The sequence below is a fragment of the Klebsiella sp. 10982 genome (assembly GCF_048589245.1).
Lineage (GTDB): Bacteria > Pseudomonadota > Gammaproteobacteria > Enterobacterales > Enterobacteriaceae > Klebsiella > Klebsiella quasivariicola.
Genome location: NZ_JBMAXV010000042.1, coordinates 1 through 41,143, shown reverse-complemented (window position 1 = coordinate 41,143; position 41,143 = coordinate 1). Strand labels below are relative to the sequence as shown.

The following is a 41,143-nucleotide window of genomic DNA, read 5'->3' as shown; positions in this document are numbered from 1 at the left end:
AAAATGGCCTTTGGGAGGAGCGCAATAATGGCTTACGGTAGCCCACGTCAGCAGAGGGGATTTCCCCGGACCGCCTGGTCAGAAGCCTCTGTTTAGCCGTCAGCTGCCGCTGCCATTACTGCGCGATAGAGTCAATCGGGGTTATTTAATGAAGCTCACATGTTTGCAGATTTCATCGGCGACAATTTCTTTGCGCTGATTAAAGATCACTTTATTTTGCTCAAACAGGTTATTGCCGTGGGTATCGATCGACACAATTAACGGCCCGAACTCTTTGACGCGGCAAACCCATAAGGTTTCCGGCATGCCTAAATCACGCCATTGCGCATCTTCAATCTCTTCCACACAGACCGCGGCGACCACCGCGCAGCCGGCCGGGAACACACAGTGCAAGGCTTTATGTTCCATACAGCCCTCTTCGGTCCCTTTGCCCATACCGCCTTTGCCGACGATTAATTTCACACCGGTCTGGGCAATAAATTCTTTTTCAAATTTCTCCATGCGCATACTGGTGGTTGGCCCAACGGAGACCATTTCGAATTTATCTTCCGTACCTTTAATCGGACGCACAATTGGCCCGGCATGTAATATCGCGCCACCCGCGACATTGACCGGTAATTCACGGCCACCTTCAATTAAACGACGATGAGCAACATCACGGCAGGTAACAATGTGGCCATTGAGATAAATAATGTCGCCCGCTTTAATATCCGCTAAGTCTTCGTCTTTAATGGGCGTAGTGAGTATTTTTTTAGTCATCAGAATGCCACTCCTGTGTGAGACGTAATGGTGTAATTCAGGTCTTTATCGAAAACGATATGTCCTTTACGGTGTGACCAGCAGCCAACATTCACCGCCACGCCAATGGTGGAAGGATGGCGCGCGGTATTTTCAATATTGACGCCCATCACGGAGGTATTGCCGGACATCCCCTGCGGGCCAAGGCCGATTTTGTTGATACCGTCTTCGAGCATTTTTTCCAGCGATGCCGCACGTTCGTTATCATTGTGCGAACCAATCGGACGCATCAGCGCTTTCTTCGACAGCAGCGCCGCCGTTTCCACAGACGTCGCGACCCCTACGCCAACCAGCAGCGGCGGACAGGCATTCAGGCCATAGCTGGTCATCACATCCAGCACGAAACGAGTCACGCCTTCATAACCCGCGCCCGGCATCAATACCATCGCTTTACCCGGTAGCGAGCAGCCGCCGCCGGCCATATAGGTGTAGATGCTGCACTGGTCTGAATCCGGAACGATCTCCCAGAATACCGTCGGCGTCCCTTTGCCGACGTTTTTGCCGGTGTTGTATTCATCAAAGGTCTCGACGCTGTTATGACGCAGCGGCGAATCCACGGTGGCTTTGATTACCGATTCGCGCAGCAGCGCTTCCAGCTCGCCGATCAGCGGGAAGTTTGCCCCACACTCCACCAGAAACTGGATCACGCCGGTATCCTGGCAGGAGGGACGATCCAGCTCTTTCGCCAGACGCTGGTTTTCAATCATGGTGGTAAAGATGACGTCCGCCAGCTGGCTGGTCTCTTTCTTATGCAACTCTTTTAGTTTTGCCGTGACGTCATCAGGCAATACTTTGCCGGTATATCCCACAAATCTGGCCATGATGTCGGTCATGCGGGATATCTGTTCGCTTTTGCTCATAAAGGCTCCTTAGTCAGAACAGCGTCCGTAAATTACGGATGAAAAGGGAAAAGGATTGGCAGCAGGATCAGGCTGACAATGGTGGAAACGATAATCAGAGGAATGCCGGATTTGGCGTAATCGACGAACTTATAGCCCCCGGCCGACAGCACCATCATGTTGGCAGGCATACCGATCGGCGTCGCATAGGCACAGGAGCTACCGATAACCGTCGCCATCAACACCGCACGCGGATCGGCGCCCATACCGGCGGCAATCGACAGACTCACTGGTACCAGCAGCGCGACGGTGGCGGTATTGGACATAAAGTTGGTCATCACTACAGAGAGGGCAAAGACCGCCACCAGCAGCATAAACGGCGAGGAGTTGTTACCCAGCAGACCGATAACCTGGTCAGCGACCAGCTTCCCCGCGCCGGTCATTTCCAGCGCTTTAGCCAGCGCCAGGGTGCCGCCGAAGATAAAAATAGTTTGTGAATCAATGGCTTTATAAGCCTGTTTTTCCGTCAACACGCCGGTGATAACCAGCACCAGGGCACCAATGCAGCCGGCTACCGTCAGACTAATACCGGTCTGTTTTTCGAAAATCATGCCGAGGATCGTGGCGATCAGCACCACCAGGGACAGGATCTGCTTCCAGCGCGGAACGTGGCTGTAATCCCGCTGTTCGCCAACGCTGCCCACTTCACTACTGTTCGGGTTATTAGGCAGGAACTTATAGCCGATAGTCAGGAAATAGAGGATGCCGCAGACCAGCATCGGCAGGCCCACTTTCGCATACTCAAAGAAGCCGAAGCCGCTGCCGATATTCTGCAAGGCCGATTGCGCGATCAGGTTGCCCGGGGCGCCGATTAGCGACAGGTTACCGCCCAGCGCGGCAGCAAACACCAGCGGCATCAGCAGACGCGAGCGGGAAAAACCCGATTTCGCCGCGACACCGATAACGACCGGGATCAGTACCGCCGCCGTACCGGTATTCGACAGAAAACCAGACATGATGCCGACCACCACCATGATGGTGAAAATTAATTGCTTCTCCGTTTTAGCGAAGTGGGTGATCACGCCACCGACTTTATTGGCCATCCCGGTTTCAAATAACGCTCCGCCAACGATAAACATGGCGACGAAAAGAATGACGTTGCTGTCGATAAAACCGGCAAACGCCTGCTTGAGATCCAATACACCGGTGAGCACTAACGCCACGCAAACCACCATGGAAGTCACTGCCAGTGGCACCTTCTCCCAGACAAACATGACGATAGCGAACACCAGCAAACATAGGGTGATGGTAATCGGTTCCATACTTATAATTCTTCCTATCAATGATATATGATATTGTATCCAATATTGACGGGGGAGAAATTATTCCCATGTAAAAAGTAAGTCAATGCGTTTTTGCGGAATGATCGCGCAATGAGATCTGCATCAAGATCCTGTGCAGATCGTCACGAAAAGTAACTAATAACGCAGATAAATGTAAGAAAAGCCAGCCTATCGCTGGCGAAGGACCCCGTCAGGTGGTGGGATCGGGCAGGTATCGAGTGAGCATATTTTCCATCGAGCGGATAATGTGTTCATGCATTCGCTGGCGGGCCAGCGCTTCGTTATGCTGCTCAAGCGCTTGTAAAATGGCTTTATGTTCGCGAATGGAGATAACGGCATACTCTTCTTCGGTGACCTTATGTCCCATCGACAGGCCGTTCCACATGTTGCAGAGCAGCATCTTCATTTTTTCATTTCCCGCCGCGCTCCAGATCTCCATATGGAAAGCCTGGTTCAGATCGGAATATTCAGCAGAATTATTGTCTGCCAGCGCCTTCTCTGCGGCATAGTGAACCTGGGCGATACGTGAAATATCGGTCCCTGGGCGAGAAGCTTTCGCCACGGCTTCACTTTCCAGTACGGCGCGAATTTCATAATGTTCGCGGATGGTCTGCTCATTAATGCCCAGCACCACCGCGCCTTTATTCGGCCGCACTTGAATCAGACCGTCGGCGGCTAAAATCTGAAACGCTTCGCGTACCGGCATGCTGGAGACGCCAACCAGTCGGGCAATCCCTTCAAGGGTAATCTCCTGCCCTTCCACTAAATCCCGCGACAGGATTGCTTTACGCAAAACCGCCGCCACCTGCTCCTTCGCGGAAAGAAGCTTAATTTTCCCTAATTTAGGCTTCTGCACTTTCCCAATCCTTCATATGTTGACGCATAATTTCCGCAAGCATAAGGAAATAACGCTGCGTTGTCTGGGCAATTTTTTCGCCTTCGCTATTGCCAATAGCGCTGGCCAGTTCGCTCAGTATCAGAGCCGATTCCTGGCCATTCTCTTTCAGATAAAGAATGACATAAGAAATATAACCGTCCAAAAATTGCTGATACGCTTTCGCCAGATAGCGGTTATCAAGATAGGAAATCAGCAGCTGATGAAACGCCAGTTCGCGGGCGTTCTCTCCCGGACGCGCCAGCTCCTGGGCTCGCCCGCGGAGCAGTTCCCCCTGATTCGCCGGTACAAGAGCAAATAGTTCGGCGGCCATCACCGCGATAACGCGAAAAATATGGCTCACATCCTCAACGGCCAATGTGGAGACCTGCATATGCCGGTTAGGCAAGCGCACCAGAAACCCTTCCTGCTCAAGAGATTGCAGCGCTTCCCTAACCGGCATACGTGAAAGTCCCAGCTGTTCCGCGATGCTTTCTTGCGTCAGCTCATCCCCAGCCTTCATCGCACCGGAGAGGATCTGGTAGCGAATCATCTGCGCGATCTGGTCCCGGGTCTGTTTTCTTTCAATCTTTTTCACTCTGTCCTCATGACTGACGGCTTAAAACGCGGGGATTTTAGCAGATTTGCCCGGAAGCAGGCGCATTGGGGCGAAAAGTGAGGCAATAAAAAGCCGGAACAGCGGTTCCGGCTCTTCTGTTAAGGCGAAATTACTTATTGACGAAGTCTTCGCCGAGGGCAATATCTTTCTTCAGAGTGTCCAGCATCCCTTCCAGCGCCTGCTGTTCAAAGGCGCTAATTTTGCCGATAGACTGACGTTCTTCCACACCATTTTTCCCCAGCAGCAGCGGCTGGGAGAAGAAACGCGCGTATTGGCCGTCGCCTTCCACGTAGGCACACTCCACCACGCCCTTTTCCCCCTGCATCGCACGTACCAGAGAGAGACCAAAACGGGCAGCCGCCTGGCCCATCGACAACGTTGCCGATCCGCCACCCGCTTTCGCTTCCACGACTTCGGTACCGGCGTTCTGAATACGTTTAGTGAGATCGGCCACTTCCTGATCGCTAAAGCTGACGCCCGGGATCTGCGAGAGTAATGGCAGAATAGTCACCCCGGAGTGACCGCCAATGACCGGGACTTCCACCTCGGTTGCCGATTTACCTTTCAGTTCAGCAACAAAGGTATTGGAGCGGATAATGTCCAGCGTGGTGACGCCAAACAGTTTATTTTTATCGTACACGCCGGCTTTTTTCAGCACTTCGGCGGCGATGGCCACGGTGGTATTCACCGGGTTAGTGATAATGCCGATGCAGGCCTGCGGGCAGGTTTTGGCAATCTGCTGCACCAGGTTCTTAACGATACCCGCATTCACATTAAACAGGTCGGAACGATCCATGCCGGGCTTACGTGCTACGCCCGCGGAGATCAGCACCACATCAGCGCCTTCCAGCGCCGGGGTAGCATCTTCACCGGAAAATCCTTTAATTTTTACATCTGTGGGGATATGACTTAGATCTACCGCCACGCCCGGTGTAACCGGAGCGATGTCGTACAACGAGAGCTCTGAACCTGAAGGCAGTTGGGTCTTAAGTAGTAGGGCAAGCGCCTGACCGATACCACCGGCGGCGCCAAGGACTGCAACTTTCATCCTAAACTCCTTATTATGGTTAATTTAGTCTTTCGTTATTCCGTCGCCTGGACCTTAATTCACAAGATGAACAATTACAATGATTATGGCTGAAGAATGCATTATTGTGCGTAGCAATAGAACAACTGCGCATTTTCTGCTTTCTGACTGACCATCCAGCAAAGCGAAGTACCGGATCGACTATTGGTTACAATACACCCAGCCAGTTGCGCAAAACAACACCAACTAAATAACATTTCATTTACTTTTACATAGCTTTAAGCGTTGTGATGAGAACATGTTCCTTATACGGTTTTTTTGCTAAAATATGCCCCCTTCATAACATTATTGACCTATCCCTCTGCGGATTATTTGCATAAAAATTCATGGTTATGCATAATGATGTTGTTTTTACCACCATAATCTGGGTGACTTATGCGAAGTTCGGCAAAACAAGAAGAACTGGTTAAAGCGTTTAAAGCGCTGCTTAAAGAAGAAAAATTCAGCTCGCAAGGAGAGATCGTCCAGGCGCTGCAGGAGGAAGGCTTCGAGAATATCAACCAATCGAAGGTCTCCCGCATGCTCACCAAATTTGGCGCGGTGCGTACCCGTAATGCCAAAATGGAAATGGTGTATTGCCTGCCTGCCGAGCTTGGTGTTCCGACGACTTCCAGCCCGCTGAAAAATCTGGTGCTGGATATCGACTATAACGATGCCGTAGTGGTGATTCACACCAGTCCTGGCGCCGCGCAGCTGATCGCCCGCCTTCTTGATTCGCTGGGCAAGGCGGAAGGTATTCTCGGCAGCATCGCCGGCGATGACACTATCTTTACCACCCCGGCTCGCGGTTTTACGGTGAAGGATCTGCACGACGCTATCCTGGTCCTGTTCGAACAGGAACTCTGAGTATTCCCCTCTGGCTACCGTCAGAGGGCGACTCCCCTTTTTCTGCCTCTCTTCCCCTCCTGTACCACAACAACTATTTAACACTTAGTGTCATTTACGGCCTCTATACGTTCTTTTACTAACGTGAAAATCGTAAAACGCACAAAAGATCAAATTCGTATACCTTTATGATTTTATTAGAAATAAATCTTATCGCTGTCGCTAAAGTGTCATTTTTAATTCTTATCCGTTATAAAAAGCGCAATCCATTGTAACTATTAACGCGCAAAACAATTAGCATGGTATTAATATTTTTGGTGATTAGTGTATACTTGTTTTTGTGATGAGGGTCACGAAACAAAGACCCCCAACAAAAAGATTCGACGAGGTGAACATCATGAAAATCAAAACCACTGTAGCTGCTCTCAGCATCCTTTCTGTCGTGTCATTTGGCGCTTTCGCCGCTGATATTATCAACAGCGAGCAGGCCCAGGGCCGCGAGGCTATCGGCACGGTTTCCGTCGGCGCGGTAGCATCATCCCCGATGGATATGCATGAAATGCTGAACAAAAAAGCGCAGGAAGAAGGGGCTTCTTCTTACCGCATTATTGAAGCACGCACTGGCGACCACTGGCATGCCACTGCTGAGCTGTATAAATAAGTTTTAGACGTCAACGATTAACCTGACAACAATTCTCTACCGCGGCGGGCCTCATACATCGCCCCGCCGCGGCAAAACAAAGACTGGAGTAAAGAATATGAAACGCGCAATGATCATCGCATCCCTTGGCCTGGCTTCTCTTATCTCTTTCGGCGCCAGCGCTGCCGTTCAGCAAGTGAACGCAGAGCAAGCCCAAAACCTGCAGTCCATGGGCACCATCTCCGTATCCCAGGTCGGTAGTGCGCCAATGGACATGCGCCAGGAACTGGCGGCTAAAGCAGAGAAAGAAGGCGCCAGCAGCTACCGTATTATTGAAGCACGTACCGGCGATAGCTGGCACGCCACCGCTGAGCTGTACAAATAAACCCTCGTCGTCTTATTTCGACGACTTGCCCCCGCCTGCCGGGGGCTTTTTTTTGGTTTATCGCAAAACCTGATCAGACAATGCGTTCCGCTTCCACAACGGAGCCGCGATTTACAGATTGGCATCTTTATCTTTCGTCCCGTCGGCTGTCTGTACCGGTGCGCCGAGCGTCGCTTTAAACCAGCTAACGACCCGGTCGATAACCGGCTTCTGATACCAGCTATCATCACCATGTTCAGCACCGTCGATCAGCACATACTCTGCCTTATTATCTTTCGCTATTAACGCCTTATAAAGCTGGGCGCTTTGTACGGGTGACACCAGAGAGTCAGCGCTGCCATGCATAATCAACATCGGTGGTTCGTTACGGGCAATATGTCCCATCGGGCTGGCGTCGAGCGCTTTTTGCCTGTCACTGCCAATCGTAGCGCCAGGCCAGTTGCGAAATGCGCTGCCATGCACCAGGAGCGCTTCCGTCACGGCAGGCGAGGCGTGCACTTTCTGAATATCGGCTGGGAAACCTTCACCTATATTCAACAGATTAGAGATGCCGTATAGCGTCACTGCAGCCTGAACCGCAGAGGACTGGTCGAGAAAATCGCCCTGTTCCCAGCTCTTCTCTCCCTGAGTTAGCGCCATCATTTGTGCCATATAGCCACCTGCAGAATCGCCCAGCACGCCGATACGTTTAGGATCAATGCCGTATTCCGCTGCGTGCGCGCGCAGATAGCGGATAGCCGCTTTACCATCGACAACCGGCGCGGGAAACGTGTCTGGCACGGTACGGTATTCTGCTGCTGCGACGACAAACCCGGCTTCCGCCAGCGCCATGCGCATTTCGATAAATTTATCCCATGCCGCACTGGTGAAACCACCGCCAGGGAAGTAAACAATGGCGGGCTTCAGATCGTGGTTTCGCGGCACCAGCAAAGACATATGCATCTGACGAACGGAAACTGCATTTTTAATCTGGCTGTAAACCACGCCGTTGAAGGTATCAATACGGCCACGGGTTTGATCCACGCGAATAATCTGTGCGCCATCAGCGTAACCGGGGAGTTCCGAGGCATAAGCCGTTGCCGCGATGGAGCCCAGCATCAGGCCGCTGGTCAGTATAAAAGGAAGGGTTTTCATGGTAGGCGTCCTGGATAAGACCTGCAAAACGCAGATCAAATAAAAATGCGTTCATGGTTCAGGCAGTGTATAACCGAAAAATAGCGGTGAATAACGCGCTTTTTGTATCAAATCCATCAGCTTTTTAGATAAAAACGCAGTTACCGTTAACGTATTGCGCAGAATTAAAAGGGTAATGGCGCCTTCCCCTGAGCGTCGACACGATGTATCCCGGCAAAAGCGGTTCGACTTTTTATCGCTGTCTGGCGTTAAAGCGCAACTCCCCCTCCAGCTCTTCCTCTGCTTCATCAAATAATAAAATCAGTGCGCCAAAGCGCCGACGCTGTTTATCATTTAAATGAATAAATTCAATGTCCAACGGCAACGGCAACATCCCACCGGTCACCGCATCCCACAGTGAATCGAGATTATTAACCTTATCGTGAGCCAGCGCGAAGGTCCGTGAAAACTCGCGATAGAAATCCTGCTGTTCGGTGATTTCGTCAAAATCAAACGTATAGGTGGTCATGGCAGCCCTCCCGTATTCTATTCCTGTCGCCGTTAAGTATAGCGATAAAAAAACCGACGCCTGAGCGCCGGTTTACGGGTTAACTGCTGGTCAGCGCATGCTGGTACTTGTGCAACATCTCTACCAGCCGCCGCACCGGTTCGGTCACCTGCGGCGAGGCCTCCCAGACTCTCAGCTTCTCCTGATAGACATCAAGCTCGGCCAGCAGCTGGGTGAAATAGCGCCGACGCTTATCATCGCTGCCAGCGGAAATCACATGATCTGCGGTCCGCCGTAGCTGTCGATGGAACGCCGACAGATCGTCATTCACCGGAACGGGCGCATCACGCAGGCGCTGATGGGCGATAATCAACGTCAGTGCCAAACGGAAGCGGGCGACATCGCCAGGGAATTTATTGAGCAATAAAAACAGCTGCTGATAGAGTGCAGGCAGATGATTCTCTTTGCGACGCGCCGAGTTGGTGGTCAGTGAAGAGACCGCCGCCGAGACAAACTGGTTCAACAGCACCCGACCGGTTCTGGCCCGTGAGTTATCCCTGACGATAAGAATGACCATCAGGGCGAGGAAACAGCCGACAATCTGTCCCAGCGCACTGTCGAGGAACTGACTGAACTGGAACTGCATCGGGTTATCCAGCACCAGAATGTTAATGGTGCTCGCCAGCGCCCCCAGCGATCCGAGACGCCTTTTCTGCACTTCGATCCCGATAAAGAACGCCATCGCCGCCAGGCTAATGCAGAGCAGCAGCATGCTCTGCTGCGTCGCCGGCATGATCACCAGGAAGTACAAGGTGCCCAGCGGTAACGCCGCCAGGGTACCGTAAAGGAAGTCTATCGCCACCATTCGGGGATTCGGTAGCCGCATAGCCAGCGCAGTAACCACGGCAATCATCACCATCGCGCCGCTGCCTGAAGTCCAGCCGGTCCACAGCCAGAACAGCGTCCCGAGAATACAGGAGACGGAGGTGCGCCAGAAGTTCACCATTGCGTGATGACGCTCAGCGGACTCCACTTTGACCACCGTTTCGCCACGCAATACGCCATCTTCGATGCGGCTGATCTTGGTGTTGCCGACCACGCCACGCTTAAGCAATAAATAGCGTGTAGCGGCACCCACCCAGCTATAGATGGTGACGGGCGTATTATGCTCGCCTTTCCAGGTCAGAAACCGGCGCATACGCTTCAACTGCTGGTGGACATCCTGGACCGTCTCAACCGGCTCGGCGAACAGTTCGCGATAGTCATCCGTCACCATTTCCGGGCGCGAGTTCTGGATCAGGTAGGTTTCGCAAGCCTGGGTAATAAGCGTTAACGAAAGGGTATTGATGGCTTTCAGACGCTGATTCGCCTTCGCCCAGCGTGAAGATTCCATAATCAGGTTACTGCGCATGCCTTCCAGGGCCGCAGTGCGACGCACCAGTGCTCCCCAGGCCTGATCCACTTCCTCTTTGTCGCCATGCGCAACGCATAGCTGCATCAGCTTATATTGCGCAATCAGCAGGTTATCCAGTTCGAGGTCGATCTCTTTTTTAATCGATCGCGGAGAGAACAGCAGGTCGGCGACGATGGCGCTAACAATACCGATAACAATTTCGCTGCAGCGCTCCACAGCAAACTGCGGCGCCAGCATCGGGTTAGTGTGGATGGTAATGATGATAATCAGCGCGGTGTACCCGGCCAGCCCCCAGGCATAGGAGTTCTCGACCTTGACCAGCGAGGAGATCCAGGTACAAAACCCGGCCCACAGGCAGCAAACCAGCATCATTAGCAGAGGGGCGCGGATCATCAGGATGATAATGACCAGCGCGGCAATACAACCAATAAAGGTCCCGGCAATACGTAACATCCCGCGATAGCGAATCGCGCCAGAGTACGGCTCTCCCCCGGCGGCAAACGCTGGCCCGGCCGCGACGATCGCCGCCGTCAGCACCGCCCAGCGCGGCGTTTCGAGCTGAAAATGGAAACCGACAAACAGCGCCAGCACCACCGCACATGCAAGCTTAATGGCAAAGCGGAGATGCCGGGGAGCAATGGTATATGTCCCCATAGCGATTAACCGAATTCGCGCAGGCGCATAGCCAGTTTCTGGAAGAAGTTGGCCTGGCTGGTGTCGCGGTCTTCTTTACCGGTGATGACGACCGTCGCGGTAGTGCCTGACGGCCACAGGTTTCCCTGCTGGTGGTCGAGGCGAATACGCACCGGCACACGCTGCGCCAGACGCACCCATTCAAGGTTAGAATCGACCGAGGCCATCCCTTTCGAGTCGCTGCTGCTGCTGGCGTTGGTCACCCCTGCGGCGATACTGTCCACTGTGCCTTTCATGGTTTTGCTGCTGCCAAGCGGGGTAATCTCTGCACGGTAGCCCGGGCGGACGCCTTCCAGCTTGGTTTCTTCCAGATAGGCCATGACGTAAAAGGTATTCTCTTTCACCAGCGCCACCGCCGTGGAGCCGCGAGTGATAAATTCTCCGTTATAGACATTCAGGTTGGTCACCCAGCCATCCGCCGGGGCGCGGATCACCGTGCGCTCCAGATCCAGCCTGGCCAGATCGCGGCTGGCGACGGCTTTCGCCAGCTGATGCTCAACGGTTTGCAGCACGTTATTCGCCTGGTCTATCTCTTCCCGCGACATCGCCTGTACGCCGAGCTTATTCCGTCGACCGGCTTCAACGCGTTTCTCCTGGGCTAACGTTTGGTAGTAGGCGACATCGGCTTCTGCCTGATCCAGCGCTTTTTGGTAACGAGGTTGGTCAATAACGAACAATACCTGGTCTTTCTTAACCAGTTGGTTATCCTTGACGTTTACCTGGGAAATCAGCCCGGAGACATCCGGTGCAATGGCCACAATATCAGCACTAAAGCGCGCATCTCGCGTCCACGGCGAGGCGGTGTAATAGACCCAGGCGCGGAAAATCGCCACGAAGGCCAGAATGACCAGTATCACGGTAATAGCGGTACGGAGGATATTTCTTGTTAGTGTTTTCACATCAACCTCAAACGAACAAGCGCGATATCAAATAAAAAAGGCAGCAATAAAGCGCCGTATTAAACAGTGCAGGGTGCCAGACAAAATCGTATATGCCGGTCGGAACCAGCAATCGGTGCACCAGCCAGAAGATGGCCAGCGACAATAGCAACTCGAAGAAGATCGGCGGAAACGATAAGCCGAAAATCACGATGACAGGAAACAGACTCATGATGACCTTGAATAAGAAGCGTACAGGTAGTGAGCGAGATGCGTTTATTATGTAGCTAACAATATATTAACGTAACAATTGCAGCATTATCTATAATGTGTGATCTAAATCACTTTTAAGCCAGAGTGAATAATGGAACGACTAAAACGCATGTCCGTCTTCGCCAAAGTGGTCGAATTAGGTTCATTCACCGCGGCGGCCCGCCAGCTTCAGATGAGCGTTTCCTCGATCAGCCAGACAGTCGCAAAACTGGAGGATGAACTGCAGGTGAAGCTGCTTAACCGCAGCACCCGCAGCCTTGGCTTAACAGAAGCCGGTAAAATCTATTACCAGGGCTGCCGTAGGATGCTCTTTGAAGCGCAGGATGTCCATGAGCAATTATACGCATTTAACAACACGCCAATCGGGACGCTGCGCATCGGCTGCTCTTCAACTATGGCACAAAATGTCCTGGCTCGCATAACCGCGGAGATGCTGAAAGAATACCCTGGACTCTCCGTAAATCTGGTCACCGGGATACCCGCGCCGGACCTGATCGCCGATGGCCTTGACGTCGTTATCCGCGTTGGCGCGCTGCAGGATTCCAGCCTCTTTTCCCGCCGCCTGGGCTCAATGCCGATGGTGTTATGTGCCGCAAAAAGCTATCTGACACAGGCTGGCCATCCGGAAAAACCGGCCGATCTGGCCAGCCATGCATGGCTGGAATATAGCGTGCGACCGGACAACGAATTTGAAATTATTGCCCCGGAAGGGATCTCAACCCGGGTGACCCCGCAGGGTCGCTTTGTGACCAACGATCCCATGACCCTGGTGCGCTGGCTGACGGCCGGGGTGGGCATCGCTTACGTACCGCTGATGTGGGCGATCGAGGAGATCAACCGAGGTGAACTGGAGATCCTGCTGCCCAGCTATCAGTCCGATCCGCGTCCGGTCTACGCCCTGTATACGGAAAAGGATAAACTGCCGCTGAAAGTGCAGGTCTGCATCAACTATCTGACGGAGTATTTTGTCGACGTGGCAAAGATTTATCAGGGAATGCACGGACGCGGGATCGCCCGGTGAAGGGGTTCCCGGCGGCGCCGGGAACCCGGTAAGGATCAGGCGGTGCCGCCGACGGTAAGGTTATCGACCTTCAGGGTCGGCTGGCCTACGCCCACCGGTACGCTCTGGCCCTCTTTACCGCAGACGCCGACGCCGTTATCCAGGCGCAGGTCGTTGCCCACCATCGAAATCTGCTGCATAGTCTCAATGCCGGAGCCTATCAGCGTGGCCCCTTTCACCGCCTTCGTGACCTTCCCTTTTTCAATCAGATAGGCCTCAGAGGTGGAGAAAACGAACTTACCGGAGGTGATATCCACCTGCCCGCCGCCAAAGTTAGGTGCGAAGATCCCATAGTCAACTGACTCAATAATCTCCTGCGGCGTCGACTGGCCCGCCAGCATATAAGTGTTGGTCATACGTGGCATCGGCAGATGGGCATACGACTCGCGGCGGCCATTGCCGGTCGGCGCGACGTCCATCAGGCGCGCATTGAGCTTATCCTGCATATAGCCTTTCAGGATGCCGTTTTCGATCAGCACGTTGTATTGCCCCGGCGTGCCTTCGTCATCGATGGCCACCGAACCACGACGATCGACGATGGTACCGTCATCCACCACGGTGCACAGCTCAGAGGCCACCAACTCTCCCATATGGCCGCTAAAGACCGAGGTGCCGCGACGGTTGAAATCACCTTCCAGACCATGGCCAACCGCTTCATGCAGCAGGACGCCAGGCCAGCCAGCGCCAAGTACCACCGGCAGCATCCCCGCTGGCGCGGCGACCGCCGAGAGGTTAACCAGCGCCATGCGTACCGCTTCTTTCGCCCAGGCATCGGCCCGTACTTCGCCATCCTGGGAGGCGAGGAAATAGTCATAGCCAAAACGTCCGCCGCCGCCGCTGCTGCCGCGTTCGCGCTTGCCATCTTCTTCCACCAGTACGCTAACGGAAAGACGAACCAGCGGACGAACGTCGGCCGCCAGGGTGCCGTCGGTGGCGGCCACCAGAATCAGCTCATACACCCCGCTCAGGCTGGCTGAAACCTCCTGCACACGCTTGTCCGCCGCCCGGGCGACATTGTCCACCCGACGCAGAATATCCAGCTTCTCTTCCCGGCTCATGCTCTGCAGCGGGTCGATGCTGGTGTAGAGGGCACTATGCTCTACGGCGCCGAGGGTTTGTACTTTGCCATTGCCGGTCTCGCGCACAATGGTCCGCGCCGCCTGAGCGCTCTGCTCCAGCGCCAGCTTGCTGATCTGGTCCGCGTAGGCAAAACCCGTTTTTTCGCCGCTAACGGCGCGCACGCCTACGCCCTGGTCAATGTTGTACGACCCATCTTTAATGATGCTGTCTTCCAGAACCCAGGATTCGTGATAGCTCGACTGAAAATAGAGATCGCCGTAATCGAGGCGGCGCTCGGTCAGTTGACCAAGAATGGCAAACAGATCCTGATGATTCAGGCCATTTGCCGACAGTAGTTGTTCACTTACCAGGTTCAGACTCATCGTTATGCTACTCGTTTGTTGCCGCCTGACAGGCGGAAATACAGAAGGCTATCTATTGAGATTGCGGCAATTCCCGGCAATCGTCAAATCATTGCTTTTTGTTGCTACGCGCCTGGCGCAGCACTTCATTGATCTGCGGCTGGTCAATCGGGCCAGTGATGCGATAGCGCAGAATCGAGACTTTGTTCCACAGCGGCCCCAGCACCTTGCTGGCGGCAAATACCGCCGCGCCGACGATCGGGTTGACGGCGAAGGCTGCTGCCACGCCGACGGTGGCGGAGATTTCCGGCGCAACCACCGCTTGCAGATCCAGCCGTCGACGCACCAGGTCGACCGACCCTTTCATGGCAATGTCGGCTTCCAGGCCATCCACCAGCGTATCATCGGTATGCAGTACGCCATCCTTAATCCATGCCGTACTGTTAATAGAATCGAAATAAAAGCCTTCGCTGAAAGTATCGCTGAAATCGAAACGCAGTTTACGCAGCAGGGCATCGACGCTCAGCAAACGCAGCAGCTGGCCAGCGTGTCCGGTACTCAGGTCGGTAAACTGCCCTTTGCCAAGGTGACTTTTAATGATGCCATTGAGCGACGCCACATCTGGCGACCAGGGCGGCGCGCGCCAGTGCAGATCGTAGTCGATATCAAACGACGAATCCTTCACCGGCGTGGAAACACCGAAGAAATTGGCAAACTCATCCGTCTTATTGCCATGCAGTCTGCCTTTTAGCGATGTGCGCACCCCGGAAGGAGCGCTCACCCACACGCCGTCGGTTGTCAGCCGGCCAAACCCGGTATCCACCAGACCGTTGGCGAGCGTTAAGGTATCGCCCTTGATCGTCACATCGCCGTCGATACGGCCATATTTTTGCCCCCACAACCAGCACTCGGCGCAGCGCAGCTGTAGATCGGGCCAGCCGTGGAAATCCAGCCGCGTCTGTGCCTGTGGGAGCGCATTTCCCGTCCCGCTCTGGCCGCTGGCGCTGGCCGGGTTGAAATAGAGATAACGCACATTTGCCAGCCATGGAGCATTATCACGCATCGTCAGGGTGGCGTTGATCTCACGTCCCTGCGCCTCAACCAGCGAGCCGCCGGCAACCGGCTGCGACATCAGACTGACGTTGTTCCATTGCTGGCCGCCAAGCGCCAGCGACGGCGTACGTAGCACAATGCGCGGTGGAAAAAGCACACTGCTGCTGACTTCATTTGCCGCCCCATTCTGGAAGAGCGCCAGCCACTGCGCACCATCCATCGGCGGCAGGTTGAGCTCAACGCCAGGCTGGTCGGGCAGCGGAGAGAGGCCTTTGCTGTCCGTGGTAAGGATCGCTCTGTCCAGCGTTAGCTTACGGTTCAGCAACCAGCGGCTGTTGATATGATTCTTCGCCCCGATAGAGCCGGTCAGGTCGAAGCTGTTCAGACCGCCAGCGACGTTGATGTTGACCGGCAGGGGTTCGCCGGCAGGCTTACTGACCGGCGGAGGTAAGTGACTACTCACATTCTTCAGGTCGCCCTTGATATCGACCTTATAGCTGGCATTGCCGTGGTACGGCAGCTCGATAGCGACCTTACCCTCCCACGGGACGCTACCGCTCAGCGCCTCATTCACGGCTTTCGGCAGCAGCCCGGTGCGCGACGGCTGCCAGTTGGCATTCATCCCGACGTCCACCAGGAAGGCTTTTTCACCTTCGCGGGTGGAAAAATTGAGGTTCAGTGGCTGATTAAACCAGGTCGCGCTCAACGTGTCGCTATTAAGATCGCCATTCACAAAGCTGAAATTACCGCTCAGATTCTGCAGCGTAGTATCTAATGGCTTGATAAAAAGATTGTTATTCTGCAGACGGACATCGCCTTTCGCAGTGGTCATTTCGCCATCAAGGGGAATGTTTAAATGTAAGCGAGCGCTCACATCGCCATCCAGCTGCAGGGACTCCAGCGCCGCACCCAGAGACTCTTTTAGCGGCGTGGTGTTGAAATAAGGTCCCACTTCTTTGCCCGGGCCTTTGATGTCGGCATCTATCAGCAGTTTTTCCTGCGCATAGTCCGGGATCGCGGCATCAAGATTGCTGGCAGCCACGTTGCCAAGCATCGCTTTATCCGCCCGCATCCACAGGCCGTTGTTGATAAAGTTAAGGTCGATATTCAGCCCGGTCAGCGCCGGCCAGTCCGGTTGAAAAGCAAAAGTGGCGTTCTTCAGCGGGACATAAACCTGGAACTGGCCTTCATTATGCGGATACGGGAACAGATGCGGGTTGCCGCCATACACCAGCGTCGCATCGCTGGCTTGCCCCGCTTTAATCGCGCCGCTGAGGTAATCCACCAGCGCTTTACCCATCAGGTTTTCCGGAAAGTAACGCCACGCCTGGCCGCCATCATTGGTGCTGATGCCCGCCAGAATGCCCAGCCACGGATCGTCCCCCTGCGGTTGCAGATAACGGAAGCCGCCGCGAGCGCGTACGCCCGTCGCCTGCACGTCAATATCGCGGCCATCGAGCATAAACCCCTTGTCGTTTTTCACCCAACTGAGGGTGGCTTCGCCAGCGGCGATCTCCAGCGGAGCGCGGAAAACGCCGACATAGGGCATCAGCGCCTTCGTCATCCGGGCTTGCAGTTCCCCGTGCTCAACGCTGCCATCAAGGCTGCCAGAAAAGTGCTCCGCCCCCGGCAGAAGTTTCCACTGCTTCCATGCCAGATCGCTCCACTGCACCTGAAAGCGTGTTTTCTCGGTCGCCTGCAGGGGAATATCAAGGGCCAGCAGGTTGATCTTGCCGCTGGGCTGCGTAGTGCGCCAGAGTTGGCCCAGGGAAGGCGCCAGCTTATCGGCAAAAGGCAGTAAACCGCTGAGGCCGCTGAGGGCTAAATTGCTGGCGCGAATACGTAATTCATCGCTTCGCTGACCATTATCGCCACCGACGTCCTGCGCCGGGATCCAGGCCATCGCCAGCGCGCCACTTGGCCACGGTTTATCGTCGATAGCAATCCGGGTATCGGGAATATAGAAGCCCCAGCTTTGCTGGTTATGAGAGAGATGCGCCGTCAGGTTATCCACCGACAGATGATGGACTTCGTTATCGCCCTGCCAGCTGGCGCCCCCTTTTTTCAGCCATACATCGCCGCCGGCCACATCGCCTTTTTCAATCGTCATCCAGCCTTCAAGGCTGAAGCGGGCGCTCTTTAGGGCAATATTGTCCTGCATCCAGCGGCCCAGCCACGGTTTGACGTCAATATCGTCAGCCTGCAGCCACACCCGGCCTTTGTTCAGCAGGCCATCTTCATCACGGAGATCCATCCGCACCTGCATGACGCCATGCTGGCCGGTGAGACTGGAAAGACTGAGTTGCCCCTCGGCGCGGTGACGGTTCCTGCCGTTAAGCCAGGTCAGCTGCGGAACCGCCAGCTCCGCCCGCTGGCCGGAAAGGGTCAGGAAACTCAGCTGACTGTCGCGCAGAGTAAAGTGATCGAACTGACGTAAAAAGAGATCGCTGATGCGGTCGCCTTTCAGACTGTCGCCGCCGTCGTTGGTCTGAATAGGGGTATTGGTATGGACCTGCAACTGCCAGAAAGTGAGGTCGCGGAACTGCCAGCGCATATGCAGCAGGCTTTGCCAGACGTCCAGCGCCAGGGTCACGCGCTTGACCGCCATTGTGCCGCCATCTTTCAGCCCGACATGTATATCACGGACATCCAGCGTTGGACCAAAAGTTTGCCAGCTGGCGCTGATCTGCGAGGCGTCCACCGGCGCGCCAGTGAGGGAGGAGATCTTCTCCAGCAGCTGCGGACGCCAGGCGTCGAGCTGCGGCAACACGAGACGCAAGCCACTCACCAGCAGCGCGACGATAACAATCAATGTTGCCACGGTGAGCAATAATATCCCGGGCAGTCGCCTCACGCCTCTCTCCTTGTCAGCCGCACAATGACGCGGTGTCTTACATCATAACCACATCGAACTGCTCTTGATTATAGAGCGGCTCAATTTGTACCTTCACCTGCTTGCCGACAAAGATTTCCACTTCCGCCAGCGCGTGCGACTCTTCCCCTTTCAGGGTTTCCGCCACCGCAGGGGAAGCATAGACCAGGAAACGATCGGAATCATAAGCATGATGCACGCGGACGATCTCACGCATAATCTCATAGCATACTGTTTCGACCGACTTTACCGTTCCGCGTCCGTGGCAGGTCGGGCACTCGTTGCACAGCACATGCTCCACGCTTTCGCGAGTGCGTTTACGGGTCATCTCCACCAGCCCCAGCTGGGAGAAGCCGTTGATGCTGGTCTTCACCCGGTCTTTACTTAGCGCCTGCTCCAGGGAGTGCAGCACCCGTCGACGATGGTCTTCATTGTTCATATCAATGAAATCAATGATGATAATGCCACCGAGGTTACGTAAACGCAGCTGACGGGCTATCGCCTGGGTGGCTTCGATGTTGGTATTGAAAATCGTATCGTCAAGGTTGCGGTGCCCGACAAAGGCCCCGGTATTGATATCGATAGTCGTCATCGCCTCGGTCTGGTCGATGATCAGGTAGCCTCCGGACTTCAGCTCGACTTTACGCTCCAGCGCGCGCTGAATTTCATTCTCCACGTCAAAGAGATCGAAGATTGGCTGGCGGCCGCTGTAGTGTTCCAGCTTGCTGGTCATCTCCGGAATATATTCGGCGGTGAATTCGAGCAGCGCCTCGTAGGTCAGCCGCGAGTCAACGCGAATACGGTCAAGATGCGCATCGGCAAAATCACGCAGCACGCGCTGGGCCAGCGCCAGTTCGCCATACAGCTGATAGCGGGTCTGGTTGCGTTTTTTGCGCTCCATTACCTTGGTCCATACGCGCTTAAGATAGGCGGCATCCGCGGCCATCTCTTGCTCGTGAACGCCTTCCGCAGCAGTGCGAATGATAAACCCGCCCTGTTCATCGCAATATTCTGCGACCACCTTTTTCAACCGCTCGCGCTCGGCTTCGCTTTCAATACGCTGAGAGACGCCCACGTGGGAGGCGCCCGGCATAAATACCAGATAGCGGGAAGGCAGCGTAATGTCCGTGGTCAGACGCGCGCCTTTGGTACCCAGCGGATCTTTAACCACCTGGACCATCAGGTCCTGGCCCTGGCGCACCAGCTCTGAAATATCGCGTACGGTAAACTGCTTTTGCTCCTCGCCGGCGACGCACTCGGTGTGCGGCATGATATCGGAGGCGTGGAGGAAGGCCGCCTTATCCAGACCAATATCTACAAAAGCCGCCTGCATTCCGGGCAGCACTCGGCTAACACGACCTTTGTAGATATTGCCTACGATTCCGCGTCGCGCTTCACGCTCAATATGAATTTCCTGCAGAATACCGCCATCAATATACGCAACGCGCGTTTCGGATGGCGTTACGTTAACTAATAATTCAGCCGTCATCTTTATCCCTTTTCTTTACGCAGTGAGTTAAAGTTACTGAGCAACTCATACGTTTCCACCAGCGGTAAGCCGACTACGGCGTGATAGCTGCCATTAATCTTCCTGACGAAGCAACCACCCAACCCTTGAATACCGTATGCACCTGCTTTATCTAAAGGCTCGCCGCTGGCCACATAGTCGGCGATATCCTGCTCGCTAAGCTGCCGGAAGGTCACTTCCGTGACCACCAGACAGTCCAGCGTCTGCTGCTTATCCGCCAGCGCCACCGCGGTCATGACCTGATGGGTGTGGCCGGAAAGCAGACGCAGCATCGCTGCTGCGTGTTCAGCATCGCGCGGTTTTTCCAGCACTTCGCCATTAAGAATAACAATCGTATCCGCGCCCAGCACGGGCAAATCACGCGGCGCCATCGCCACCCCGGCCTGCGCTTTTTCGCGCGCCAGACGGGCGACATAGTGCTGAGCACTCTCCTGCGGCTGGCGCTGCTCCTCAATACCTGGAACCAGACGCTCGAACGCGAGACCAAGCTGAGTCAGCAGTTCCTGCCGACGCGGGGAACCAGAAGCAAGATACAGAGTTGTCATATCAACCTTATTGCACGGCAAATTGCTGGCGCACTTTGCGCATCAGCAGGAAGAGCCATGGCCAGAGGACACCGTTTACTACACTACTCCAGAATACTTCCGGACGGAAAGAGACGTTGATCACTAAAAACTCTGCCCAGAAAACAATGATATCCACGGCCAGGGATAACAGCATAACCACCAGCGCCTGTTGCCAGAGCGCCAGGTTACGGAACAGCTGATACTTCAGCGCCACCAGATAGGCGACGATGCTTAAAGACAACGCGCGAACGCCGAGCGTTGAACCACTGATGAGATCAAGAATAGCCCCCATCACGAAGCCCGTCCCTACGTTCACCCGATGCGGCAGGGCGAGGATCCAGTACAGCAGGATCAATAATACCCAGTTGGGCCGGAAAACGCTGATGTCCGCCGGCCAGGGCATAATTTGCAGCAATAGCGCGATAAGAAACGAGAGCCAGATAACCCAGCGTCCCTGGCTACGGTAACTTGCCACTATTGCCCCCCTGCAGGCTGCGACGGCTGAGAAGGCGTCAGCCCGGTGGCGGGCGCCGGCATCTGCGGCCCCATCGCATCCGGCGCAGGCAGTACCTGCGGCATCATCTGCATCAGGCGTTCGTTAGCCACCCGATGGACCTCTTCCGGGGTCATCGGGTTAGCGCCATTGCGATCGGCGCCCCACAGCAGCAGCAAATAGCGTAAGCGCTGCAGACCGGCGGTCGGGCGCGCCTGAATGACGGTGTAAGCACGCTGGGTGTCCAGTTTCACCGAAGAAACCACCCCAACCGGATACCCTTCCGGGAAGCGGCCGCCGAGACCAGAGGTCACCAGCACGTCGCCGACGCGAATATCGGTATTCGCCGGCAGATGTTCAAGCTGGAGATCGTCAGTGCAGCCGTTACCGGCGGCAATCACGCGAATGTCGTTACGCAGGACCTGGATCGGCAGCGCATGGGTGGCATCACAGATCAGCAGTACCCTACTGGTCATTTTCGCCACGGCGACCACCTGCCCCACCACGCCTTTATCGCTGATAACCGGCTGGCCTTCATAAACGCCGTTCACGCTGCCCTTATCGATAACCACCTGATCGCTGTAGGGATCGTTGACCGTCGAGATGACCTGCGTCACCATTTTTTGCTCGTCCTGACGCAGCGGCGAGCCAAGTAGTTCACGCAGGCGCGCGTTCTCTTGCTTATACTGGCCCAACATCAGCAGATCGCTGTTTTTCAGCAACAGCTCCTGACGCAGCGCACGGTTTTCCAGTTCGAGCTGGTCGCGGGTAGCCAGCGTCTGCGATACGCTGTCGAGCAGTTCCCGGGGACCATTAGAGACAAAGTAGAATGGGCTGACGGCTGTATCCATGTACGTTCTGATTTGACTGAACGTACCCAGGCGGCTGTCGGCGATAATCACGCCAAGCGCCACCAGCACCGCCAGAATAAGGCGAATCTGTAGCGAGGGGCCACGGCTAAAAATTGGCTTCATAGGCTATGCGTATTCTCGTGTCAGTAAAGACCAGGGGCAGCGCGTAAGCCACCCCGGACCTTCAGGCTGACTACTCTTCGCTAAACAGGTCGCCGCCGTGCATGTCGATCATTTCCAGCGCCTTGCCGCCGCCACGCGCTACGCAGGTCAGCGGATCTTCAGCAACCACGACTGGAATACCGGTTTCTTCCATTAACAGACGGTCCAGATTGCGCAGCAGCGCACCACCGCCGGTGAGAACCATCCCGCGCTCGGAGATATCAGAAGCCAGTTCCGGCGGGCACTGCTCAAGAGCAACCATAACCGCACTCACGATGCCGGTCAGCGGCTCCTGCAGCGCTTCAAGAATTTCGTTTGAGTTGAGGGTGAAGCCGCGTGGAACGCCTTCCGCCAGGTTACGGCCGCGAACTTCGATCTCGCGTACTTCATCGCCCGGATAAGCCGAACCGATTTCGTGCTTGATACGCTCAGCGGTCGCTTCACCGATCAGGGAACCATAGTTACGACGCACGTAATTGATGACAGCTTCGTCGAAGCGGTCACCACCGATACGCACGGAGGAGGAGTAGACCACACCGTTCAGGGAGATGACCGCCACCTCGGTAGTACCACCACCGATATCCACCACCATTGAGCCAGTTGCTTCAGAAACCGGCAGACCCGCGCCGATCGCTGCCGCCATCGGTTCTTCAATCAGGAACACTTCGCGAGCGCCTGCGCCTTGCGCGGATTCACGAATGGCACGGCGTTCTACCTGGGTGGCGCCAACCGGCACGCAGACCAGCACACGCGGGCTCGGGCGCATAAAGCTGTTGCTGTGCACTTGTTTAATAAAGTGCTGCAGCATTTTTTCCGTCACGAAGAAGTCAGCGATGACGCCGTCCTTCATCGGGCGGATCGCCGCGATATTACCCGGGGTACGGCCGAGCATCTGCTTCGCTTCATGACCCACGGCAGCGACGCTTTTCGGCGATCCGGCACGATCCTGACGAATGGCCACCACGGAAGGCTCATTCAATACGATGCCTTGTCCTTTTACGTAAATAAGGGTATTCGCGGTACCCAGGTCAATGGACAGGTCATTGGAAAACATGCCACGAAATTTTTTTAACATACTAAGGGATAATCCTGAAAGCTGGGGCGGAAAACAAAATCCGCTTACTTTACCAACCACACGCAGCAGCGACAAGGCGCAAAAATCACCTGCTGCGGTGAAAATTAGTGCAGTTCATTTCCTTTGTTACAAATTTTTCCGGCTTCGTTCATTGCTGAAATCTTCAGCAGTGCTCCACACCTGAATTTGTAACCTGTCAAAGGAGGTTCACTGGCATTTACATTGCGATGATCCGGCAGGTAGACAAGCACACCCCCTTCACGATGGCGCGAGTTATTCTACGTGAAATCACGCTAAACGGCAGATCAAACCGAGTATCTTTGCGAATATTTTTTCACATTTGTGTCAAGTGGCTGTGAGGCGGCAAAAAATTCCCCCTGCCCGCCCGTGACACCGCATTGAGACAGTACCAGCCACTCGCTACGGCTGCGTACGCCCGTCGCAAAAACTTGCATAGGCATGCCTTTACAGGCTTCCACCAGGCTTTGTACCAGCAGCTGGTTCTCGCTGCGCTTTTCGATGTTGCGCGCCAGCCCTGGATGCAGCTTGATCACTTCCGCATCCAGCTGTTTGATCCAGCTAGTACCCACCAGGGTTAATCCCGCCTGAACCACTGCCACCCGAACACCGAGGGCATTAACCAACCGCATAACGGGCTGCAGGCGGCCGATATATTGACAAACATCTGCCTCTGCAAGTTCAAAAATAATCCGCTGACGCTGAGATTTTTCACATTGCATCAGGGCATCGCGCAGCCAGCGCTGGAAACGCGGGCGGATTAGCGACTCTACCGACAGCTGCAGGGCCAGGTTCTCTTCGGGCCAGAAGCCTAAAAATGGCAGCAGGCGCGTCACCTGCAGGCGGTCATACTCCTCTGCCAGGCCAAACTGCAGCACCATCGGCATGTATTCCGCGGCAATCACCTCTTCTTTACCGTCGTACATCCGTGACATCAGCTCACGGTGATGCACGCGTCCGTCGCGGGTGACGGCCGGTTTTTGATATAACCGCGGCCCGCCGCGACTGAGCATCTGTTCGATCAGTGTCCGCCAGCGAACGTTGCCGCGGCCTTTCTCAGGAAGGGTGTCGTCATAAACCGACCAGCTGTTGCTGCCCTGCAGCACCGCGTTGCGCGTCGCCGCTTCGGCATGTTCCATGACCTGCGCAGTCGATTGCCCACTGCGGAAAGCACAGATGCCGATATGCATCATATCGTCACGATCGAGAATGCGCGTCGGTGGCAACGCGTCCATCGCCTTCAGCAACAGTCCGGCGATGCTATCCGCCTCTTTTAACGTACGGTGCGGCAGCAGCACGGCAAAGTCGCTACGGTGATAGCGCGCCAGAAGTGCGCCGGGGTAACGCATAATAAAGGTAGAGAGCAGGTTGATAAGCGTAAAGTAATGCTCTTCGGCTGCCGTGCGTCCCCAGTTGTCCCGCAGCAGATCGAACTCCGGCAGACGGATCATCATCACGATGCCGTAGGCGCCCACTTTTTCCTGATCTTCCAGTAGGGTGGCCAGCTGATTGTCAAAAAACAGGCGGTTATTCAGGCCGGTTTTGGAATCCTGTGCCGCATAGGAGCGAATCAGCGTATCCATTCGGCTGCGCTGATCGCTGGCAAACTGCAGCTCCGACAGCAGCATATCCAGCGCGCTACTGGTACTGGCCGGCCATTCATAGACCGACCCGCGCACCTGCGGCCCGCGCTCGCCGCTCAGGATGCGCGTGGAACGAAGCTCAAGCAGCTCCTGGCCGGCCAGCTGGCGGCGGATCCAGCGGACGGCGAAGAAGATAATCACCACCATAAAGCCGATAGAGATCGACAGCGGGGCCGTGACCGACAGCGAACGGAAATAGTTAACCATCGGGTCAACGTAGACCAGATGCAGAGTGATACCCGGATGTTTAAGCGACGGGACCGTCACCTCACGGAATTGTTCATGGCTTCCCAGCGGGCGATAGCTGTCGGTTCGGGAGTGACTGTAGAGCGGTTTGCCGTTCAGCATGAAATCGATATGCACGATCTCGAACGGTGTCAACAGTTCGTCCAGTTGCGGCTCAAGCTGGTCAAACGAGGTAGTGATGAGCCGGTTATCCAGCATCGTTGCCACCCCCTGCACGCGGTTTGCAACCTTATTCTCAATGCCGTTATAAAAGCTCAGCGAAGCACCAATCAGCGTGACGAAGATGGTCAGGCTAGTTAGCAGCGTGATAAAGGCTGAGAACTTCGTCGTTAATCGCATCCCTGTGTTAACTCCGCGAGTGAATGACTGCCCAATGAACCATCAGGCCCCCCTGCCGGCGCGCGCCTTGCCGCTAGCATTAACCTTTTAAAGCGCGACGCATACTATCAAAGATGGCGAGTCTGGCAATGGAATGCGTATTATCGGCGAAATTATGCCGATAGCGAGTATAGTCGGCAGAAAAAATTTGCCAATCGTCGCCCGCCTGCGGCCTACACCAGAAGCGCTTTAATTTTAGACGCTGAATGGCAACCCGACGCCAGCGGCGCATAGTATTAAGGATTGACCTTGTGTCCCCTTTTGTCTGATAAAGATGCCGGGTCATGCACGGTAAAGGAAACGTCTTGTGCCACTTTCCGATGATTCCTGGTCTCCTGTCCTCCTGGCAGGGCGACGGTTGATATCCTTAATGTGCAATTTTTCGTGACATATTCGCGATTCATCGCCGTCTCCGTCATGCTTAGGGAAACGCATGACGGAGAACACCATGAAAAGAAAAACACTGACGGAAGCCGACGTCACGGCCGAGTCTGTTTTTATGCTGAAGCGTCGCCAGGTGCTGAAAATGCTGGGCATCAGCGCGACCGCACTTTCTCTTCCCGCGACCGCACGGGCCGATCTGCTGGACTGGTTTAAAGGCAACGACCGACCGCCGGCTCCGGCAGGCAAAGCACTCGACTTTGCCAGGCCCACCGAATGGCAGTCAAAGCTGACGCTTACCCCGGAAGATAAGGTTGCCGGTTACAACAACTTTTATGAATTTGGCCTCGATAAAGCCGACCCGGCAGCGAACGCGGGCAGCCTGCGCACCGACCCCTGGACGCTGACCATTGGCGGTGAAGTGGCGAAGCCGTTGACTCTTGACCATGACGATCTGACCAAACGCTTTCCGCTGGAGGAGCGCATTTACCGTATGCGCTGCGTGGAGGCCTGGTCGATGGTGGTTCCCTGGGTGGGCTTCCCGCTGCATAAACTGTTAGCGCTGGTGGAGCCCACCAGCAACGCGCGCTACGTGGCCTTCAAAACCCTCTATGCCCCGGAGCAAATGCCCGGGCAGAAAGATCGTTTTATCGGCGGGGGACTCGCTTATCCTTATGTGGAAGGCCTGCGGCTGGATGAAGCAATGCACCCGCTGACACTGCTTACCGTCGGCGTGTATGGCAAAGCGCTGCCGCCGCAAAACGGCGCGCCGATCCGCCTGACCGTACCGTGGAAGTATGGCTTTAAAGGCATAAAATCCATCGTCAGCATCGAACTGACCCGCGATCGGCCGCCAACCACCTGGAATATGGCGGCGCCGGACGAATACGGTTTCTTTGCCAACGTCAATCCCCATGTCGATCATCCCCGCTGGTCGCAGGCCAGCGAACGGTTTATCGGCGCCGGTGGCGTACTCGACGTGAAGCGTCAGCCGACACTGCTATTCAACGGCTATGCCGACGAAGTGGCCTCACTGTATCGCGGCATGAACCTGCGGGAGAACTTCTAGTGCGTTTCACCGTCAAACAGATCGTCTGGCTGAAGGTTTTACTTCACCTTGCGGGTTTTTTGCCGCTGGTCTGGTTATTCTGGGCCGGGCACCAGGGCTACTTTAGCGCCGATCCCGCCAAGGATATCCAGCACTTTACCGGCAGAATGGCGCTTAAGTTTCTGCTGGCGACGCTGTTGGTGTCTCCGCTGGCACGCTACGCGAAGCAGCCATTATTAATTCGCGTTCGCCGCCTGTTAGGTCTATGGTGTTTTGCCTGGGCGACACTGCACCTGACCAGCTATACCCTGCTGGAGCTGGGCATTAACAATCTGGCGTTGCTGGGCTCGGAGATTATTACTCGCCCCTACCTGACGTTAGGCATGGTCTGCTGGGCGATCCTGTTGGCGCTGGCGATAACTTCGACGCAGGCGATGCAGCGAAAACTGGGTCGTCGCTGGCAACTTTTACACAACTTCGTCTATCTGGTGGCGATCCTCGCGCCGATTCACTACCTGTGGTCGGTAAAGATCGTCTCACCGCAGCCCCTCATTTATGCCCTGTTGGCCGTGGTGCTTTTGGCATGGCGTTATAAGAAGTTCCGCCAGTGGTGGCGCTGAATCCGGTAATGTGCAGTTTCCCGCAGATCCTTTATCAACCGCGACTCTTTTTCAGATAGCGGTTGATAATCTTCCCTGATAAGACCAGTATTTAGCTGCCAATTGCTACGAAATCGTTATAATGTGCGACTTTGGTTTTCCTGACGGGGTTTTCTGACCCGGAAAAGGTGACAAGGGCGCATTGAAGGTATATGTTGTTTTTTACCCGAAAATGGCAGGAGATCGCCACACGATGGTAGACAAGTCTCACATTTTGCTTTTGAATGGGCCAAACATTAACATGCTCGGAACGCGCGAGCCTGAGAAGTATGGCACCCTCACGCTGGCTGAAATTGTTAACCGTTTAACATCTGAAGCGGCGGCGCTGAATGTGAGCCTGGATCACCTGCAGTCCAACGCGGAGTATGCGTTAATCGACCGAATTCATCAGGCTAAAGACAACGTGGACTATATCCTGATTAATCCGGCCGCGTTCACGCACACCAGCGTAGCAATCCGTGATGCGTTGCTTGCTGTGAACATCCCGTTTATCGAGATTCACCTGAGCAATGTGCATGCACGCGAACCCTTCCGCCAGCACTCGTATCTGTCAGATGTCGCCGCTGGCGTCATTTGCGGACTGGGGGCGGACGGCTATTCATACGCTTTACAGACGGCGGTAAAACGCCTGTCACAATCACACTAAACAAAGAGTACGGAACCCACTCATGGATATTCGTAAGATTAAAAAACTGATCGAGCTGGTTGAAGAATCAGGTATCTCCGAACTGGAAATTTCTGAAGGCGAAGAGTCTGTTCGCATCAGCCGCTCTGCACCGGCCGCAAGCTATCCGGTTATGCAGCAGGCGTATGCTGCGCCGATGATGCAGCCTCAGGCACCTGCCGCGGCGGCTGCCGCTCCAGCTGCCGCCGCTGAAGCGCCGGCGAAAGCGGAAATCAGTGGTCACATCGTACGTTCCCCGATGGTTGGTACTTTCTACCGCACGCCGAGCCCGGACGCAAAAGCGTTTGTGGAAGTTGGCCAGAAAGTTAACGTGGGCGACACCCTGTGCATCGTCGAAGCGATGAAAATGATGAACCAGATCGAAGCCGACAAAGCCGGCGTGGTGAAAGCCATTCTGATCGAAAGCGGCCAACCAGTAGAATTCGACGAGCCGCTGGTAGTTATCGAGTAACGAGGCGAACATGCTGGATAAAATTGTCATCGCTAACCGTGGCGAGATCGCACTGCGCATCCTGCGTGCCTGTAAAGAACTGGGCATCAAGACCGTCGCTGTGCACTCTACTGCGGACCGCGATCTAAAACACGTATTGTTAGCGGATGAGACGGTCTGCATCGGTCCGGCTCCGTCCGTAAAAAGCTATCTCAACATCCCGGCTATTATCAGCGCCGCTGAGATCACTGGCGCGGTAGCTATTCACCCAGGCTATGGCTTCCTCTCTGAGAACGCCAATTTTGCTGAACAGGTTGAACGCTCCGGCTTTATCTTCATCGGCCCAAAAGCCGACACCATCCGCCTGATGGGCGACAAAGTGTCCGCGATCACCGCGATGAAGAAAGCCGGCGTCCCAACCGTGCCGGGTTCTGACGGCCCGCTGACCGACGACATGGATGCTAACCGCGCCCATGCTAAACGCATCGGCTATCCGGTGATCATCAAGGCCTCCGGCGGCGGCGGCGGTCGCGGTATGCGCGTTGTGCGTAGCGACGCTGAGCTGGCCCAGTCCATCTCCATGACCAAAGCGGAAGCCAAAGCGGCTTTTAATAACGACATGGTCTACATGGAGAAATACCTGGAAAACCCACGCCACATCGAAATTCAGGTGCTGGCGGACGGTCAGGGTAACGCTATCTATCTGGCTGAGCGCGACTGCTCCATGCAGCGCCGTCACCAGAAAGTGGTCGAAGAAGCGCCGGCGCCGGGCATTACCCCGGAGCTGCGTCGCTACATCGGCGAGCGTTGCGCGAAAGCCTGTGTTGATATCGGCTACCGCGGGGCGGGTACCTTCGAGTTCCTGTTCGAAAACGGCGAGTTCTACTTCATTGAAATGAACACCCGTATCCAGGTAGAACACCCGGTTACCGAAATGATCACCGGCGTAGACCTGATCAAAGAGCAGCTGCGTATCGCTGCTGGCCAGCCGCTGTCCATTAAACAGGATGAAGTGGTGGTTCGCGGCCATGCGGTGGAATGCCGTATCAACGCCGAAGACCCGAACACCTTCCTGCCAAGCCCGGGTAAGATTACCCGTTTCCACGCACCGGGCGGCTTTGGCGTGCGCTGGGAGTCTCATATCTACGCTGGCTACACTGTACCCCCGTACTATGACTCCATGATCGGCAAACTGATCTGCTACGGCGAAAGCCGTGACGTAGCGATTGCCCGCATGAAGAATGCGCTGCAGGAGCTGATTATCGACGGTATCAAAACCAACGTCGATCTGCAGATGCGCATTATGAGCGACGAGAACTTCCAGCATGGTGGCACTAACATCCACTATCTGGAGAAAAAACTCGGTTTGCAGGAAAAATAATCCTGTACTCGCTGCAAAAGGCCGGTTAATCCGGCCTTTTTTCTTTTTCTCTCCTCTCAACTTTTCCATGCGGTACAATCCCCGCTTTCTTCATCCTCAAGGGACAAAAAATGGACAAACGCTTTGTTCAGGCCCACAAAGAAGCGCGCTGGGCGCTGTGGCTGACCCTTCTCTATCTTGCCGCCTGGCTGGCGGCGGCGTATCTGCCGGGGGTCGCTATCGGTTTTACCGGCCTGCCCCACTGGTTTGAAATGGCCTGCCTGCTGGTACCGCTGCTGTTTATTTTGCTGTGCTGGGCGATGGTCAAACTGGTTTTCCGCGATATTCCTCTGGAGGACGACGATGCAGTTTGAGGTCATTATTCCCCTGATCGCTTATCTGGTGGTGGTGTTCGGCTTATCCCTTTACGCCATGAGAAAACGCGCTTCAGGAAGTTTTCTCAACGAGTACTTCCTCGGCAGCCGCTCGATGGGCGGCTTCGTGCTGGCCATGACCTTAACCGCCACCTATATTAGCGCCAGCTCGTTTATCGGCGGGCCCGGCGCCGCCTATAAATATGGCCTGGGTTGGGTACTGCTGGCGATGATCCAGCTCCCCGCTATCTGGCTGTCGCTGGGTGTGCTGGGGAAAAAATTCGCCATCCTTGCGCGCCGCTATAATGCCGTCACGCTAAATGACATGCTGTTTGCGCGCTACCAGAGCCGCCTGCTGGTCTGGCTGGCCAGCCTGAGCCTGCTGGTCGCCTTTGTCGGCGCCATGACCGTCCAGTTTATCGGCGGCGCCCGCCTGCTGGAGACGGCGGCGGGTATTCCCTACGACACCGGGCTGTTGATCTTCGGGATCAGCATCGCGCTGTATACCGCCTATGGCGGGTTTCGCGCCAGCGTGCTCAACGATACGATGCAGGGCATGGTGATGCTGATCGGCACGATCGTGCTGCTGGTGGGCGTGATCCACGCGGCCGGCGGCATCGGCCACGCGGTAGAAACACTGCAGTCGATCGACGTCAAGCTGGTGTCCCCGCAGGGCGCGGAGGATATCCTCTCGCCAACCTTTATGGCCTCGTTTTGGGTGCTGGTCTGCTTCGGCGTTATTGGTCTGCCACATACCGCAGTGCGCTGTATCTCCTACAAAGACAGCAAAGCCGTGCATCGCGGCATCATTATCGGCACCATCGTGGTGGCGATCCTGATGTTTGGTATGCATCTGGCTGGCGCATTAGGCCGGGCGGTGATCCCCGATTTAACCGTGCCGGATCTGGTGATCCCGACGCTGATGGTTAAAGTGCTTCCACCCTTTGCCGCCGGGATCTTCCTTGCCGCGCCGATGGCGGCGATTATGTCGACGATCAATGCCCAACTTCTGCAAAGTTCCGCTACGATCATCAAAGATCTGTACCTGAACTGGCGTCCGGAACAGGCGACCAACGAAAAGCGGCTTAAGCGCATGTCCGCCAGTATTACGCTTCTGCTGGGGGTCCTGCTGCTGCTCGCGGCCTGGCGGCCGCCGGAGATGATAATCTGGCTGAACCTGCTGGCCTTCGGTGGCCTGGAAGCCGTCTTCCTCTGGCCGCTGGTGCTGGGCCTTTACTGGGAACGCGCCAACGCGGCTGGCGCGCTGAGCGCAATGATTGTGGGCGGCGTGCTGTATGCCGTACTGGCGACGTTGAAAGTGCAGTTTTTGGGCTTCCATCCAATTGTTCCCGCGCTGCTGTTGAGTTTGCTGGCGTTTGTGGCGGGGAACCGTTTTGGTCGTTCCGCCCCACAGGCCCCCATTTTGACTACTGATAAATAAAGAGTTTTGCTATGCCATGGATCCAACTGAAACTAAATACCACCGGTGCGAACGCTGAAGATCTTAGCGATGCGCTGATGGAGGCCGGATCGGTCTCGATCACCTTTCAGGATACGCACGATACGCCGGTCTTTGAGCCGTTACCCGGAGAAACCCGGTTGTGGGGCGATACCGATGTCATCGGCCTGTTCGATGCGGAAACCGACATGAAAGCGGTCGTGACCCAACTAGAGCAGCACCCGCTGCTGGGCGCCGGGTTCGCGCATAAGATCGAGCAGCTCGAAGATAAAGACTGGGAGCGGGAATGGATGGATAATTTCCATCCGATGCGCTTTGGGGAGCGTCTGTGGATCTGCCCGAGCTGGCGCGACGTTCCGGATGAAAATGCTGTCAACGTGATGCTCGATCCGGGTCTGGCCTTTGGCACCGGTACGCATCCGACGACATCCCTGTGCCTGCAGTGGCTGGATGGACTCGACCTCAGCGGAAAAACGGTCATTGATTTCGGCTGCGGCTCGGGCATCCTGGCGATTGCCGCCCTGAAACTGGGCGCAGCTAAAGCAATCGGCATTGATATCGACCCGCAGGCCATCCAGGCCAGCCGCGATAACGCGCAGCGTAATGGCGTCTCCGAACGCCTTGAGCTGTATCTGCCGCAGGATCAGCCAGAAGCCATGAAAGCCGATGTGGTGGTCGCGAATATCCTCGCAGGTCCATTACGCGAGCTGGCCCCCTTAATCAGCATCCTGCCCGTTTCAGGCGGTTTGCTGGGGCTTTCCGGTATTCTTGCCAGCCAGGCAGAGAGCGTCTGTGAAGCCTACGCCGACCTCTTCACTCTCGATCCGGTGGTTGAGAAAGAAGAGTGGTGCCGGATCACCGGCCAGAAAAACTAAGCGCGATGCGGCCTGCGGGCCGCATTTTTGTTTCCAGTAGCCACCGAATAATGCCAGGAAATGAGAGGCAGATCGCACTATAGCGTACTTTTTTGGCTACAAAAACAGCGTTTTATGCCGTAAAGCAGCGAGTTAATCTAAGAAAAATCGAGAAGTTTTATGATTTTATAAATGGACACAAATTATCCATCATCAATTAAAGTAATGATTAATATAAGTATTTATTCATCCCTTTTACGCTAGTCCCGGATTCATTGATCTGCAACAGAGGATTGCTCAAAGTTTGGCCTTTCATCTCGTGCAAAAAATGCGTAATATACGCCGCCTTGCAGTCACAGTATGGTCATTTCTTAACTCATGCGCATCGGACACCACCAGCTCAGAAATCGCCTGATCGCAGCGCCCATGGCTGGCATCACTGACAGACCATTCCGGACGCTGTGCTACGAGATGGGAGCGGGCTTAACCGTTTCCGAGATGATGTCTTCTAACCCACAGGTGTGGGAAAGCGACAAGTCTCGTTTGCGGATGGTGCATATTGATGAGCCCGGTATTCGTACCGTGCAAATCGCCGGTAGCGTACCGGAAGAGATGGCTGCCGCCGCGCGGATTAACGTGGAAAGCGGCGCCCAGATTATTGATATCAATATGGGATGCCCGGCGAAAAAGGTGAATCGCAAGCTTGCAGGTTCAGCCCTCTTGCAGTACCCCGACCAGGTGAAGTCGATCCTGACGGCGGTCGTTAACGCAGTGGACGTTCCTGTGACACTCAAGATTCGCACCGGTTGGGAACCGGAGCACCGTAACTGCGTAGAGATTGCCCAACTGGCCGAAGAGTGTGGCATTCAGGCTCTGACTATTCACGGACGCACCCGCGCCTGCTTGTTTAACGGAGACGCTGAGTACGACAGTATTCGGGCAGTTAAGCAGAAAGTTTCCATTCCGATTATCGCGAATGGCGACATTACTGACCCGCTTAAAGCCAGAGCTGTGCTCGACTATACAGGGGCTGATGCCCTGATGATAGGCCGTGCAGCTCAGGGAAGACCCTGGATCTTTCGGGAAATCCAGCATTATCTGGACACTGGAGAGCTGCTGCCCCCGCTGCCGCTGGCAGAGGTAAAGCGCTTGCTTTGTGCGCACGTTCGGGAATTGCATGACTTTTATGGTCAGGCAAAAGGGTACCGAATCGCGCGTAAACACGTCTCCTGGTATCTCCAGGAGCATGCTCCAGATGACCAGTTTCGGCGCACATTCAACGCCATTGAGGATGCCAGCGAACAGCTGGAGGCGTTGGAGGCATACTTCGAAAATTTTGCGTAATAGAAATAAAGAGCTGACAGAACTATGTTCGAACAACGCGTAAATTCTGACGTACTGACCGTTTCTACCGTTAACTCTCAGGATCAGGTAACTCAAAAGCCCCTGCGTGACTCGGTTAAACAGGCACTGAAGAACTATTTTGCTCAACTGAACGGTCAGGATGTGAATGACCTGTATGAGCTGGTACTGGCTGAAGTTGAACAGCCCCTGTTGGACATGGTGATGCAATACACCCGTGGTAACCAGACCCGCGCTGCCCTGATGATGGGCATCAACCGCGGTACGCTGCGTAAAAAACTGAAAAAATACGGCATGAACTGATACTAGTCAGTTGCTTGCTTGATATAAAAGGCGCTCTTCGGCATGGGGAAGCGCCTTTTTTATTATCTACAGCAACAGAATAGCCTACTGGTTCACCACCCGCAGCGCCGGCCCCGCCGCAATACGAGAAGCCGATATTACCGCCATAATATTATCCACCAGCGCAGGTGCCTGCTGATAAAGATTAAAGCGTTGCGGGTCGAGTAACCAGTTTTTAATCAACCCGGAAAAAGCACTATGTAAGACGATTAAGATGACTTCAATATTTGTTTCGGCTGGCAATATATTGTTACGTACACAGCGCTGGAGAATCTCACCAATAACACAATAGTTAAAGCCAATACGTTGGCGAATTTCACTTTCTGATAGCATATCTCTGGAAAACTCACAGCGCTGATAGAGAATTTGCATCAGGGCACGCTGGCGAGGATTCTCAGCAATATAGCGCAGCCCGGCAATAAATCGCTCCCGCAAAATACTTAACGGTTCCTGGTCATTCGCTTGCGCTGAGTTTGGCTGAATCAAATCCCTGAGCGGTGGCTGTTGCTGCCACATTTCATTAAACAGCTCTGTCTTACTGGCAAAATGCCAGTACACCGCACCGCGAGTCACTCCCGCGGCATCAGCGATATCCGTCAGGGTCGTGTTGCTCACCCCCCGCAGGGCAAACTGCTGGATAGCAGATTCAATCAGGAGCTGGCGCGTGCGCAGCGCCTCTTCTTTCGTTTTTCTTGCCATACAAGGCCCCACTTCCCGACAAACAGATAATATAGGATTTTCTTAAGACCAATTAATCTAGCATTTGTCATGGAGTATTATTTAGCAAAAATGCAGACAAGTTAATTCTGACGCCACAAGATAATTAATTATTTAAATGAATATCACTACAGAATGCATTCACCGAAATAATGTCTATTTATTAAGTTTTACAATTGCGATAAATCGCAATACTGCCGTGACCATTTTTTTGTTTTTGCGTGCCTTGCTGATTGCTTAAAAATAAGTATCTCTTACATCCAACGGCGTTTATTTGTAGGATGGCAAACTGCTTTTTGATTCCCTCTTTCTTTCACAGATTCGCCGCCGAATTTGGTACGTAATCTATAAGGAACCGCAATGACGACTCACGCCAGAGTGACACTTTTATCCGGTTTAATTATCTCGGCCTTATTGCTAACCGGTTGCGATAATTCGGACAACCAGCAACCCCATGCGCAGGCGCCGCAGGTGACGGTCCATGTCGTGAACAGCGCACCGCTATCAGTCACCACCGAACTGCCGGGCCGAACCTCTGCTTTTCGCGTAGCGGAAGTCCGCCCCCAGGTGAGCGGTATCATCCTGAAGCGTAACTTTGTTGAAGGAAGTGATGTCGAAGCAGGCCAGTCGCTCTATCAGATCGATCCGGCAACCTATCAGGCAGCCTGGAACAGCGCCAAAGGCGATGAGGCAAAAGCTGAAGCCGCTGCCGCTATCGCCCATTTGACGGTAAAACGCTACGTTCCACTACTGGGTACTAAATATATCAGCCAGCAGGAATACGATCAGGCAGTGGCCACTGCACGCCAGGCCGATGCCGACGTCATCGCCACCAAAGCTGCCGTGGAAACAGCCCGCATTAACCTGGCCTACACCAAAGTGACGTCCCCCATTAGCGGGCGCATCGGTAAATCGAGCGTCACCGAAGGGGCGCTGGTCACCAACGGCCAGTCGGATGCCCTGGCAACCGTACAACAGCTCGATCCCATTTATGTTGACGTGACGGAGTCCAGCAATGATTTCATGCGCCTTAAGCAGGAAAGCCTGCAGCGCGGCGGTGATACCAAAAGCGTCGAGCTGGTCATGGAGAACGGCCAGGCCTATCCGCTCAAAGGTTCGTTGCAGTTTTCTGACGTCACTGTCGATGAAAGTACAGGCTCAATTACTCTGCGCGCTATCTTCCCTAATCCCCAGCATGTCCTGCTGCCAGGCATGTTCGTCCGCGCCCGCATAGACGAAGGTATCGATCCGCAGGCCATCCTGGTGCCGCAGCAAGGGGTGACCCGCACGCCGCGTGGTGATGCCTCCGTGATGCTGGTGAACGGCAAAAACCAGGTTGAAACCCGGGAAGTCGTCGCGACTCAGGCCGTTGGCGATAAGTGGCTTATTACCAGCGGGCTGAAGCCGGGCGATAAAGTGATTGTCAGCGGCTTACAGAAAGTCCGTCCAGGCGTCACTGTCAAAACGGAAGCGGAGCGTGCGGCGCCGGCCGCGCAATAAGGATACTCAGCCATGTCTAAGTTTTTTATCCATCGACCGGTCTTCGCCTGGGTACTGGCCATCATTATGATGATTGCCGGCGGCCTGGCTATCCTGCAGCTACCGATAGCGCAGTATCCGACAATCGCCCCCCCTGCGGTAGCGATCTCCGCCACCTACCCTGGCGCAGATGCTCAGACCGTACAGGATACCGTCACCCAGGTTATCGAGCAGAATATGAACGGCATCGACAACCTGATGTATATGTCGTCGACCAGCGACTCCGCCGGGTCGGTAACCATTACACTCACCTTTAAATCCGGCACCGATCCCGATATCGCTCAGGTGCAGGTGCAAAACAAACTGCAGCTGGCCACGCCGCTGTTGCCCCAGGAAGTTCAGCAGCAAGGAATTAGCGTCGAGAAGTCCAGTAGCAGCTTCCTGCTGGTCGCCGGCTTTATCTCTGATAACCCGACCACCACCCAGGATGATATCTCTGACTATGTCGCCTCCAACGTCAAAGATCCTATTAGCCGCCTCAACGGCGTGGGCGATGTGCAGCTGTTCGGCGCGCAATACGCCATGCGCGTCTGGCTGGATGGCAACCTGCTGAACAAATACAACCTGACGCCGGTTGACGTCATCAATGCGCTGCAGGTCCAGAACGATCAGATCGCCGCCGGCCAGCTCGGCGGTACGCCAGCGCTAAAAGGCCAGCAGTTGAACGCGTCGATCATCGCTCAGACACGGCTTAAAGATCCGCAGGAGTTTGGCAAGGTCACGCTGCGGGTCAACGCCGATGGGTCTGTCGTCCATCTGAAAGACGTTGCCCGCATCGAGCTGGGAGGAGAAAACTATAACGTTGTCGCCAGAATCAACGGCAAGCCCGCTTCTGGTCTGGGGATTAAGCTCGCAACGGGCGCCAACGCACTGGATACCGCCACCGCGATTAAAGCGAAACTGGCCGAGCTGCAGCCCTACTTCCCTCAGGGGATGAAGGTTGTTTATCCGTACGATACGACCCCTTTCGTCAAAATCTCCATTCATGAAGTGGTCAAAACGCTCTTTGAAGCGATTATTCTCGTCTTTCTTGTCATGTATCTGTTCCTGCAGAACATGCGCGCAACGCTCATTCCGACCATTGCCGTGCCCGTGGTGCTGTTGGGCACCTTCGCAGTACTGTCGATGTTTGGTTACTCCATTAACACGCTGACGATGTTTGGCATGGTGCTGGCGATAGGTCTGCTGGTCGATGACGCCATTGTGGTGGTGGAAAACGTCGAGCGCGTGATGGTTGAGGAGAAACTTTCGCCAAAAGAGGCGACGGAAAAATCGATGTCGCAGATCCAGGGAGCGCTGGTGGGTATTGCCATGGTGCTTTCTACGGTATTTGTGCCGATGGCCTTTTTCGGCGGCTCCACCGGTGCGATTTATCGCCAGTTTTCGATCACCATCGTCTCCGCCATGGCGCTCTCCGTGCTGGTTGCCCTGGTGCTGACGCCGGCGCTTTGCGCCACACTTTTAAAGCCAGCCTCGGCCGAACACCATGAGAAAAAAGGATTTTTTGGCTGGTTTAATGCCCGCTTCGACCAGAGCGTCAATCACTATACCAACAGCGTTAGCGGCATTCTGCGTGGAACAGGCCGTTATCTGGTGATCTACCTGGTGATCGTCGTGGGGATGGCTGTGCTGTTCATGCGTTTACCCACATCCTTTCTACCCGACGAGGACCAGGGGGTCTTCCTGACCATGATCCAACTGCCTTCCGGCGCTACCCAGGAGCGCACGCAGAAGGTACTGGATACGGTGACCGACTACTATCTGCATAACGAGAAGGCCAACGTTGAAAGCGTCTTTACCGTTAACGGCTTCAGCTTCAGCGGCCAGGGACAAAACTCCGGTATGGCGTTTGTCAGCCTGAAACCCTGGGAAGCGCGCAGCGGTGATAAAAACAGCGTGGAGTCCATCATCAAGCGGGCCACCGTGGCCTTCAGCCAGATCAAAGACGCCATGGTTTTCCCGTTCAACATGCCAGCCATTATTGAGCTGGGTACCGCCACCGGCTTCGACTTTGAACTGATCGACCAGGGTGGACTCGGCCATACCGCCCTGACGCAGGCGCGAAACCAACTGTTGGGCATGGTGAAACAGCATCCGGATCAGCTGGTTCGGGTGCGCCCTAATGGTCTGGAAGATACGCCACAGTTCAAACTGGATGTCGATCAGGAAAAAGCGCAAGCGCTTGGCGTATCGCTCTCCGATATCAATGAAACGATATCAGCCGCGCTGGGCGGGTACTACGTCAATGACTTTATTGACCGCGGCCGCGTTAAGAAAGTGTACGTTCAGGCTGATGCCCACTTCCGTATGCTACCGAGCGATATTAACAATATGTATGTTCGTAGCGCTAACGGCGAAATGGTCCCGTTCTCCGCCTTTGTCACTTCGCGCTGGATATATGGCTCGCCGCGCCTGGAGCGCTACAACGGGTTGCCATCCATGGAGATCCTTGGTGAAGCTTCGCCAGGCAAAAGTACCGGGGAAGCCATGGCGCTGATGGAAACGCTGGCCAGTAAACTGCCGAGCGGTATCGGTTATGACTGGACCGGGATGTCTTACCAGGAACGGCTCTCCGGCAACCAGGCGCCTGCGCTCTATGCCATCTCGCTGATTGTAGTCTTCCTGTGTCTGGCAGCGCTGTATGAGAGCTGGTCGATCCCCTTCTCAGTGATGTTAGTGGTTCCGCTGGGGGTCATTGGCGCGCTGCTAGCCGCCACGCTGCGTGGGCTGAATAATGACGTGTATTTCCAGGTTGGCCTGCTGACCACGATCGGTTTGTCGGCGAAGAACGCGATTCTGATCGTTGAGTTCGCCAAGGATCTGATGGAGAAAGAAGGGAAAGGGATCATTGAGGCCACCCTGGAGGCATCGCGGATGCGCCTGCGACCTATTCTGATGACCTCTCTGGCCTTTATTCTCGGGGTCATGCCGCTTGTAATCAGCCATGGTGCCGGCAGCGGAGCGCAGAATGCGGTTGGCACCGGCGTGATGGGGGGGATGCTCACCGCGACACTGCTGGCGATCTTCTTTGTTCCGGTCTTCTTTGTGGTCGTCAGACGACGCTTTACCCGGCACGTTGAATAATACGGCTATGTATTAAAGGCGCCCCCTGAGGGCGCTTTTTTTTGCATGAAATAATGGCAACCAGTAAAACGCCCCGCACTAAGGTAATCTCCCTCGCATGCTGTATCGCTGAGTCACGACCTTTCTCTCCATCTTTTCTGCATATTCCCCTGCTTATCTTCACGATATTTACGTGGCTCATATATTGAGATGATTTCGGCATCCGGGCCGGACAAAGGGTGGTGATAAAATAAGCCATTCCGTTCTGCACTGGCTTTCAGTGCAATCCCGCGGATTATCCAGAGGTAATATCATGAAAAAGTATTTAATCGTGGCGCTGCTGGCCTCTCTGCTGGCAGGCTGTGCCCATGACTCTCCCTGCGTACCGGTTTATGACTCGCAAGGCCGCTTAGTCCACACTAATACCTGTATGAAAGGCACAACAGAAGACAACTGGGACACCGCAGGCGCGATCGCCGGGGGTGCCGCCGCGGTAGCCGGTCTCACATTAGGGATCGTCGCACTGACCCGTTAGGTCTCTTCCAGGGAAGCAGATACAGGACAGGAGCATAGCCTGTATCTGCTTCCCACCATTCTAACCGATTGTCCAGACTCTCCCTGACGACAGTTCGCCAGCTTTATTAGCCTTTGCGGTTATCAGAGATCCCACCCTGGTAAAGAGTCTCCCATCGCTACCAGGAAACTTTCGGCTTCAGGCTTAAGGCTTCAGGCTTCAGGCTTCAGGCTTCAGGGACAATATATGCAAAAGGCCCAGTCTTTCGACAGGGCCTTTATTCTGTATCGCGGGCAATGATGGCGAACATCCAGTCCCCCTTCCCCGGGCCGTTGCTGCGCAACGTTCATACCGGTACCTGGCAGATCTTCCCTGGGCAGAGGCGCTTCTCATCGGCAAACAGAGCAGAGAAAACAAAAGCAAAAGGCCCAGTCTTTCGACTGGGCCTTTTGCTTTATTTGATGCCTGGCGATTCCCTACTCTCACATGGGGAGACCCCACACTACCATCGGCGCTACGACGTTTCACTTCTGAGTTCGGCATGGGGTCAGGTGGGACCGCCGTGCTATTGTCGCCAGGCAAATTCTTTACAACGTGCCGAACTTTAACCTAAAAAGTGGTGCTGATACCCAGAGTCGAACTGGGGACCTCACCCTTACCAAGGGTGCGCTCTACCAACTGAGCCATATCAGCACGCTAAA

General features: G+C 54.9%; 38 protein-coding genes, 1 tRNA gene and 1 rRNA gene. 17 read left to right on the top strand and 23 right to left on the bottom strand.

Annotation, left to right across the window (positions count from 1 at the left end; all coding sequences use genetic code 11):
* Positions 1 to 141: 141 nt before the first annotated feature.
* From ttdB to mdh, 6 genes are all read right to left on the bottom strand, one after another.
* The gene (gene ttdB / locus ACKLKD_RS23150) at positions 142 to 759 is read right to left on the bottom strand and encodes a L(+)-tartrate dehydratase subunit beta (protein ID WP_064317651.1); all 618 of its coding nucleotides are present in this window, start codon (positions 757 to 759) and stop codon (positions 142 to 144) included.
* Positions 759 to 1,658 (bottom strand): L(+)-tartrate dehydratase subunit alpha, encoded by a 900-nt coding sequence (gene ttdA, locus ACKLKD_RS23145; RefSeq protein ID WP_012540456.1) that lies wholly within the window; start codon positions 1,656 to 1,658, stop codon positions 759 to 761. Before ttdA ends, ttdB begins: the two co-directional genes overlap by 1 nt.
* A gap of 32 nt (positions 1,659 to 1,690) precedes the next feature.
* Complete coding sequence (locus ACKLKD_RS23140) at positions 1,691 to 2,959, bottom strand: SLC13 family permease (RefSeq protein WP_080897326.1); 1,269 nt, start codon at positions 2,957 to 2,959, stop codon at positions 1,691 to 1,693.
* A gap of 211 nt (positions 2,960 to 3,170) precedes the next feature.
* Positions 3,171 to 3,836, bottom strand: coding sequence for a GntR family transcriptional regulator (locus ACKLKD_RS23135; protein WP_025713021.1), 666 nt, complete (start codon positions 3,834 to 3,836; stop codon positions 3,171 to 3,173).
* The gene (locus ACKLKD_RS23130) at positions 3,823 to 4,452 is read right to left on the bottom strand and encodes a GntR family transcriptional regulator (protein ID WP_025713020.1); all 630 of its coding nucleotides are present in this window, start codon (positions 4,450 to 4,452) and stop codon (positions 3,823 to 3,825) included. Before ACKLKD_RS23130 ends, ACKLKD_RS23135 begins: the two co-directional genes overlap by 14 nt.
* Before the next feature lie 130 nt (positions 4,453 to 4,582).
* Positions 4,583 to 5,521, bottom strand: a complete 939-nt coding sequence (gene mdh, locus ACKLKD_RS23125) for a malate dehydrogenase (RefSeq protein ID WP_080897325.1) — start codon at positions 5,519 to 5,521, stop codon at positions 4,583 to 4,585.
* A 414-nt stretch (positions 5,522 to 5,935) separates the two neighbouring features.
* On the opposite strand from mdh, the gene argR reads away from it, so the two are divergent.
* The 3 genes from argR to yhcN-B all read left to right on the top strand — a co-directional run bounded on the left by argR (position 5,936) and on the right by yhcN-B (position 7,410).
* Positions 5,936 to 6,406 carry a transcriptional regulator ArgR gene (gene argR / locus ACKLKD_RS23120; RefSeq protein ID WP_002918625.1) on the top strand — a complete coding sequence of 157 codons (471 nt, stop codon included), beginning with the start codon at positions 5,936 to 5,938 and terminating at the stop codon, positions 6,404 to 6,406.
* A gap of 376 nt (positions 6,407 to 6,782) precedes the next feature.
* The gene (gene yhcN / locus ACKLKD_RS23115) at positions 6,783 to 7,046 is read left to right on the top strand and encodes a peroxide/acid stress response protein YhcN (RefSeq protein WP_004889568.1); all 264 of its coding nucleotides are present in this window, start codon (positions 6,783 to 6,785) and stop codon (positions 7,044 to 7,046) included.
* Between the two features lie 97 nt (positions 7,047 to 7,143).
* On the top strand, positions 7,144 to 7,410 hold the full coding sequence (yhcN-B, locus tag ACKLKD_RS23110; RefSeq protein ID WP_025713018.1) for a DUF1471 family stress response protein YhcN-B: 267 nt from the start codon (positions 7,144 to 7,146) through the stop codon (positions 7,408 to 7,410).
* Positions 7,411 to 7,521: 111 nt separating this feature from the next.
* Here yhcN-B and ACKLKD_RS23105 read toward each other — a convergent pair whose 3' ends face one another.
* The 5 genes from ACKLKD_RS23105 to aaeX form a co-directional block, all read right to left on the bottom strand.
* Positions 7,522 to 8,544 carry an alpha/beta hydrolase gene (locus tag ACKLKD_RS23105; RefSeq protein ID WP_025713017.1) on the bottom strand — a complete coding sequence of 341 codons (1,023 nt, stop codon included), beginning with the start codon at positions 8,542 to 8,544 and terminating at the stop codon, positions 7,522 to 7,524.
* Between the two features lie 232 nt (positions 8,545 to 8,776).
* Complete coding sequence (locus ACKLKD_RS23100; protein ID WP_025713016.1) at positions 8,777 to 9,052, bottom strand: barstar family protein; 276 nt, start codon at positions 9,050 to 9,052, stop codon at positions 8,777 to 8,779.
* Positions 9,053 to 9,131: 79 nt separating this feature from the next.
* Complete coding sequence (aaeB, locus tag ACKLKD_RS23095) at positions 9,132 to 11,099, bottom strand: p-hydroxybenzoic acid efflux pump subunit AaeB (protein ID WP_025713015.1); 1,968 nt, start codon at positions 11,097 to 11,099, stop codon at positions 9,132 to 9,134.
* Positions 11,100 to 11,104: 5 nt separating this feature from the next.
* Positions 11,105 to 12,037 (bottom strand): p-hydroxybenzoic acid efflux pump subunit AaeA, encoded by a 933-nt coding sequence (aaeA, locus tag ACKLKD_RS23090; RefSeq protein WP_025713014.1) that lies wholly within the window; start codon positions 12,035 to 12,037, stop codon positions 11,105 to 11,107.
* Between the two features lie 7 nt (positions 12,038 to 12,044).
* Complete coding sequence (gene aaeX, locus ACKLKD_RS23085) at positions 12,045 to 12,248, bottom strand: p-hydroxybenzoic acid efflux pump operon protein AaeX (RefSeq protein WP_002918640.1); 204 nt, start codon at positions 12,246 to 12,248, stop codon at positions 12,045 to 12,047.
* Between the two features lie 132 nt (positions 12,249 to 12,380).
* Here aaeX and aaeR point away from each other — a divergent pair, with 132 nt between their 5' ends.
* Positions 12,381 to 13,310, top strand: coding sequence for an HTH-type transcriptional activator AaeR (aaeR, locus tag ACKLKD_RS23080; protein WP_025713013.1), 930 nt, complete (start codon positions 12,381 to 12,383; stop codon positions 13,308 to 13,310).
* Positions 13,311 to 13,345: 35 nt separating this feature from the next.
* Here the strand turns inward: aaeR and tldD are convergent, their stop codons facing one another.
* The 9 genes from tldD to ACKLKD_RS23035 all read right to left on the bottom strand — a co-directional run bounded on the left by tldD (position 13,346) and on the right by ACKLKD_RS23035 (position 25,887).
* On the bottom strand, positions 13,346 to 14,791 hold the full coding sequence (gene tldD, locus ACKLKD_RS23075; RefSeq protein WP_025713012.1) for a metalloprotease TldD: 1,446 nt from the start codon (positions 14,789 to 14,791) through the stop codon (positions 13,346 to 13,348).
* 88 nt (positions 14,792 to 14,879) lie between these two features.
* Complete coding sequence (yhdP, locus tag ACKLKD_RS23070; protein WP_025713011.1) at positions 14,880 to 18,677, bottom strand: AsmA2 domain-containing protein YhdP; 3,798 nt, start codon at positions 18,675 to 18,677, stop codon at positions 14,880 to 14,882.
* Between the two features lie 37 nt (positions 18,678 to 18,714).
* A complete protein-coding gene (rng, locus tag ACKLKD_RS23065) occupies positions 18,715 to 20,184 on the bottom strand; it encodes a ribonuclease G (protein ID WP_004206239.1) in 1,470 nt (489 codons plus the stop codon).
* A gap of 2 nt (positions 20,185 to 20,186) precedes the next feature.
* A complete protein-coding gene (locus ACKLKD_RS23060) occupies positions 20,187 to 20,768 on the bottom strand; it encodes a Maf family protein (RefSeq protein WP_042929470.1) in 582 nt (193 codons plus the stop codon).
* Between the two features lie 7 nt (positions 20,769 to 20,775).
* Positions 20,776 to 21,264: a rod shape-determining protein MreD gene (gene mreD / locus ACKLKD_RS23055; protein ID WP_025713010.1), complete on the bottom strand. Its 489-nt coding sequence runs from the start codon at positions 21,262 to 21,264 to the stop codon at positions 20,776 to 20,778.
* The gene (gene mreC / locus ACKLKD_RS23050; protein WP_004206242.1) at positions 21,264 to 22,256 is read right to left on the bottom strand and encodes a rod shape-determining protein MreC; all 993 of its coding nucleotides are present in this window, start codon (positions 22,254 to 22,256) and stop codon (positions 21,264 to 21,266) included. The genes mreD and mreC overlap by 1 nt, the downstream gene beginning before the upstream one ends.
* A gap of 70 nt (positions 22,257 to 22,326) precedes the next feature.
* Entirely contained in the window at positions 22,327 to 23,370 is a 1,044-nt protein-coding gene (mreB, locus tag ACKLKD_RS23045) for a rod shape-determining protein MreB (RefSeq protein WP_002918653.1), read from the bottom strand.
* Positions 23,371 to 23,675: 305 nt separating this feature from the next.
* Positions 23,676 to 25,616: an RNase E specificity factor CsrD gene (gene csrD, locus ACKLKD_RS23040; protein WP_025713009.1), complete on the bottom strand. Its 1,941-nt coding sequence runs from the start codon at positions 25,614 to 25,616 to the stop codon at positions 23,676 to 23,678.
* Between the two features lie 79 nt (positions 25,617 to 25,695).
* Positions 25,696 to 25,887 (bottom strand): hypothetical protein, encoded by a 192-nt coding sequence (locus tag ACKLKD_RS23035; RefSeq protein ID WP_042929469.1) that lies wholly within the window; start codon positions 25,885 to 25,887, stop codon positions 25,696 to 25,698.
* Between the two features lie 216 nt (positions 25,888 to 26,103).
* Between ACKLKD_RS23035 and msrP the strand changes: the two genes are divergently transcribed.
* The 10 genes from msrP to fis all read left to right on the top strand — a co-directional run bounded on the left by msrP (position 26,104) and on the right by fis (position 34,570).
* The gene (gene msrP, locus ACKLKD_RS23030) at positions 26,104 to 27,105 is read left to right on the top strand and encodes a protein-methionine-sulfoxide reductase catalytic subunit MsrP (protein WP_080897322.1); all 1,002 of its coding nucleotides are present in this window, start codon (positions 26,104 to 26,106) and stop codon (positions 27,103 to 27,105) included.
* Entirely contained in the window at positions 27,105 to 27,704 is a 600-nt protein-coding gene (gene msrQ / locus ACKLKD_RS23025; RefSeq protein ID WP_025713007.1) for a protein-methionine-sulfoxide reductase heme-binding subunit MsrQ, read from the top strand. The genes msrP and msrQ overlap by 1 nt, the downstream gene beginning before the upstream one ends.
* Positions 27,705 to 27,936: 232 nt before the next feature.
* A complete protein-coding gene (gene aroQ / locus ACKLKD_RS23020; RefSeq protein ID WP_025713006.1) occupies positions 27,937 to 28,389 on the top strand; it encodes a type II 3-dehydroquinate dehydratase in 453 nt (150 codons plus the stop codon).
* A 22-nt stretch (positions 28,390 to 28,411) separates the two neighbouring features.
* Positions 28,412 to 28,879: an acetyl-CoA carboxylase biotin carboxyl carrier protein gene (gene accB / locus ACKLKD_RS23015; protein ID WP_004206250.1), complete on the top strand. Its 468-nt coding sequence runs from the start codon at positions 28,412 to 28,414 to the stop codon at positions 28,877 to 28,879.
* Between the two features lie 10 nt (positions 28,880 to 28,889).
* The gene (gene accC, locus ACKLKD_RS23010) at positions 28,890 to 30,239 is read left to right on the top strand and encodes an acetyl-CoA carboxylase biotin carboxylase subunit (RefSeq protein WP_004174096.1); all 1,350 of its coding nucleotides are present in this window, start codon (positions 28,890 to 28,892) and stop codon (positions 30,237 to 30,239) included.
* A gap of 110 nt (positions 30,240 to 30,349) precedes the next feature.
* Positions 30,350 to 30,592, top strand: a complete 243-nt coding sequence (locus ACKLKD_RS23005) for a DUF997 family protein (RefSeq protein WP_004206253.1) — start codon at positions 30,350 to 30,352, stop codon at positions 30,590 to 30,592.
* The gene (gene panF, locus ACKLKD_RS23000) at positions 30,582 to 32,033 is read left to right on the top strand and encodes a sodium/pantothenate symporter (protein ID WP_080897321.1); all 1,452 of its coding nucleotides are present in this window, start codon (positions 30,582 to 30,584) and stop codon (positions 32,031 to 32,033) included. Before ACKLKD_RS23005 ends, panF begins: the two co-directional genes overlap by 11 nt.
* A gap of 11 nt (positions 32,034 to 32,044) precedes the next feature.
* Positions 32,045 to 32,926, top strand: a complete 882-nt coding sequence (gene prmA, locus ACKLKD_RS22995) for a 50S ribosomal protein L11 methyltransferase (protein ID WP_025713004.1) — start codon at positions 32,045 to 32,047, stop codon at positions 32,924 to 32,926.
* A gap of 357 nt (positions 32,927 to 33,283) precedes the next feature.
* Complete coding sequence (dusB, locus tag ACKLKD_RS22990; protein WP_004144972.1) at positions 33,284 to 34,249, top strand: tRNA dihydrouridine synthase DusB; 966 nt, start codon at positions 33,284 to 33,286, stop codon at positions 34,247 to 34,249.
* A 24-nt stretch (positions 34,250 to 34,273) separates the two neighbouring features.
* Positions 34,274 to 34,570 (top strand): DNA-binding transcriptional regulator Fis, encoded by a 297-nt coding sequence (gene fis / locus ACKLKD_RS22985; protein ID WP_000462905.1) that lies wholly within the window; start codon positions 34,274 to 34,276, stop codon positions 34,568 to 34,570.
* 84 nt (positions 34,571 to 34,654) lie between these two features.
* On the opposite strand, the gene envR is transcribed toward fis, so the two are convergent.
* A complete protein-coding gene (envR, locus tag ACKLKD_RS22980) occupies positions 34,655 to 35,308 on the bottom strand; it encodes an acrEF/envCD operon transcriptional regulator (RefSeq protein WP_025713003.1) in 654 nt (217 codons plus the stop codon).
* 378 nt (positions 35,309 to 35,686) lie between these two features.
* On the opposite strand from envR, the gene ACKLKD_RS22975 reads away from it, so the two are divergent.
* The 3 genes from ACKLKD_RS22975 (at position 35,687) to ACKLKD_RS22965 (ending at position 40,463) form a co-directional block, all read left to right on the top strand.
* Entirely contained in the window at positions 35,687 to 36,826 is a 1,140-nt protein-coding gene (locus tag ACKLKD_RS22975; protein WP_025713002.1) for an efflux RND transporter periplasmic adaptor subunit, read from the top strand.
* A gap of 12 nt (positions 36,827 to 36,838) precedes the next feature.
* Complete coding sequence (locus ACKLKD_RS22970; protein WP_087805911.1) at positions 36,839 to 39,949, top strand: efflux RND transporter permease subunit; 3,111 nt, start codon at positions 36,839 to 36,841, stop codon at positions 39,947 to 39,949.
* Between the two features lie 292 nt (positions 39,950 to 40,241).
* Positions 40,242 to 40,463, top strand: coding sequence for a membrane protein (locus tag ACKLKD_RS22965; RefSeq protein WP_004206262.1), 222 nt, complete (start codon positions 40,242 to 40,244; stop codon positions 40,461 to 40,463).
* A gap of 442 nt (positions 40,464 to 40,905) precedes the next feature.
* Here the strand turns inward: ACKLKD_RS22965 and rrf are convergent.
* Together rrf and ACKLKD_RS22955 are read right to left on the bottom strand one after the other, a co-directional pair.
* Positions 40,906 to 41,021: ribosomal RNA gene (rrf, locus tag ACKLKD_RS22960) — 5S ribosomal RNA — on the bottom strand.
* A 38-nt stretch (positions 41,022 to 41,059) separates the two neighbouring features.
* Positions 41,060 to 41,135: transfer RNA gene (locus ACKLKD_RS22955), tRNA-Thr, on the bottom strand.
* Positions 41,136 to 41,143 lie beyond the last annotated feature (8 nt).

What these genes read in the sequence shown, in the direction of transcription:
- ttdB (WP_064317651.1), bottom strand. Translation starts at nt 759, where the DNA reads ATGACTAAAAAAATACTCACTACGCCCATTAAAGACGAAGACTTAGCG.
- ttdA (WP_012540456.1), bottom strand. Translation starts at nt 1,658, where the DNA reads ATGAGCAAAAGCGAACAGATATCCCGCATGACCGACATCATGGCCAGA.
- ACKLKD_RS23140 (WP_080897326.1), bottom strand. Translation starts at nt 2,959, where the DNA reads ATGGAACCGATTACCATCACCCTATGTTTGCTGGTGTTCGCTATCGTC.
- mdh (WP_080897325.1), bottom strand. Translation starts at nt 5,521, where the DNA reads ATGAAAGTTGCAGTCCTTGGCGCCGCCGGTGGTATCGGTCAGGCGCTT.
- argR (WP_002918625.1), top strand. Translation starts at nt 5,936, where the DNA reads ATGCGAAGTTCGGCAAAACAAGAAGAACTGGTTAAAGCGTTTAAAGCG.
- yhcN (WP_004889568.1), top strand. Translation starts at nt 6,783, where the DNA reads ATGAAAATCAAAACCACTGTAGCTGCTCTCAGCATCCTTTCTGTCGTG.
- yhcN-B (WP_025713018.1), top strand. Translation starts at nt 7,144, where the DNA reads ATGAAACGCGCAATGATCATCGCATCCCTTGGCCTGGCTTCTCTTATC.
- ACKLKD_RS23105 (WP_025713017.1), bottom strand. Translation starts at nt 8,544, where the DNA reads ATGAAAACCCTTCCTTTTATACTGACCAGCGGCCTGATGCTGGGCTCC.
- ACKLKD_RS23100 (WP_025713016.1), bottom strand. Translation starts at nt 9,052, where the DNA reads ATGACCACCTATACGTTTGATTTTGACGAAATCACCGAACAGCAGGAT.
- aaeB (WP_025713015.1), bottom strand. Translation starts at nt 11,099, where the DNA reads ATGGGGACATATACCATTGCTCCCCGGCATCTCCGCTTTGCCATTAAG.
- aaeX (WP_002918640.1), bottom strand. Translation starts at nt 12,248, where the DNA reads ATGAGTCTGTTTCCTGTCATCGTGATTTTCGGCTTATCGTTTCCGCCG.
- aaeR (WP_025713013.1), top strand. Translation starts at nt 12,381, where the DNA reads ATGGAACGACTAAAACGCATGTCCGTCTTCGCCAAAGTGGTCGAATTA.
- tldD (WP_025713012.1), bottom strand. Translation starts at nt 14,791, where the DNA reads ATGAGTCTGAACCTGGTAAGTGAACAACTACTGTCGGCAAATGGCCTG.
- rng (WP_004206239.1), bottom strand. Translation starts at nt 20,184, where the DNA reads ATGACGGCTGAATTATTAGTTAACGTAACGCCATCCGAAACGCGCGTT.
- ACKLKD_RS23060 (WP_042929470.1), bottom strand. Translation starts at nt 20,768, where the DNA reads ATGACAACTCTGTATCTTGCTTCTGGTTCCCCGCGTCGGCAGGAACTG.
- mreC (WP_004206242.1), bottom strand. Translation starts at nt 22,256, where the DNA reads ATGAAGCCAATTTTTAGCCGTGGCCCCTCGCTACAGATTCGCCTTATT.
- mreB (WP_002918653.1), bottom strand. Translation starts at nt 23,370, where the DNA reads ATGTTAAAAAAATTTCGTGGCATGTTTTCCAATGACCTGTCCATTGAC.
- csrD (WP_025713009.1), bottom strand. Translation starts at nt 25,616, where the DNA reads ATGCGATTAACGACGAAGTTCTCAGCCTTTATCACGCTGCTAACTAGC.
- ACKLKD_RS23035 (WP_042929469.1), bottom strand. Translation starts at nt 25,887, where the DNA reads ATGCGCCGCTGGCGTCGGGTTGCCATTCAGCGTCTAAAATTAAAGCGC.
- msrP (WP_080897322.1), top strand. Translation starts at nt 26,104, where the DNA reads ATGAAAAGAAAAACACTGACGGAAGCCGACGTCACGGCCGAGTCTGTT.
- aroQ (WP_025713006.1), top strand. Translation starts at nt 27,937, where the DNA reads ATGGTAGACAAGTCTCACATTTTGCTTTTGAATGGGCCAAACATTAAC.
- accB (WP_004206250.1), top strand. Translation starts at nt 28,412, where the DNA reads ATGGATATTCGTAAGATTAAAAAACTGATCGAGCTGGTTGAAGAATCA.
- accC (WP_004174096.1), top strand. Translation starts at nt 28,890, where the DNA reads ATGCTGGATAAAATTGTCATCGCTAACCGTGGCGAGATCGCACTGCGC.
- ACKLKD_RS23005 (WP_004206253.1), top strand. Translation starts at nt 30,350, where the DNA reads ATGGACAAACGCTTTGTTCAGGCCCACAAAGAAGCGCGCTGGGCGCTG.
- panF (WP_080897321.1), top strand. Translation starts at nt 30,582, where the DNA reads ATGCAGTTTGAGGTCATTATTCCCCTGATCGCTTATCTGGTGGTGGTG.
- prmA (WP_025713004.1), top strand. Translation starts at nt 32,045, where the DNA reads ATGCCATGGATCCAACTGAAACTAAATACCACCGGTGCGAACGCTGAA.
- dusB (WP_004144972.1), top strand. Translation starts at nt 33,284, where the DNA reads ATGCGCATCGGACACCACCAGCTCAGAAATCGCCTGATCGCAGCGCCC.
- fis (WP_000462905.1), top strand. Translation starts at nt 34,274, where the DNA reads ATGTTCGAACAACGCGTAAATTCTGACGTACTGACCGTTTCTACCGTT.
- envR (WP_025713003.1), bottom strand. Translation starts at nt 35,308, where the DNA reads ATGGCAAGAAAAACGAAAGAAGAGGCGCTGCGCACGCGCCAGCTCCTG.
- ACKLKD_RS22975 (WP_025713002.1), top strand. Translation starts at nt 35,687, where the DNA reads ATGACGACTCACGCCAGAGTGACACTTTTATCCGGTTTAATTATCTCG.
- ACKLKD_RS22970 (WP_087805911.1), top strand. Translation starts at nt 36,839, where the DNA reads ATGTCTAAGTTTTTTATCCATCGACCGGTCTTCGCCTGGGTACTGGCC.
- ACKLKD_RS22965 (WP_004206262.1), top strand. Translation starts at nt 40,242, where the DNA reads ATGAAAAAGTATTTAATCGTGGCGCTGCTGGCCTCTCTGCTGGCAGGC.